The sequence below is a fragment of the Dietzia sp. MNB45 genome, assembly GCF_051994785.1.
In the GTDB taxonomy this organism is placed as follows: domain Bacteria; phylum Actinomycetota; class Actinomycetes; order Mycobacteriales; family Mycobacteriaceae; genus Dietzia; species Dietzia kunjamensis.
On sequence record NZ_CP163397.1, the window covers coordinates 1,719,657 to 1,777,327 of the forward strand.

A 57,671-nucleotide genomic window follows, 5' to 3' on the forward strand; every position below is an offset into this window, starting at 1 on the left:
CTTGAGGTGGACCCAGTCCACGGTGAAGTCGCGCTCGGCGTCCCGGGCGGCCGTGATGAACCTGCCACGAAGCGCGGCGCGGGTGGTCCCGGGGGCGACGGTGCGGGCCCGCTCCACCTCGGCGTCGTCCACGACGCGGGAGACGAGCCCGCGGCGTTCGAGGACCGAGTGGAGCCCGCGTCCGGGCCGCACGTCGTGGTAGGTCAGGTCGATCTGGGACAGCCTCGGGTGGTCGAGGTCGACGCCGGTCTTCGCCTGGACCTGTCGGATGAGCCGCAGTTTGGCGGCCCAGTCGATGTCGGCGGCGATCGACTCGTGGTCCCCGGACTCGACGGCGTCGAGCACCCGCTCCCACAGGGCCACGCACCGCTCGATGTCGGGGCGATCGTCGCGCTCCCAGCCGCCGCTGTCGAGGTAACGCTGGACCGCGGCGAGGAACTCCCGCTGGATCTCCAGCGCCGTCATGGTGGTGCCGTCGGTCATCGCGACGGGCCGCGTGCCGGTGAGGTCGCGGCTGATCTCCCGGATGGCCCGAACCGGGTGCGCCACCGCCATCGGGCGCAGCTCGACGCCCGCCTCGAGCATCTCCAGCACGAGCCGGGTGCTGGCGATCTTGAGCAGCGTGGTGGTCTCGATCATGTTGGAGTCGCCCACGATCACGTGCATGCGCCGGAACCGGGTCGAGTCGGCGTGCGGCTCGTCTCGGGTGTTGATGAGCGGTCGCGACCGGGTGGTGGCGGACGAGACGCCGTCCCACATGTGTTCGGCGCGCTGGGAGAAGCAGAACGTCGGCTCCTCCGTCTCGCCGAGTCCCACGCCCGCCGGGGTGCCGGGCAAAATCTTGCCGGCGCCGCAGAGGAGCTGCCGGCTCACGAGGAACGGCAACAGTGTGGTGGCGATGCTGCGGACCTGGGTGGCCCGGTCGAGCAGGTAGTTCTCGTGGCACCCGTAGGAGTTGCCCACCGAGTCGGTGTTGTTCTTGAACAGATAGACGTTGACGTCGATCCCCTCGGCGGCGAGTGCCTGCTCGGCCTGCAGGGCGAGGTCGTCGACGATCCGCTCCCCCGCCCTGTCGTGCGCGACGAGCTGGCGCAGGCCGTCGCATTCGGCGGTCGCGTACTCGGGGTGGGAGCCCACGTCGAGGTAGAGGCGGGAGCCGTTCTCCAGGAAGACGTTGGAGCTGCGCCACCGCTGCACGACGGGCCGGAAGAAGTAGCGGGCGATCTCGTCGGCGCCGAGGGACCGCGCGCCGTCACCGCCGACGCTGGTGATCCCGAACTCCGTCTCGATCCCGACGATGCGACGGATCATGGCGGTCTACTGCCCGCCCTTCTGGACGTAGGACTTCACGAACTCCTCGGCGTTGGTCTCGAGGATGTCGTCGATCTCGTCGAGCAGCGAGTCGGCGGAGGTGGTGTCGGCGGCCTTGGCGATCTGACCGGCCTCGTCGTCGCCCTCGCCGGGGCCGCCGGCGTTCTTCTGGATCCGGGACATGGACTGCTCCTTAACGGTGGGAGGTTCGGTGGTCGGAGGTGCGGGTCGGTGCGGTCACCACGGTGACGGTCCGTCGGTGGTGAGGAAGTCCGGGTGCGCCTCGCAGTACTCCCGGGTCCCGGTGTACGGGTCGGTGAGGTCGACGTGGCGCTGGTGGCCGCGTGAGTCGACGACGACGACGAGGTCCCATCCGGCGGAGTGGATGCTGTCGCCGAGTTCCGCGAGGAAGCGCCCCCTGGCCCAGGCCCGCGTCCGGGCGGGCGGGGTCGTGACGGCGGCCTCGACCTCGTCTGGGGTGGTCAGTCGGCGCATCGCGCCCTTCGCCACCAGACGGTTGTAGAGGCCGCGTTCCGGATCGATGTCGTGGTACTGGAAGTCGATGAGCGCGAGCCGTGCGTGGTCCCAGTCCAGTGCGTCGCGGGCGCGGAATCCCTCGAGCAGGCGCAGCTTGGCGGGCCAGTCCAGGCGGTCGGCACACGACATGGGATTCTGCTCGAGGGCGTCGAGGATCTCCCGCCATTCGGCGAGGACCTCGGTGGCCCAGTCCGGTCGGCCGGCGCCGTCGCCGACGAGGTCGGCGACCCGGTCCAGGATCTCGCGTTGGAGACCGATCCCGGTCAGTGCGCGGCCGTCGGGCAGCGGCACCGTGGCGGTCAGCGACGTGTCGTGACTGATGACGTGCACCGCCTCCACGGGGTCGACGGGCAGGAGGTCGGAGAAGTCCACGCCCTCCTCGATGGCGTCCAGGACCAGGCACGTGGTGCCGATCTTGAGGTACGTCGCCAGTTCGGACATGTTCGCGTCGCCGATGATCACGTGCAGTCGGCGCCACGTCTCGTCGGACGCGTGCGGCTCGTCGCGGGTGTTGATGATCCCGCGACGCAGGGTCGTCTCGAGCCCGGTGAGCACCTCGATGTAGTCGGCGCGCTGGGAGAGCTGGAAGCCGGCCGTCTCGCCGGACTGCCCGATCCCCACGCGTCCGGCGCCGCAGAACACCTGCCGTGACAGCAGGTGCGGTGCCAGGCTCAGGGTCAGGGCGTCGAAGTCGACGTCGCGGCGGACGAGGTAGTTCTCGTGCGCGCCGTACGAGGCGCCCTTGCCGTCGACGTTGTTCTTGTACAGCTTGAGTTCGGCGTTGCCCTCGGTCGCCGAGGACTCGACCCCGGCGCGGTGCATGACGAGCTCGCCGGCCTTGTCCCAGATCACCGCGTCGCGCGGGGAGTCGACCTCTGGCGCGGAGTACTCGGGGTGCGCGTGGTCGACGTAGAAGCGCGCGCCGTTGGTCAGCACCCGGTTGGTCACCCCGAACTCGCCGGGGTCGTAGGCGCGCACGGCTCCCAGGTCGAAACCGCGGGCGTCGCGCAGGGGCGATTCCGACTCGTAGTCCCAGCGGGTCTCGTCGGCGCCGCCGGCGGACTCCCCGGGGTCGGTGTAGGCCTTGATCACCTGGGTGGAGGTGACCACCGAGCTGAGCAGGGGCTGCCCGACCGCGACGATGCCGAACTCGATCTCGGTGCCGATGATCCGGCCTCGCCCGACCTCACCCGACGCGTTCCGAACGGGAGGGGTCACTGGTCCACACCCTTGTTGGGGATGGAGACGTCGACGACGCGCTCACCGCGGACACCGGTTAGCCGCGCCCATTCCTGCGGGTTGGAGGTGTTGGGCAGGTCCGCGCTCTCGGCGAACTCGGCGTCGACAGCGTCGAGGAAGTCGTCTGTGGTCAGGCCCTGCCCGGTGCCGTGGACGATGTCCTTGATCGCCAGCTTCTTGGCCCGGTCCACGATGTTGCGCAGCATCGCCCCGGAGGTGAGGTCGGCCAGGTATAGGGAGGATCGGCGGCCTGAGGCGTACACCAGGTGCACGTACGTGGTGGACGCGTCGCGCGTGTAGAGCCTGTCGACGATCCGGTCGATGAGGTCCGCCACGTGCGTCTGCTCGTCCGCGTCCCCGACCTCCTCCGGGTCGAAGCGCAGGTCGGGGGTGATGTATTTCGCCAGGATATCGGTCGCGGCGTCGCGGTCGGGCCGGTCGATGCGGATCTTCAGGTCGAGCCGGCCGGGGCGCAGGATGGCCGGGTCGATCATGTCCTCGCGGTTGGAGGCGCCGATCACGATGACGTTGCGCAGGTCCTCCACGCCGTCGATCTCCGCGAGCAGCTGGGGCACGATCGTGGTCTCCATGTCCGAGGAGACACCGGAACCGCGGGTGCGGAAGATCGAGTCCATCTCGTCGAAGAACACGATGACCGGGTTGCCCTCGGTCGCTTTCTCACGCGCCCGCTCGAAGATGGAGCGGATGTGCCGCTCGGTCTCGCCGACGTACTTGTTGAGCAGTTCCGGGCCCTTGATGGACAGGAAGTACGAGTTGGGATAGCGACCGTCGGAGACGTCGTCGCCCCGGGAGACCGCCGACGCGCGGGCCAATGAGTGCGCGACGGCCTTGGCGATGAGGGTCTTGCCGCAGCCGGGGGGCCCGTAGAGCAGGACGCCCTTGGGTGGGGCCAGGTGGAACTCGCGGTAGAGGTCGTGGTGGATGAAGGGCAGCTCGATGGCGTCGCGGATCTGCTCGATCTGCGGTCCGAGTCCACCGATGTCGGAGTACTCCACCATCGGGATCTCCTCGAGCAGGAGCTCGTCGACCTCGGCCTTGGGCACGACCTCGTACGCCACGCCCGCCTTGGGGTCGACCAGCACCGCGTCGCCCGGACGGACCGGGGCGGGGTGCTCGGCGGTCCGACCGCCCCGCAGGGCGGTGGCCAGCACGACGACGTGCTCCTCGTCGTTGCCCATCACGACGCGGGCGCGGACGCCGTCGGCGAGTACGTCGCGGAACACGGCGGTGACGCCCGTGACGGGCAGCTCCCCGGAGACCTCGAGCACGGTCATGGCCTCGTTGAGACGCACCGTCGTACCGGCGGTCAGCTCGGCGGCGTCCACCCCCGGGGCGATCGCGAGGCGCATCCGCCTACCCGCGGCCATGACCTCCACGGAGTCCGGGCCGGAGGGTCGGGCCAGTACGACGCCGTAGGTGCTGGGCGGGGTGCCGAGTCGTTCGACCTCACCCTTGAGCGCCTCGAGCTGGTCGCGCGAGTCCCTGAGCAGGTCCGCGAGCCGGACGTTGCGGGCGCCGAGGGCGTCGATCTTGATCGTCTTCTCGCGGTCCGAACGGGCCCCCTCGTCCACGGCCTTGCGCAGCCGTGCGAGCTCGGCCCGGTCGATGGCGACCCGGTCCTGCCCGTCGCCGGCCGGGGATCGTCCCTCGGTCACGCGATCACCTGCCCTCCTGGTCGTCGACGAGTCACCTCGTCGTCGTCCCCTCCACCCTATCGGCGGACGCGGGCGCAGGTCCCCGCGAGTCCGCCGGTCAGCCCTTTCCGCTGCGCCGCTTGGGCTTGAGGGTGGTCACGCCCTCGGCGAGCCGGCGGGCGGTCACGAGGAACGCCGTGTGGCCCTGCATGCGGTGCTCCGGACGCACGGCCAGGCCGACCACGTGCCAGCCGCGGTTGATCGACTCCCACGCCCGGGGCTCGGTCCAGCACTGCTGACGCCGCAGGGCCTCCACGACGTCCGACAGCTGGGTCGTGGTGGCCACGTAGGCGACCAGCACCCCGCCGGGCACCAACACGTCGCTCACCGTGGGCAGGCACTCCCAGGGCGCGAGCATGTCCAGCACCACGCGGTCGACCTGGCCCCCCAGCGCCTCCACGGAGGTCTCGGCCAGGTCCGCGACGCGCAGGTCCCAGTTCTCGGGGTGCTCGCCGTAGAACGTACGGACGTTGCGCTCGGCGTGCTCGGCGTGGTCCTCACGGATCTCGTAGGAGAACACCCGCCCCTCGGGGCCCACGGCCCGGAGCAGCGAGCAGGTCAGCGCGCCGGAACCGGCACCGGCCTCCAGGACGCGGGCGCCGGGGAACACGTCACCCTCGTGCACGATCTGCGCGGCGTCCTTGGGGTAGATCACCTGGGCGCCGCGCGGCATGGACAGCACGTAGTCGGTGAGGAGCGGCCGGAGCGCGAGGTAGTGGGAGTCCTTGGTCGAGGTGACGATCGACCCCTCCGGCGCACCGATCAGGTCGTCATGGCGGACGGCCCCGTGGTGGGTGAAGAACTCGGCGCCCTCGACGAGGACGACCGTGTACTTGCGCCCCTTGGTGTCGGTGAGTTGGACGCGGTCGCCCACGACGAACGGACCGGATCGCTGCACGGGACCTCCAGGGGGACATACGGGCCGGTTGTCCGACCGGTTGTCTACCCTGCCAGGTGTGACGGATCCCCTGGAAATCGGCGGCATCCCGGCAGCGGGCGACGTACCCCTGCCGGAACGCAAACCCCTCGCCCTGTCCGCCTCGCGCGCGGCGGACTTCCGGCAGTGCCCGCTGCTGTACCGCCTGCGCACCATCGACCGGATCCCGGAGCCCAAGACACGCGCCCAGGTGACGGGCACCGTCGTCCACTCGGTGCTCGAGGAGCTCTACGGCCTCGAGCAGTCCGATCGGGCGCCGCAGCGCGCCGCGGACCTCGTCCCCGCCGCCGTCGAGCACTTCTACGCGGCGGAGGACGGGGCCGACGTGGTACCTGTCGCCGAACGCCCCGGGTTCGAGGCCGAGGTCGCGGGCCTGGTCTCGGCCCTCTACGGCGTCGAGGACCCGCAGCGCTTCTCCCCCGCCTCGTGCGAGCAGTACCTGCTCACGGCCACTCAGTCGGGCACCCCGCTCCACGGCTACCTCGACCGGGTCGACGTGGCGCCGACCGGCGAGGTCAGGGTCGTCGACTACAAGACCGGCAAACCCCCGAACCCGCGGTACCAGCACCAGGCGATGTTCCAGATGCGCTTCTACGCCCTGATGTACCACCGCGTCCACGGGGTGCTCCCCGCGCAGCTCAAACTCATCTACCTCAAGAACGGCAGCTGGCTCACCCTCACCCCGGATCATGCATCCCTCGGCGAGACCGAGGCGTCCCTCGACTCGCTCTGGTCGGATATCGAGCGGGCCGGGGAGACGGGGGACTTCCGCCCCCGTACGTCCCGCCTGTGCGACTGGTGCAATCATCAGGCCCTGTGTCCGGCGTACGGCGGTACCCCGCCGGAGTACCCGGGGTGGCCCGGGACGCGGGTGGTACCAGCCGGGACGGACAGTCTGCTGTCAGGTCAGGGAGAACCGAGGAGAACATGATGACGGAGGCCTACTTCGAGCCGCTGGGTACCGACGACGGCTGGGAGGTCTTCCGAGCGACGCCGCACACCGTGAGCGCCTGGGGCCCCGACCTGCAACACGGGGCCCCGCCCTCTGCCCTCCTCACCCGGGCCATGGATCGGCTGGACCCGTCCGACGAGACGCGCATCGCGCGGGTGGCGGTCGACCTGCTGGGTCCGGTGCCCCTGGGCGAGTTGCGGACGCGGGCGCGCGTGACCCGACCGGGCCGGCGGATCCAGCTGGTCGAGTCCGAGCTCGAGGCGCGGGGACGGATCGTCGCCCGGGCGAGTGCGTGGCGGATGCTCGTCAGCGACACCGCGGAGGTCGAGCAGACGCTGGATCAGCCCCGCCGGCTGCCTGGGGCCGATCACAACAGTGAGTTCTTCAACCGCTGGACCAGCGGTTACATCGACTCTCTCGAGATCCGGGGTGCCGAGGACGGCACGGTGTGGGCGCGGCCCACCCTGCCGCTGGTGGCAGGTGAGGAGACGACCCCCGCCGAGCACGTGATGTGCGTGGCGGACATCGCCAACGGCGTCGGAGCGGTCCTCGAGCCCCACGAGTGGCGATTCCTCAATACCGACGTCATCACGCACCTGCACCGCCGGCCCGTCGGGCAGTGGATCGGGGTGACAGCGCGGGCCTCGATCGGTCCCGACGGGGTGGGCGCGACCACCGGAACGCTCTTCGACGAGGTCGGTGCGATCGGCCACACCCTGCAGGCACTGCTGATCGAGCGGGTCTGATCGGGCGCGGTCCCAGCCCGAGGATCCGCTACTCCGACTGCGGATCCGCTACCCCTGTGCGGGTAGCGGATTCGAAGGGAGGGTAGCGGATCTTCTGGTTGTCAGCCCATCCGGCAGGAGCGGATGTCGGTCGCGATGACCGACTTCGCACCGGACGCGGCGAGCTCGTCCATGATCGAGTTGACCCGCTTGCGCGGCACCATCGACCGGACGGCGATCCACGCCGGGTCCGCCATCGGCGAGACCGTGGGCGACTCGATGCCCGGCGTGATCGCCGAGACCTCGTCGAGCAGATCCTTGGGGCAGTTGTAGTCGAGCATCATGTACTGCTGGGCGAACACCACGCCCTGCAGGCGCGCCCTGAGCTGTGCCATCGCCCCGGACACCTCGGCGTCCGCCCGGGAGATCAGCACGCCCGAGGAGTCGCACAGGATGTCGCCGAACGCCTCCAGGCCGTGGACCTTGAGCGTCCGCCCGGACCCCACGACGTCGGCGATGCAGTCGGCCACCCCCAGCTGGATCGAGATCTCCACGGCGCCGTCGAGGCGGATGACCTCCGCCTCGACCCCCCGCTGCTGGAGGTCCCGACGCACGATATTGGGGTACGAGGTCGCGATCCGTGCGCCGGCGAGCCGGTCGGTGGACCATCCCGCCCCGGCGGGACCGGCGTAGCGGAAGGTGGAGTGGCCGAAGCCCAGATCGAGGAGCTCATCGACCTCGGCCATGGAATCCGCGGCCAGATCCCGGCCGGTGATGCCCATCTCGAGGCGGCCGGAGCCCACATAGACGGCGATGTCCTTGGGACGGAGGAAGAAGAACTCGACGTCGTTGTCCGGGTCGATCAGCGTGAGGTCTTTGCTCCCCTCGTGCCGACGGCGGTACCCCGCCTCGGCGAGCATCTCGGAGGCGGACTCGGACAGGGCGCCCTTGTTGGGCAGTGCGACGCGCAGCATGACGGGGGCTCCGGGATCTGTGAGCGTGAGGGTGGACGCGGGGCGGGGTCTAGAGATGTCGGTAGACGTCCTCGAGGCCGAGTCCGCGCCTGAGCATCATGACCTGGGTCCAGTACAGGAGCTGCGAGATCTCCTCCGCCAGTTCCTCGTCGGACTGGTACTCGGCGGCGATCCACACCTCTCCGGCTTCTTCGATGACCTTCTTGCCCAGATGATGCACACCCTTGTCGAACGCGGCGACGGTGCCGGACCCCTCGGGGCGCGCGGTGATGCGCTCGGACAGCTCGGTGAACAGCGAGTCGAAGGTCTTCACACGCTCGATTGTCCCATAGCCGCACCCACGGGTGTGCCGGAGGTGAGCCCGTGGAGCGCCGCGGTGTCGACGCCCTCCAGGGTGTCGTGGGTGTGGGCCCCGACGACGCCGGGCTGGCCGTCGGTCGACGGGATGTACAGCACCCGGCATCCGGCGGCGACCGCCGCGGTCGCGCCGGTGACGGAATCCTCCACCGCCACCGCCGAGCCGGGCTCCACCCCGAGCCGGGCACACGCGAGGAGATACGGGCCCGGGGCGGGCTTGGCCTCGGTGACCATGCACCCGGTGACCACCACGTCGAAGCGGGAGCGGTCGATGAACTCGAGGGGCACCACCGCGACATCGGCGGTGGTGTTGGTGACCAACGCGACCGGAGTCCCCGTCGACGCGATATCGGCGAGGAGATCCTCGGCGCCCGGCCGCCACCTCATATCAGTTCGCATCAACTCGGTGACCCGGGAGTTCAAGCGGTGGGCGAGGCGGTCGAACTCCTCGCCCACGATCCGGCGACCCGTGTACTCGCCGAGGATTTCGAAGAACCCGTGGAGGGAGTTGCCCAGCGTCCTCTCGCGCGTCGTCTCGTCGAGGGGGCGCCCCAGGTGCTCGGCGAGCTCGTACACGGCGATGTCCCACAGTCGCTCGGTGTCGACGAGGGTGCCGTCCATGTCGAGACAGACGGCGGCCGGAACACTGTCAGAGGAATTGCTGGTCACGGCCTACTGTCTACCCGAGTCAGGTGAACCGGGGGTGACCCGAGGCGCCGATTGCGACGGGATCGCATCGAAGTCACTGAGCTTCCGTGGCGCCATCACGACGCGCGCCGAGTTGAGGATCGCCAGCACATCGATGACCTCCTGCGCGATCGCCCCCGCGAGAGGGCTCAGCAACCCGAAGACGGCGAGGAGCATCCCGATCATGGAGGCGGCCATCCCGCCGACCGCTGACTGCAGGGCGATCCGACGCATACGCGCTCCGATATGGAGCAGGTCGTCGAGGCGCTCCAGTGAGGAATCCAGCACCACCGCGTCGGCGGCCTCGGACGTCACGTCGGAGGTGGCACCGAACGCGACTCCTGCGGTCGCGGCCGTCATCGCCGGGGCGTCGTTGATGCCGTCCCCGAGGAACAGCGTCGGCCCCGCGGCAGTGCGTTCGCGGACGATCGCGAGTTTGCCCTCGGGGCTGACCCCGCCGTACACCTCTCCGATCCCCACCCGGTCCGCCAGACGGCGGACCTCGGCCTCACGGTCACCCGAGATGATCATCATGTGCTTGACGCCGTGCGAGCGCGGCAGATGTGCGATGAAGTCGCCTGCGGTCGCCCGCGGTTCGTCCCGGAACCGGAGGGTGGCGGCGTACCGGTCGTCCAGGAGGACGATCGATTCCAGACCGGCCTCCGTCCCCGGGAGGAGGTCGACGGCGTCGGGGTCGACCGCGGCGAGTCCACGACGGTTGGTCAGGCGAAGGCTGTGGCCGCCCACCTCACCGACCAGTCCGGCGCCGGGTTTCTCGGCGACCGAGCTGAGTGGTGGTATGGCGAGACCTCGTTCGGTGGCGGCGTCGACGACAGCTCGGGCGAGAGGATGACGGGAGTAGACCTCGACCGCCGCTGCGGTCGCCAGCACGCCATCCGGATCGGTGCCCGGTCGAGGAATGATCTCGGTCAGGACGGGGCGACCGTAGGTCAGTGTGCCCGTCTTGTCGAACATCATCGTCTCGATCCGGCTGACGTTCTCGAGCATTGCCGGGTTCCGGATGATGATCCCACGCTTGGCGGACAGCGAGATGGCGCCGATGATGGCGACCGGTACGCCGATGAGCAGTGGACACGGGGTCGCGACGACCACTACGGCGAGGAAGCGGGTCGGGTCGCCCGAGATGGCCCAGCCGAGGACGCCGAGGGCAAGTGCGACCAGCGTGTACCAGGCGCCGAGACGGTCGGCCAGGCGACGCATCGGGGGCCGGTGTTCCTCCGCCTCCCGCAGGACGCCGACGATCTGCGCGTACCGGGAGTCTGCCGCCCGGCGTTCGGCCCGGACGGTCAACGCTACCTCGCCGTTGACGGCCCCGGAGAGCACCTGGGAGCCGGGTGACTTCGGCACGACGTACGGTTCGCCGGTCAGGAACGACTCGTCCATGGCGCCGTCGCCACCCACGACCTCGCCGTCGACGGGGCACAGTTCATGAGGCAGGACGAGGAGGAGGTCATCCACGCGGACCTCCTCGGCGCGGATGTCGTCCACGCCCGCGGCCGTGGAGTCCCCGCGGAGTCGATGCGCGATCGTGGGACTGCGCCGCGCGAGGGCGTCGAGGGTGGCCGATGCCCTCCGCGACGCGGCGGCCTCGAGCGCCTCGCCGCCGGACAGCATGAGGACGACGATCGCGGCGACCAGCCACTCGTCGAGAGCGACCGCCGTGATGATCGAGATGGCGGCGAGCATGTCCGCCCCACCCGCGCTCCTCACCGCCGAGCGCAGTACCTCGAGGATGAGTGGGACCCCGCCGACCACGACCACCGCGACCAGGGGCGCCCGGATCGACCACTCGACCGTCGTGGAGACGCCGGGACCGGTGACCGCGCGCGACACGAGGTGGATCGCGATGGCCAGGACGGTGGCCATCGCGAGTACCCCCTGGCGAGAGCCGACGAAGGTGCGGAGTGGCCCGTCCGCCCGGCCCCGCGTCGATGCCGACGCGGGGCTGGTGGATTCACCGCCAGATCGGTGCCCGATGGTGTGCATGACTTCATCATCCGCCGTCGGGTATGTCCTCTACCAGCAAGGACAGGCTGTCCTGCGTGCCCGCCTCAGACGTTGAAGTACTTGGCCTCCGGGTGGTACAGCACGAACGCGTCGGTCGACTGCTCGGGATGTAACTGCAGTTCCTCGGAGAGTTCGACGCCGATGCGCTCGGGCTCGAGCAGATCGACGACCACCTTGCGGGACTCCAGGTCGGGGCAGGCGCCGTAGCCGAAGCTGTACCGGGCACCCCGGTACTTGAGGTTGAAGTACTCCTCGATGCTGTCCGGGTCCTCGTCGGAGACCGTGCCCTCGGGCAGGCGGAGTTCGTCGCGGACCCGCCGGTGCCAGAACTCGGCGAGGGCCTCGGTGAGCTGCACGGACAGGCCGTGTACCTCGAGGTAGTCCCGGTAGTTGTCCGCGGCGAACAGCTCGTTGGCGAAGTCCGCGATGGGCGTGCCCATGGTGACCAGCTGGAACGGCAGCACGTCCACCACTCCCTCGGCCTCGCAGCGCTCCTTGGAGGCCAGGAAGTCGGGGATGGCCAGGAAGCGCGGTCGCTGCTGGCGCGGGAACGCGATCTTGTGGAGCACCTCGGCGTCGGGGCGCGGCTCGGCGAGCACCCAGATCTCCTCGCCCACCGAGTAGGCCGGGAAGTAGCCGTACACGACGGCCGAGTGGGACAGGATGTTCTCGGTGGTCAGCCGGTCGATCCACGAACGCAGGCGGGGCCTGCCCTCGGTGGCCACGAGCTCCTCGTAGTCCGGCCCGTCGCCGCTGCGGGTGCCCCGCAGGCCCCACTGGCCGAAGAACAGGGCACGCTCGTCCAGGTGACCGGCGTAGTCCGCCACCGGGATCCCCTTGGCGATCCGGGTCCCCCAGAACGGAGGGGTCGCGATCGGCTGGTCGGCCGCGACGTCCGACCGCTCGGGGACCACGACGGGCTCGGCCTCGGCGGCGCGCTTGGCGGCGATCCGCTCACTGCGAGCGCGGCGCTCGCGGCGTTCTTCGGCCTTGGCCGCGGACTCCGACGACTGCGACATCGGGACCCCGGTCCGTTTGGACGTCATCACCTCGTCCATGAGCCGCAGGCCCTCGAACGCGTCCCGCGCGTAGAACACCTCACCCTGGTACATCCCGGCGAGATCGACCTCGACGTAGGACCGGGTCAGCGCGGCACCGCCGAGTAGGACCGGGAACTCCCCGGCGATCCCCTCCGAGTTGAGCTCGGCGAGGTTGTCCTTCATCACGACGGTCGACTTCACGAGCAGGCCGGACATGCCGATCACGTCGGCCTTGTGCTCGCGGGCCGCGGAGATGATCTCCGAGATCGGCTGCTTGATGCCGATGTTGACCACGTCGTAGCCGTTGTTGGACAGGATGATGTCCACGAGGTTCTTGCCGATGTCGTGCACGTCGCCCTTGACCGTGGCGAGGACGATGCGGCCCTTGCCGTCCTCGTCGCTGGCCTCCATGTGGGGCTCCAGGTGGGCGACCGCGGCCTTCATGGTCTCCGCCGACTGCAGGACGAACGGCAGCTGCATCTGACCGGACCCGAAGAGCTCACCCACGGTCTTCATCCCACCGAGCAGGTGGGTGTTGATGATCTCCAGAGGGGGGATCTCCGCCATCGCGGCGTCGAGGTCCGCCTCGAGTCCCTTGCGCTCGCCGTCGACGATCCTGGCCGACAGCCGCTCCATGAGCGGCATCGCGGCGAGCTCGGCCGCGCGCGCGTCCTTGGCGCCGGCCGCGGACACGCCCTCGAACAGCTCCATGAACACCTGGAGGGGGTCATATCCCTCACCGCGACGGTCGTAGACCAGGTCGAGGGCGACTTCCCGCTGCCGCTCGTCGATCTTGCTCATGGGCAGGATCTTGGAACTGTGCGCGATCGCGGTGTCCAGGCCCGCCTGGATGCACTCGTGCAGGAACACCGAGTTGAGCACCTGGCGGGCGGCCGGGTTGAGGCCGAACGAGATGTTCGACAAGCCGAGCGTGGTGTGGATCTTCGGGTGTGACCCGGTGAGTCGGCGGATGGCCTCGATGGTCTCGATGCCGTCGCGGCGGACCTCCTCCTGGCCGGTCGAGATGGGGAAGGTCAGACAGTCGATGATGATGTCCTCCTCCGCCACCCCCCAGTTACCCGTGAGGTCGGCGATGAGCCGCTCGGCGATCTCGACCTTGCGATCCGCGGTCCGGGCCTGGCCCTCCTCGTCGATGGTCAGCCCGACCACAGCCGCGCCGTGGCGGGAGACCAGCTGCATGATCCGCTGGAAACGGGACTCCGGCCCGTCGCCGTCCTCGTAGTTGACCGAGTTGACCGCGCAGCGGCCACCCAGCTTCTCCAGACCGGCCTCGATGACACCGGGCTCGGTCGAGTCGAGCATGATCGGCAGCGTCGAGGAGGTCGCGAGCCGGCCGGCCAACTCCTTCATGTCGTCGGAGCCGTCCCGGCCGACGTAGTCCACGCAGAGGTCGACCATCTGCGCACCGTCGCGCATCTGCTCCTTGGCGATCTCCATGCAGGTGTCCCAGTCGCCGGCGAGCATGGCCTCGCGGAAACGCTTGGAACCGTTGGCGTTGGTGCGCTCGCCGATCATGAGGATGCCGGCGTCGGCGCGCAGGGGGGTCGAGCTGTACAGCGAGGCGACCGCGTTGACGGGCTCCACCCGACGCTCGGCCTTCTCGCGGCCCAGGACCTCGTCGCGCAGGCGGGTGATGTGCTCGGGGGTCGTTCCGCAGCACCCGCCCACCATCGACAGGCCGAACTCGGAGACGAAGTCGGCCACCTGCGGCGCGAACGCGTCGGCGCCCAGGGGGTAGACGGCGCCGTGCTCGCCGAGCTCCGGCAGTCCCGCGTTGGGCATGACCGACACGGGGATCCCGGCGTGCCGGGACAGGAACCGCAGGTGCTCGATCATCTCGGCCGGACCCGTGGCGCAGTTGAGGCCGATCATGTCGATGCCCAGCGGTTCCAACGCGGTGAGGGCCGCGCCGATGTCCGAGCCGAGCAGCATGGTGCCCGTGGTCTCGATGGTGACGTGGGAGATGATCGGCAGCCGCCGGCCGGCGGCGGCCATCCCGTCCTGGCACCCGAGCACCGCGGCCTTGACCTGGAGCAGGTCCTGGCTCGTCTCGATGAGGTAGGCGTCCGCGCCACCTCGTGCCAGCCCCTCGGCGGCCTGGGCGTACGCGTCCCGCATCTCCTCGAAGGTGGTCTGCCCCAGGGAGGGCAGCTTGGTGCCCGGCCCGAGGGAACCCAGCACCATCCGGGGGGTCCCGTCCTCGGACGGACCCATCTCGTCGGCGACCTTGCGGGCGATCGCCGCGCCCTTCTCCGCGAGCTCACCGATCCGGTCGACGATGTCGTAGTCGCCCAGGTTGGACAGGTTGCAGCCGAAGGTGTTGGTCTCCACCAGATCGGCGCCAGCGGTGAAGAACGCCCGGTGGATGTCCTCCACGACGTCCGGACGTGTGGCGTTGAGGATCTCGTTGCAGCCCTCCAGGCCCAGGAAGTCCGCGTCCACGTCGAGGTCGACGGCCTGCAACATCGTGCCCATCGCCCCGTCACCGATCAGTACTCGCCGACGGGCGGCATCCAATAAGGGCGAATCGAAATCGACAGACATGGCCCCAGTGTATGGGTGGGGAACAACCGGACGAACGTAGGCTGTACTAATGACTGTCCAATGGAGTCCCGACGGGCATCTCGATCTGGAGAGCCCGGTGATGATCGTGGCCTTCGAGGGCTGGAACGACGCCGCGGACGTGGCGACCGGCACCATCGAACACCTCGCCCTGAACTGGGAGGCCCGCCAGATCGCCGAGGTCGGCGGTGACGAGTTCTTCGACTACCTGGACCAGCGGCCCGTCGTCCGGATCTCGGGTGGGGTGTCCCGCTCGGTGGAGTGGCCCCGGGTGGTGGTGTCGGCGTGTCGACCGGACGGGTTCGCCGCGGACGTGTTGCTGGTGCGGGGGCCCGAGCCGGCCCTGAAGTGGCGCCGGTTCGCCTCGGAGTTCGTCGACCTGGTCGACACCCTCGGGGTGTCCCAGGTGATCCTGCTGGGGGCCTACCTCGCCGACGTGCCGCACACCCGTCCGGTCCCGCTCACCGGCGCGGCGTTCAGCCGCCAGCGGATGGCGTCGATGGGTGTCGAACCGTCGGACTACGAGGGGCCCACCGGGATGTCCGGGGTGCTCCAGCAACTGCTCACCGAGGCGGGGGTGCCCACGCTGAGTGTGTTCGCGGGGGTCCCCCACTACGTGGCCTCGCCGCCGAACCCCCGCGGTACCGAGGCGATGTTGTCCTGGATCGCGGAGAACCTGGGCATGGCGGTACCGATGGACGCGCTGCGCGTGCAGGCGCGGACGTGGGCCGACCGTGTCGACGCCGCTGCGGGCGAGGACGAGGACCTCCGCGATTACATCCAGTCCCTCGAGGACCGGATGGACGAGGACTCCGGGGTGACCCCGGGGGTCGACCCGGAGCCCGACCGCGGCCGCGCGTCGGGTGGGGAGGCGATGCCACTGGTCGACGGCGACGCGATCGCGGCCGAGTTCGAGCGCTTCCTGCGGGGCGAGCGGGACGAGCCCGACGCCGGGTGACCCGCGGCCGGCCGGGTCGCGGCACGCGCGTCCCGCAGGCAGGCGTGTGCCACCGGCCAGGCGGCCCCGCCGGTCAGCAGGTCAGCTGGCCCGGCCGGTCAGGCGGCGGTCGACGGGATGCCGAGAAGAGCGTCCAGGGCGGTCGCGACCGCGACACCGGCGGCCGGGTCCGCCTCGTCACCGCCCAGCGTCGCCTCCGCCCACGCGTCGATCACGGCCAACGCCCCGGGCGTGTCCAGGTCGTCCGCGAGGCGCTCGCGCAGAGCCGTGATCGCGGCCGCCGAGTCCGCACCGGCGCCGCGGGCGACGGCCCGGTTCCACGTGTCGTATCGGAGACGGGCGGCCTCGAGGAGTTCCCCGGACCAGGACCGGTCCACGCGGTAGTGCCCGGCGAACAGGCCGAGCCTGATGAGCGCCGGGTCGACGCCCTCCTCCCGCAGCGCCTGCACGCGCACCAGGTTGCCGAGCGACTTGCTCATCTTCACGCCGTCGAGCCCGATCATCGCGGCGTGGACGTAGAAACGGGCGAAGGGCGCCTCCCCCGTGGCCGCCTCGGCGTGGGCGGCGGAGAACTCGTGGTGGGGGAAGGCCAGGTCGCTGCCGCCACCCTGGATGTCGAACTCCATCCCCAGTCGGTTGCGGGCGATCGCCGAGCACTCGATGTGCCACCCGGGTCGGCCCGCCCCCCAGGGGGAGGGCCACGCCGGCTCGCCGGGACGATTGACACGCCACAGCAACGCATCCAGCGGGTGTTCCTTGCCGGTTCGGTCGGGGTCGCCACCGCGCTCGGCGAAGGCGGCGGCCATCTCGTCGTCGTCGTAGCCCGACTCGTACCCGAACTCCTCGGTCGCGCGGTGGCGGTAGTAGACGTCGGAGTAGCCGTCGACGGCGGGGTCGATGCAGTAGGCGTGACCACGCTCGAGGAGCTCGGCCACCATCTCCACGACCTCGTCGATGGTCTCGGTGGCCGCGACGTAGTCACGCGGCGGGAGGACCCGGAGCGCCTCCATGTCCTCGCGGAACCTGTCGGTCTCGCGGTCCCCCAGCTCCTGCCAGTCGACGCCGTCACGCTCGGCCCGCTCGAACAGCGGGTCGTCGACATCGGTGGTGTTCTGGACGTAGTGGACCTCGTGCCCGGCGTCGAGCAGCTGACGGTAGACGAGGTCGAACGTGAGATAGGTGGCCGCGTGACCGAGATGGGTGGTGTCGTACGGGGTGATCCCGCAGACGTACATGCGTGCGACGGGCCCCGGCGCCACCTCGCGGGCCTCCCCGCCGGCCGTGTCGAACAACCTCAGGGGGACGCCGTCGCCGGGGACCGAGGGGACGACAGGCGTGGACCACGAGTGCATGCGGCCGAGTCTAGAGAGCACGCGGTCAGAAGAGCGGCCAGGGTAAGGGGTAGCCGGGGCCGGGAACGGGGAACACCCGGGTCGCGAGGAGGGTGTCGACGCGCTCGGTGAGAGCCTCGACCTCGGCGGAGGAGAGCAGGTCGGACAGGGCCGCGCCGAGTGCGCCGCCCTCTGCCAGGTCGCGCCGGAGACGCTCCAACCCCGCCACCTCGTCGGCGGTGAGGGGTTGACCCGCCCACCCCCACAGGACGGTGCGCACCTTGGGCTCGGTGTGGAAGGACAGGCCGTGGTCGATCGCCCAGACGACCCCCGCGGCGTCGACGAGGACGTGTCCGCCCTTCCGGTCGGCGTTGTTGACCACGTGGTCGAACACCGCGATACGGCGCAGCCGGTCGTCGGTGCCGTGTGCCACCACCACGTCCTCGCCCCGCGCGCCCTCCCCCCGCAGCACGACCGCCCGGCCGCCCGGGACGGCGTCGGCGGGGTGGACGTCGATCGGGTCGTGCCCGGAGCGTTGCTCGCGATCGATCTCCTCGATCCAGCGCTGGGCCATCCCCGGCCCGCCCGGGCCGTGCGCGGCCACGGTCTGTGGCACGAGGTCCCAGCCCAACGCCTCGGAGACCGCGTGTGCGGCGATCTCCCGCGCGGCGAGGCTGCCGTCGGGGAAGTCCATCAGCGGCCGCTCCCCCGCCGACGGCTTGTAGACCCAGCTGTCCCCGTGGGCGTCCACACAGTGGTAGACCGCGTTGCTGCCGGACGGGATCCGGTACAGCACGGTGAGTTCGGGGCTGACCGGGCGGTCGGTCACGGGTCGATGAGGTCGGTGAGCGCCTCACCGGACCGCGGGAGGTAACCGTTGAGGCGGACGCACAGGTGGCCGGTGGTGTCGATCGGTTCGCCGCACAGCGGGCACGGGGCACGGCCGGCGGAGACGACCTTCTCGCTGCGGAGCACGAACTGCCGGGCCCGCTGGGGGGTGAGGAAGACGCGCAGCGCGTCCGGCGCGTCCTCGGCGTCCGACAGCACCACCGACTCGTCTGTGGCGGACGGGTCCACCGCCAACAACTCCACCACGATCTTGGAGTGCTCCCCGTCCCAGCCGAGCCCCATGGTACCCACCTGGAACTCGGCGTCGACCGGCATCTCGAGCGGGTCGAGATCATCCACGACGCCGCCGGCCGGCGGAATCGGGACGTCGGACTTGGCGGCGATCTCGTCGAGCAGGTCGCCCATCCTCTCGGACAGGATCTGGGCCTGCTGCTTCTCGCACCGCACCGAGATGGTCCGGCCCGACTCGGTGGCCTGGACGAAGAAGACGCGCTCGCCCGGCTGGCCGACCGTGCCCACCACGAACCGGGTCGGGTCGCGGAACTCGTGCACTGCCCTGCTCATGCGGGTGGTCTCCTCGTGGGGTGGATGGTGGTGCGGATCATCAGGCTACGTTCCCGCCGGGGACGGCGTCCGAGCTGGCGTGCCCCGCCGTGGCGTCGCCGACCCGGCCGGCCGGGTCCCCGCGGAGACCCGCCAGGTCGCCGCCGGTGTCGTTGACCCGGAGCACGAACGGGCGGTGTGGCGTGTACCGGACCACGGACACCGACGCGGGTTCCACCACGATCCGCTGGAACTGGTCCAAGTGCATCCCGTAGGCGTCCGCGATCACCGCCTTGATGACGTCGCCGTGGCTACACGCCACCCACAGCACGTCGCGATCCGCCTCCTCCGCCAGGCGCTGGTCGTGGCGACGGATGGCGGTCACCGCCCGACCGGCCATCCCGGCCAGGGACTCGCCGTCCGGGAAGACCGCCGACGAGGGGTGTTGCTGGACCACCGACCACAGGTGCTCGGAGGCGAGGTCCTTGAGTGGTCGGCCCGTCCAGGAGCCGTAGTCGACCTCGACCAGCTCCTCGTCGACCAGTGGCTCCACGCCCAGCGACCGCGCCAGGGGTTCGACCGTCTGACGGCACCGCATGAGGGGCGACCGGACGACCGCCTCGACGGGTAGTTCCCCGAGTCGACGGCCGAGTTCCGCGGCCTGGGCGTGACCGGTCTCGTCGAGGCCGACCCCCGGTGTACGGCCTGCCAACGTGAGGGCGGTGTTGGCGGTGGATCGGCCGTGCCGGAGCAGGATGACGGTCATACGGGAAGATTACCGACGGCCCGCCGGGTCGGTCACCGGCCGGGCGGCGGCCCCGGTCAGGTCGCGGGGATCGTGCCCGTGCCGAGCAGGATCATCACCAGGGCGCCGAGGAGGATGCGGTACCCGGCGAACCAGGCGAGCGAGTGGTTCTGCACGAACCTCAGAAGCCAGGCGATGGCCGCGTACCCGATGACGAACGCGATCGCCGACCCCACGAGGAGCTGGAATCCGCTCGCCGACTGCCCCACCGACGGTTCGAACGCGTCGGGGAGGCTGAACAGGCCCGAGGCGAGGACTGCGGGGATGGCCAGCAGGAACGAGAACCGCGCCGCGGCCTCGCGCGACATGTTGAGGAACAGGCCGGCGGAGATCGTGCCCCCGGAGCGGCTCACGCCCGGGATGAGCGCCAGACACTGGGCCAGCCCCATGACGATCGCGTCCTTCATCGTCAGACCCTCGAGCGATTTGGCGTCGACGGGGCGGTCCTGCCGGCCGAATCTCTCGGCGAGCAGGAACACGAAGGAGAAGACGATGAGCACGATGGCGGTGATCCAGAGGTTCCGCGCGGCGTCACGGATGAAGTCCTTGCCGACGAAACCGATGAGGGCGATCGGGACCGACCCGACGATGACGAACCACCCGAGGCGATAATCCGGGTCGGCGCGGTGCTCGGAGTTGAACACGCCTCGGAACCAGGCCACGAGGATGCGCACGATGTCCTTGAAGAAGAACACCAGCACCGCGGCCTCGGTGCCCAGCTGGACCACGGCGGTGAAGGACGCGCCCGCGTCCTCGCCGAAGAACCAGGTGGAGAAGATCCGTAGGTGGCCGGACGACGACACCGGCAGGAACTCGGTGAGGCCCTGGAGCACCGAGAGCACGACGACCTGGAGCCAGGACATCCCTTCCGCGGTGGGCGCGGCGAGGACCGATGTTTTCACGTGCGCTGTTTCCTCTCGGGTTCCGGCGGATCGGACGCGGATCGCGTCACCGCACGCAGCGAGAGTAGTCGCCCGGACCTGGACGGTGCCCGAGCACCCGCGTGGTGGACAATGGCGGGCAGTCGAAAGGAACACCGTGCACCGACGTGTCCTCCACCGTTCCGGCGTGCCCGCCGCCCTCCTCGCCCTGGGGGTCGCACTGACCGCCTGCTCCTCGCCCACCGCGGAGCTCGAGGAGCAGAACAGAATCGCCCAGGGCAACGCCTCCCCCGCGGAGTCACCGCAGGTCTCCGACCCCGCCGGGGGTGACGTGATCCCGGTTCCCGGCTCGGTCCGCTCCCTCGTCGCGGTGGGTGACCGGGTCGTCGCCCGGGTCGACGACCCGCCGTCGCTGGAGATCGGTCGAATCGACGGCACCCGCTGGGTGGAGGAGGACTCCGTGCCGCTGCCCCCGGGTGCCGGCGATGCCTCGGCCGCGGACGACGGCACGGTGGTCGTCCCCCACTCCGACGGCGTCGTCCTGGTGTCGGCCACCGGGCAGGTCCGTGAGATCACCGGGCTGGGCCCGGTCACCGCGGCCGCGCTGACCACGGACGGTCGACTACTGACCGGCACCCCGGAGGGCGAGATCGTCGTGCGCGACGCCGACGGTGCCGAGCAGCGTCGCATCGGCGGGCTGACCGCCGTGGACCGGATCAGCGTCGCCCGGGACGGCTCGGTGACGGCCCTGAGCCGCCCCGACACCGTCATCGCCAGCATCGACCTCGAATCGGACAACGCCGGGCCGCTCCTGCGTGCCGGCAAGGGGGCGGGTCAGCTCGACGAGTTCGGCGAGCGTTCCGTGGTGGCCAGCGACACGGTCGGCGGGACCCTGCTGGTGTACTCGACCTCGCCCGTCCGGCTGCATCAGCAGTTCCCCGTCGCCGCGGCCCCGTGGGCGGTCGCGGAGGACACGTCACGGGGACTCGTCTGGGTCACCTCCACGGGGACGAACACCGTCCAGGCGTACGATCTCGGCGACGGCGTCGGTATCCAGCACGCGGACATCCCGACGGTGCGCCAGCCCGACTCGCTGGCGGTCACCGACTCGGGGACGGTGGTGGTCGGTTCCGCGGACGGGGCGGGCCTGCACCTCATCCGACCGACCCTCACCGAGCCGGCGAGCTGATCGCCCAGAAGACCCACGTCCCGCCCGGGGACGTTCACCGAGGAGGACCGTGTACGCACTGCTCAAGAAGGTGCTGTTCCGCTTTCCCGCGGAGCGGATCCACCACCTGGTGTTCGGCCTGCTCAAGCTCCTGACCCTGGTGCCCCCGCTCGGTGCCGTGGCTCGCCGGATCCTGGGTGTGCGGGACCCCGTGCTCGCCCAGGAGGTGCTCGGTCGTACCTTCCCCGGCCCGCTCGGGTTGGCGGCCGGGTTCGACAAGAACGCCGCCGCCGTGGACTCGTGGGGCGCGATCGGCTTCGGGTTCAGCGAGGTGGGCACCGTGACCGCCTCTCCCCAACCGGGCAATCCCACCCCACGCCTGTTCCGGCTCGTCGAGGACCGGGCGATCCTCAACCGGATGGGGTTCAACAACCACGGGGCCGGTAACGCGGCCAACAACCTCCGTCGGCGCCGCAGCAGTGACCCGGTGGGGATCAACATCGGCAAGACCAAGGTGGTCCCCGCGGAGGACGCGGTCCGCGACTACGTGGCCTCGGCGACGATGCTCACGGGTCTCGCCGACTACCTCGTCGTCAACGTCAGCTCCCCCAACACTCCCGGTCTACGGGATCTGCAGGCCGTCGAATCGCTCCGGCCCATCCTCGCGGCGGTGCGGGACGTGGCCACGATCCCCGTCCTGGTGAAGATCGCGCCCGACCTGGACGACGCGGACATCGACGCGGTGACGGACCTCGTGCTGGAACTGGGGCTGGCGGGCATCGTCGCCACCAACACCACCATTTCGCGTGACGGACTGCGGACCCCCGCCGCGGCGGTCGAGGCACTGGGCGCCGGGGGCATCTCCGGCGCGCCGGTCGCCGCCCGGTCGCGCGAGGTCCTCTCGCGGATCCACGGACGCGCAGGCGGCCGCATCGTCATCATCTCCGTCGGTGGCATCGAGACGCCCGAGGACGTCTGGGACCGCATCACCCACGGCGCGAACCTCGTCCAGACCTACACCGGGTTCATCTTCACCGGACCCACGCTCCTGCGCGGCACCAACCGGTTGGTGGCCAAGCGCCTCCGCCAGGGCGGGTTCAGGTCCCTGGCGGAGGCCGTCGGCTCGGCGGTGCGCTGAGCGCTACTGAGCGCTACTGCTCGAAGATCCCCGTCACCGCGCCGCGGGCCAGGCCCTGGCCGAACAGGTTGAACCCGACGAACGCGCACGAGGCGTCGTCACCGAGCTCGATCTCGTCGCCCACCGCGTGGACGGCGAGGATGTAGCGGTGCGGCCCGTGGCCCGCCGGCGGGGCCGCGCCCACGAAGCCCTTGAAGCCGGCGTCGTTGCGGACCACGACCGCGCCCTCGGGGAGGCCCGAGGTGTCGTCGCCCGTGCACGCGCCCTCGGGCAGTGAGGTCACCTCTGCCGGGATGTTGGCCACCGACCAGTGCCAGAAGCCCGACGCGGTGGGGGCGTCCGGGTCGAAGACGGTGACCACGTAGGTCCTCGTACCCTCCGGACCCGCGCTCCAGCTCACCTGTGGCGACCTGTCCTCGCCGCCCTCGACACCCATCTTCCCGCCGAGCTGCGCGGCCGACAGGGTGGCACCCTCGGTGAACGACTCGCTCGTCACCTCGAGGGCCGGTAGATCCGGGAGTGCGGCGTAGGGGTCGGGCACACGGAAGTCGGTCATCGTCATCCTCCTGCGATCGTGGCGGTGTGGAGTGGTCCTCCATCCGGTCACGTCCCTGTCTACCAGCCCTGTCTACCAGCGATGACCCGGCGGTGGGAGCCGCGGCGGGACCCCGATTTGGTCCACGGTTCGGGCATCGGCTAATGTCATTCCTCGCACGACCAAGCCGGACACGAGCCGGTGGAGGTCACCAGTGTGCGAGCGCGAGTGGCGGAATGGCAGACGCGCTAGCTTGAGGTGCTAGTGTCCTATTAACGGACGTGGGGGTTCAAGTCCCCCCTCGCGCACACTGTGTCGAGACAGTAGAAGTGGCCCCGGATCCGTGAGGATCCGGGGCCCACTTGTTTCTGGGTGAGTTTTGCTGGGGAGGTCGCCCGATGGCCCGCACACCCCGCACACCGCCCCCCGCTCAGCAGCAGCTCATCGACCGCCTGCGCGAACTCCTCGTCGATGAGCCGGTGACCCGCGAGGTGTCGATGTTCGGCGGCCACTGCGTCATGGTGTCCGAGAGGATCGCGGTCAGCGCCGGACGGGACGGGTCACTGCTCGTGAGGGTCTCCCCCGACCGGCACGATGAGCTCATGGCCCTGCCCGGCGCGATCCGGGCCGAGATGGGCGCCGGGCGGGACATGGGGCCCGGGTGGATCACCGTGGAGCCGTCGTCGATCGCGACGGACGATCAGTTGGCCGGGTGGCTCGCGCCGGCCCTGGAGTACAACCGTTCGGTCACCGGCGGGACGCCGTGAGGGCGAGCGCCGGCCGACCGGGCGATGCGGCGGGACGGGCCCTGGCAGCTGCCGCCCGCGCCGCAGACCGGGGCCTGGACGCCCTGGGGCTGGCTCCGCCGCCCCTGGACCTGCCGTCGGAGGTCCGCGCCGATCTCGACGGGTTCTTCGCGGGCACGATCGACCCCACGCCGGTCGTGATCCGCCGCGGCCACGTTCCGGGAGTCCCACACCGGCGTGCGTTTGCGCTGCCGGGCCTGATCTATCTCGGCGCCGACCCCGGGATCGTGGTCATGACCGACCCCGGCCCCACGCGGCTACGGGCCACCCCGACCCTGGTGCACGAACTGACCCACATCTGGCAGGGCCGGTACCTCGGCCCGCGCTACGTGGTGCGGGCGTTGAGCGAGCAGATCCGCATGGGCCGGCGCGCCTACGACTGGCGGGCCCTGGCCCGCGGCGCCCACGACGCCCCCGCCGGCCAGGGCCCGGTCGTGCTGCCCGTGGAGGCCCACGCCCAGCTGGTGTCCGAGGCGTACGCCGCGGGCCACGGCTTCGCCCCCACCGCCGTCCTCTCCGGGCGGGACCATCACCTGCGGGCGGTGGAGCACGTGCTCACCGGGCTGCGTGCCGGCGACGTGTCCACCCTGCGGGGGCGGACGGTTTAGGGGCTGACCACCTCGTCGTCGTACCGTATCGGGGTGACCGGCATCGACCCAGACAGTTTCGATCCAGGCGGTATCGACCCGAGCGGTATCGACCCGGGCGACCTCGAGATCTGCCTGCGCGTCCTCGACCAGGCCGCCGCGCTCGGCGAGGACCACCCCGACTCCATCCGGGTGCAGCGGTCGGTCGGCCACATGTTCAAGCTCCTCAAGAAGACGCGCCGCGCCGAGGTGCGTCGCGCCCGCCAGGAGGCGGACAAGGCTGTCATCGAGGCCACCGCGACCGGCTCACCCACCCGGATCGACGACGAGACCGCCGGCATCCGCCTGGTCTCCACCACCCCGGGCGCCGTCGCCGGCCACCTCCAGCGCGCGATGGCGTGCTACGTCTGCAAGCAGCGCTTCACCCAGGTCGACGCCTTCTACCACCAGCTGTGCCCGAGGTGCGCCGCGCTCAACCGGGCCCGGCGGGATCCCGAGATGGACCTGACCGGCCGGCGGGCCCTGCTCACCGGCGGCCGCGCGAAGATCGGCATGTACATCGCCCTGATGCTGCTGCGCGCCGGCGCCGACGTCACCATCACCACCCGCTTCCCCCGCGACGCCGCCCGCCGGTTCGCCTCGATGGACGACCACCCCGAGTGGGCCGACCGCGTGCACGTGATCGGCGTGGACCTGCGCGACCCCGCCCAGGTCGTGGCGCTGGCCGACGAGGTCGCCGCCGGCGGCCCGCTGGACATCCTCATCAACAACGCCGCACAGACCGTGCGCCGCTCCCCCGGGTCGTACTCCGGGCTCGTCGAGGGTGAGTCGGCCGCCCTCACAGGCCGCGCCGCCGACATCCCCGTGGTCACCATGGGCCGCACCTCCGAGCTGCACCCGGCCGCGCTCATGGGCGGCGAGTCCGCGCTGATCGGGTCCGAGGAGGCCGAGCGCGAGGCCGACCACATCGCGACCCTGGCGCTGCAGGCCGGCTCGTCCTCGCTGGAGCGGATGGCCGCCGGGACCGCCATCGACGCCGGCGGGCTGCTGCCGGACGTGGTGGACCACAACAGCTGGGTGGCCACGGTCGAGCAGGTCGAGCCGATGGAGATGCTCGAGGTGCAGCTCGCCAACTCGGTCGCGCCGTTCATCCTCGTCTCCCGCCTGCGCCCCGCCATGGCGGCCTCCGAGGCGCGGCGCAAGTACGTCGTCAACGTCTCCGCCATGGAGGGACAGTTCTCGCGCCGCTACAAGGGCGCCGGCCACCCGCACACCAACATGGCCAAGGCGGGCCTCAACATGCTCACGCGCACCTCCGCCGAGGAGATGTTCACCGAACACGGCATCCTCATGACCGCCGTGGACACCGGCTGGATCACCGACGAGCGCCCGCACACCACCAAGGTCCGGCTGCACGAGGAGGGCTTCCACGCGCCCCTGGACCTCGTCGACGGCGCCGCCCGCGTGGTGGACCCGATCGTCCGCGGCGAGGCCGGCGAGGACCTCTACGGCTGCTTCCTCAAGGACTTCGAGCCCAGCCCGTGGTGAACGTCGACCCCGCCGTGAACGTCGACGCCGCCCGCCGGATCCTCGCCGACGAGCTGCTGCCCACGATCCGCGCCGCGGTGGCCGATCTCGGCGGCGACGGGCGCGGCACGCTGGTGCACTCGCGGCCCACCGACGAGGGTTCCGAGTGGCCCACCAACAGCGCCGCCGCGCTCGTTCACCACCTGTGCGGGGTGCTCGCCTCCTGGGGTGCGGCATGTCTCGGCGGTGAGGACATCGTCCGGGATCGTGACGCCGAGTTCGCCTTCACCGGACCGGTGGGGCCGGAGCTCGACCGGCTTGGCGCCCTGATCGACCGACTTCCCGGGTGGGTCACCGCGGCGGTCGGACGGGGCGATCTGGCCACTCCCGCCGGGACCACGGTCGACGTCGACGCCGCGCGCCGGGCGGGGACCTTCACCCCGGAGTGGGTTGCGGGCCACATCCTGCACGAGGTCGCCGCCCACACCGGCCAGCTGCAGGTGACCCGCGACGTCCTGCTGTCCCGGGGCCGCTCGCGGTGAGCCGCACCCCGGTGCTGCTCGATTGCGATCCGGGCATCGACGACGCCCTGGCGATCGCCTACCTGGTGGCCGAGCACCGCACCGGGCGGATCGACCTGACCGGCGTGGTGTGCACGGCCGGCAACGTCGGGTCGGAGGACACGGTTGCCAACGCGTGTGCGTGGCTCGACCTCGCGGGCGCGCCGGGGCTCCCGGTGGCCGCCGGGGCGCCCGGCCCGATCGTCGTGCCCCACGTGCTCACCCCCGAGACGCACGGCCCCCGCGGGGCCGGGTACGCCGAACTGACGACGACGAGGGCGACGACGACGAGGCCGGTCGATCCCCGCGACGGTGCGCGACTCTGGGTGGACGCGGCGCGCGCCCACCCCGGTGAGCTGGTGGGGATCGTGACCGGTCCCTCGTCCACGCTGGCCCATGCCCTGGCACTCGACCCCGCACTCCCCCGGTTGCTGGGCGGGCTGGTGGTGATGGGCGGGACGTTCCGTGGGCATCCGGGCAACACCACGCCGGTCAGCGAATGGAACGTCGACGTGGACCCCGAGGCCGCCGACCGCGTGTGCCGGGCGTGGGAGGACGCGCGCACCGCCGATCCCGCGGTGCCGACCCCGCTGTGGTGCGGGTTGAACCTCACCGAACGCGCGGTATGGACCCCAGAGCGGTCGGAGTGGCTGCTCGAGGCCACGGATTCCCCGCTGGCGCGGCGGCTGACCGAGGCCCTGCGGTTCTACTTCGAGTTCCACGACTCCGTCGGGGAGGGATACCTGGCGCAGGTCCACGACCCGTTCGTCGCGTGGATGGCCCTGCACCCGGAGGCGGTGGTGGCCGCGCCGGCGAACGTACGGGTCGAGTGCTCGGGCGAGCACACTCGCGGCATGACGGTGGCGGACGTCCGCGGGCACCGGCGCCGGGTGGACAACGCCCGCATCGCGACCGACGTGCTGGTGCCGGGTGGGCCGGACGCGGTCCTGGACGAGATCTGCGCGGCGATCGTCTCGCTGGCGGGCCTGCCCGACTAGTTGTCCGGCCGCGTGAAGTTCCGGGTCGGCGGTGCCGGGTCGGGAACGCACTCGGCGGTGGCGTGCCCGCGCAGCGAGGTCGCGCACGCCACGCCGGCCGCGGCGCCGGTGCCCACGGCGATCGGCACGAGCTGCAGGCCGGTCACGATGTCGCCGGCGGCGTACACCCCGTCGACGCTGGTCAGCTGCATCGCGTTGACGGTGAGACCGCCCTCGTCGTCCAGCTCGCAGCCCAGGGACGTCGCGAGCTCGTTTGTCGGGTGGTGCGCGTAGGAAAAGAAGACCTTCGATCCCGCGATCACCCTCCCGTCCGCGAGCCGCACCCCCTCCAGCTGACCGGGGTCGCCGACGAGTTCCCGGGCGACGCCGTCGATCACTTCGATGTCGTGCTCGGCGCAGGCGGTCCGCTGATCGTCGTCGAAGGCCGGGTCGGAGTCGCTCTCGGTGACGATGACCACCTCCGACGCCCAGTCCAGCAGTTCGGACGCGTAGGCGGGCACATGCGCGCCCACGCCGAGAACGATGATCCGCCGGCCGGCGGCGGTGAGGCCGTCGCAGGCGGGACAGTGGTGCACGTCGACCCCGTAGTGTGCGTCGATCCCCGCGAGGTCGGGTAGCCGGTCGCGCACACCGGTGGCGAGGATGATCCGCTTGGCGGTGACCGTGACGGGGTTCTCGTCATCACCATCCGTTGTGGCGCCGGGTGCGATTCGGGCGACGAACCGGTCGTCGGATTCCTTGACCAGGTCGGTGACGACTCCACCGAGTCGTCGGACGGTCGGGTACTCGCGAAGGCCCTCGTCGACGTCGGCGTAGAACTCGGCGGGTGTGGTGGGGCCGGTGCCGAGCATGCCGTGGATCCGCTTCGCCGCGAGATTGCGTTGGCACCCGGCGTCGACGAGCAGGGTGGAGCGCTGATACCGGCCGACCCAGGTGGCGGCCGACAGGCCCGCCGGGCCCCCGCCGATCACCAGGACATCCACGGCCTCCGGCGGGTGGTCGTCCACGGCGTCGGACCCGGGGTCGGTGGGGGCGTCGGTCATGGCTCTCCGATCGGGAAACGGGTGATGCCACCCTACGAAAACCGATGCCGACCGACCACCGGCCCGCCCCCGGAGTGATCGGACCCGGAGGCGCGGGCGGTCGATGGACGGAACTAGAACCGGTGTTAGGCTCCTCCGGATGTTCCGGGCGGCCTCTGGGCCCTCCCGGGCACCGCCGTCATCCCACCTCACCGCCCCGGGAGAGTCCATGAGGTCTGTCGCCACCGCCCTGATCGTCGTCGCGGGCGGGGCGGTCGTCGCCGGGGTCTCCGCACGTCGCGCAGCGGTGGCCTCCGGCGAGGCCGAGCCTGCGGTGGCCACCGTCCGGAACGCCGTGGCCACCGCGCGGGAGACCGTGCGTAGGCGGATCCGGCAACGCGCCGAGGTGACCGTACCGGCGGCAGGCCCCGGTGCGGCGTCCTTCGAGGGTGTGGGCCACGCGACGGCCACCCGTTCGGGATACCTGGCGGGCAGGGACACGACTTCGGCCGGCTCGGCGCCACGCCGACTCGCCGGGGCCCGGGGATTCGTCCCCGCCCTCGAGGGGATCCGTGGCCTCGCGGCCGTCGGGGTGCTGACCACCCACGTCGCCTTCGTCACCCGCGCGTCCACCGGGTCACCCGTCAAACGGCTGTTCGGGCGACTCGACCTGGCGGTCGCCGTCTTCTTCGCCAAATCCGGGTTCCTGCTGTGGCGAGCCCACGCCGCCCACGCGCGCAGGGACGAGCCGGGAACCGCCCGGCCGACCCGCGAGTACCTCCGCTCGCGTCTCGTGCGGATCCTGCCGTCGTACGCGGTGCTGGTCGCCGCCGCGATGCTGCTGCTCGAGCAGAACCACGTCAACGGCCCGGATTCCTGGATCGCCAACCTGACCCTCACGCAGATCTACACGTCGAACTTCCTCGTCGCCGGGCTGACGCACGCGTGGTCGCTGGCCGTGGAGATGGCGTACTACCTCGCCTTCCCGCTGCTGTGGACCGCGATGAAGGACCTGCGCGGCGACTCCGCCCGGTGGCGTATCCCGGCGATCGCCGCGTTCGGTGCCTCGGGTCTCGTGTTCCCGATGCTCCCGTGGCACGCCCTCGGCATCCTGCCGGCCGACGTCAACGTCCAGATCCTCCCGCCGTCGTTCGCCGCCTGGTTCGCCGCGGGGATGCTGCTGGCCGAGGTCGTCACCGCGCCCCCCGGCACGCTCGCCCGGATGTGTCGCGATCGACTCGCGAGGTGGGGGTGGTGGATCGCCGGCGGCGCTGCCCTGGTCGCCACCACCGTTCCCGGATGGTTCTCCGAGGGATTCGTCCACCCGGGCCCCGTCGAGTTCGCGGCCCGGACCGGTCTGGCGGGCACGATGGCGTTCCTCGTCCTGGCCCCGGTGGTCCTCGCCCCGGAGGGCACGCGGTTCCCGGTCCTGGAGTCCGCGCCGTTGCAGAAGGTCGGCACCTGGTCGTACGGAATCTTCCTGTGGCATCAGCTCGTCCTGCACGCCGCGTTCCCCCTCACCCGCACGCGGCTATGGGACCAGCGAATGGGGGTCATCTGGCCCGTCACCGTGGCCGGCTCGCTGGCCGCGGGCGCAGCGAGCCACCGGTTCATCGAGGAACCGGCACGAAAGCTGCTCTCCCCGCACGCCTGAATTCGGCGCCGTGTTCTCGTAGGGTGAGCGCACAAGCGCGGACACGCGCACGCTCACGACGAAGGAGAACAGCTATGGGTTACATCGGCGGCGGAGTGGTCCTCGTGGTGCTCGGCGCGATACTCATGTACGCGGTCGAGATCAGCATTCCGGGTATCGACTCGAACACCCTCGCGGTGATCCTGATGGTGGCCGGTGTGGTGCTCTTCGTGATCGGTCTGCTGTTCGCGATGCGCTCGCGGAGCCGTCGGGTGCCGGACGAACGGTACTGAAGCGGAGCGTCGGCGGGCTCGGAGTCGGCATCTGTCGTCTCCCCCGTCGTCTCCTGTCCGACTCCATTCGCGTCCGCGTCGTTCACAGACGAGCTGCCGCGTGTGGGTGAGCATGCCGGTGTGTGCATCCAACACTGAAGCCTGTGAGCCTCGTGTGCCCGCGAGAGTGTAGTCGCGCGGCCTCTGAGACAGCCGCGGGCGACATCTCCTGCGCGGATGCCCCGGGAGCGGAATCCGCGAGCGCGGAGATTCCTTCCGCGGACCTGTCGATCTTCGGGTGCCCGTTCGTCATGAAGGTGTCGGCGCACTTCACCGCGGCCGGCATCCACCAGTCACAGTCAGGAGATCGACATGAAGTACGTGCTTCTACTCTTCGGCAACATCGACGACGTCCGGTGCGGGGAGGCCGGGCCGGAGGGGGCCGTCGAGGGGCCCGGACCGGAGGCGTTCATGGCGTTCGATGCCGAACTCGAGGCTGCGGGGGTCCTCGCCGGCGGTTTTGCCCTGCACGACCCGGAGACCGCGGTCAGTCTCGCGGCCCCCGCCGGTGGCGGCGACCCCGTCATCACCTCGGGTCCGTTCGCGGAGAGCCGCGAGTTCGTCGGGGGCACAATCATCATCGACGTGCCCGACATCGACGCGGCGCTCGCGTGGGCGCGGCGATGCCCGGGAGTGCATGGTGGCCGGGTCGAGGTCCGGGCCATCGCAGAGTACTGACGGACGCCGGGCACCGGTGACCGAGGGACCAGGAGACGCCGTGGGCACCGAGCGCGGGGCGCCCGGTGACCGCCGACCCGGGGAGTGCGAGAGCGCGGCCCCGGGTCTGGCGGTTCGCGACGTGCTCGGCGCGCTGCGCCGGGAGGACCGCTCGCGACTGCTCGCGGCTCTCGTGGCGCGGTTCGGCGACCTCGACCTCGCGGAGGACGCGACGCAGGACGCCTTCGCGGCCGCGCTGGAGAAGTGGCCGGTCACCGGTGTGCCGGACAAGCCCCTGGCCTGGCTCATGACCACCGCGGCGCGGAAGGCGATCGACCGACTCCGGCGACAGCGGGCTCTGACGGAGCGGTTGGCCCGGCTGCACGTCGAGCAGGAACACCGGGCGGCCCGTGCGGTGGAGGTCTCGCCCGCGGACCCGGACGAGATTCCGGATGAGCGTCTCGAGCTGTTCTTCGCCTGCTGCCACCCCACCCTGAAGGTCGAGGAGCAGGTCGTGCTCACGCTCCGGTGCCTGGCGGGGCTGACCACCGCCGAGATCGCCCAGGCGTTCCTGGTGCCGGTGCCCACGATGCAGCAGCGGCTGGTCAGGGCGAAGAAGCGGATGCGGGTCACCCGGATCCCGGTGCGGGTACCCGGGAGCGCGGAGCTTCCCGACCGGCTCTCGGCCGTTCTCACCGTGATCTACCTCGTCTTCTCCGAGGGGTATGCCGCGACGGAGGGGGCGAGTCACCTGAGGACGGATCTGACGCAGGAGGCGATCCGGCTGGCCCGCATCGTCCACCGGTTGATGCCCACGCAGTCGGAGGTCACCGGGTTGCTGGCGTTGATGGTGCTGATCGAGGCACGGGCGTCCGCTCGGACCGGTCGCGACGGGATGCCCGTTCCCCTGCCGGACCAGGACCGCCGCACGTGGGACCGTCTTCTGCTCGAGGAAGGCCTGTCGCTCGCAGAGCAGGCTGCCGCGGGCGGCCCGGGCCCGTACTCCGTTCAGGCCGCCATCGCCGCCGTGCACGCCGAGGCCCCGGACTTCGCGTCGACGGACTGGCGGCAGATCGTGGCCCTCTACGATGTGCTCGTGATCCTCGCTCCCGGCCCGGTGGTCCGGATGGCGCGGGCGGTGGCCATCGGGCGACGAGACGGGCCGGAGGTGGGGATCGCCCACCTGGACGAGTTGTCCGCGGACCCGGCGCTCGCCGAGCACCACCCGTTCCACGAGGCTAGGGCGGTCACCCTGGAGTTGCTCGGGCGTCCGGAGGAGGCGCGCCGGGCGTGGGTCCGCGCCCATGCACTCGCCCGCAACGACGCCGAGCGTGACTACCTCCTGCAGCGCTGGTGGGACGCCTGAAGCTCGTGCGTCGCGTAGCTCGACTCGCCTTCCCTTCCCCCTCGACCCAAGGGAGGTTAGGCTAACCTCACGCCGCGACCTCCAGGTGTCGGCGCCGTATCCCCGAGGAGGATCCCACATGACCGCCAGTCCGCTCCCCCAGCACGACCGGGACCCCGAGTCCGTCGCCGGGCACTGGCTCCTGGCGCGTATGGGCAAGAAGGTCCTTCGTCCGGGCGGTAAGGAACTGTCCGGCTGGCTCGTCTCGGCCACCACCGTGACGGGCAAACGCGTAGTGGAGTTCGCTCCCGGACTGGGGTTGACAGCGACACTGCTGCTCGACGAGAGCCCGGCCTCGTATGTGGGCGTGGACTCGGATGCCGACGCCGTCGCCGTCGCGCGCCACGCAATCGGAGGCCGGGGTGAACTGGTGGTGGCGACTGCCCAGGAAACCGGTCTGGAGACCGCGTCCGCCGACATCGTCGTGGGCGAGGCCATGCTCACCATGCAGGGCGACTCGGCCAAGCGGCAGATCGTGGCCGAGGCCAGCCGGGTGCTCGGGACGGACGGGCGGTACCTGGTCCACGAACTGTGCCTGGTCCCCGATACCCTGGACGACGAGATCAAGACGGGTATCCGCAAGGACCTCGCCCGTTCGATCCGAGTGAACGCGCGGCCACTGACCGTAGCGGAGTGGACCCACCTGTTCGACGAGGCCGGCTTCGAGGTCGAGAGCACCGAACTCCGCCCGATGGCGTTGCTCCAGCCCCGCCGTGTCCTCGCCGACGAGGGCATCGTCGGCGTGGCCCGGATCGTCCGAAACCTCCTCCGCGACGCGGACGCCCGCCGACGAGTTCTCGCCATGCGCAGGACCTTCGTCGCGCACGACCAGCACATGAGCGCGGTCGGGTTCGTACTGCGCAAACGCTGACCACGCCCCGGCACACGAAATCCGGCTCTTATGACTCATGCGTGGGCCTTTTGGCGGCCGGGGAGGGTGGGACGGTGGCCGCCGAGGTTGAGCATGGCCAGGGCGATGAGGGCCTCTGGTGAACGGAAGCCGAAGGCCATTCGGGTGATGAGGCGGATCTTGGTGTTGACCGATTCGATGAGCCCGTTGGAGAGGCCGTGTTCGATCGAGGCAAGGATCTCGGTCTTGTAGGTGCAGATGGTGCGCTGCAAGTGGACGAACCGTTCGATGCGGCATCGTCTGGCCCAGCTGATCCACGCTTCCAGGGCGTCTCTGGCCTCGTCGATCGGGAGTTGGAAGATCAGACGCAGGCCTTCTTTGAGCAGGTAGGCGCGGTACAGGGTGGGTTCGGTCTTGGCGATCCACGCCAGCTTGGCACTCTGCCGGGTGGTGAGATTCTCGGGGTTCTTCCAGAGCGCATATCGGGCGTGCTTGATGTCCCGGGCGTAACCGCGGGCCCGGTTGACCTTGTTGGCCAGACGACGTTCACGCAGTTGCCGTTTGTCGCCGCGGGCCTCGTTCCACACCTGTCGACGCACTTCATCCAGGGCATCGGTGGCCCACTTGACCACGTGGAACGGATCGGTACAGCGCACCGCCTCGGGGCACGCTCGGGCTACGACGTCGCCGATCCACTTCGCCCCGTCAGCGGTGACATGGGTGATCTGCCCACACCGGTCGGCCCCGAGAGCGTCGAAAAACGCCTGCACGGTGGCTTTGTCCCGGCCAATGGCAACCCACACCAGGCGACCGGTGTCGTGATCGACCACGATGGTCAGATACTTGTAGTTGCGCTTGTAGGAGATCTCGTCGATTCCGATCCTCCGCAGACCGGCCAACGGATCGGTACCGGCGACGGTGTCGGCCCAGACGCGGGCGATGATCGACCCCACCGTGCGCCAGGCGATGCGCATCAGCTGGCACGTGGCGCTCTTGGAACACTGCGTGGCCAGCCACGCGACCTGCTGGTCAAAGGGTCTGGTGTGACCGGCGCCGTGGCGGGCCCAGGGCACCTGACGCACAGTGGGACCGTGCACGGGGCAGCTCACTCGCGGCGAATCGGCCTCGAGAAACACCATCGTTGAGCCCATATCCAGACTGCGCCAGCGGCGTCGGCCAGCGCCGTTGTCGTACCGGGCCGCCGGCGTCCCGCAGACGCCGCACCGGGCCCAGTACCCCCTTTGAGGGCGAACATGTGCGACCACGATCTGCTCGATGTGGTCGAACTCGACGTTCTCGATAACCGTTCTCTCGACGCCCAGCACCGCACGCCATAGGCTGACACCTCGCACGCCGTTCTCCGCTCTTCGGTTTGGACTTAGACACCCAAAACCTAAGCCGAGAACGGCGTGCTTCTACCCGAGATCCACCGAACGACCCATGGACAGGTCACAAGAGCCCGAAATCCGCTACTCTCCCCCCGGATCCGCTACCCGATTCCGAGTAGCAGATTGGCAGTGCGAGTAGCGGATTTGGTGTGGGCGGTCGGGGGCGGTGCGAAGCCTGCGCACTGCGCAAGACGGTGCCCGGCGGGGCTCAGGAGTCGAAGGCGTCGATGATGGCCTGCGCCGCGAGGGCCGCGGTGAGCGTGCCCTCGCGGACCTGTTGCTCCACCTCCGGGGCGATCCTGCGCACCTCCGGATCGGCGGCCAGCCGGGCCATCAGCGTGTCGTGGACCATGGACCACGTCCAGTCCACCTGCTGACGCGCCCTCCGCGCCTCCACCTCGCCGATCCCGTTCATCGTGTCCTGATGCGAGCGGACGGCGTCCCAGAAGCGGTCCAGTCCCTCGGCCTCCAGTCCCGACATGGTCAGGACGGGCACCTTCCACACCGCGTCGGCAGGACGCACCAACCGTAGGGCGGCCCCGAGTTCGCGGGCGGCCCGCGTGGCGTCCTTGACGTGCGGGCCGTCCGCTTTGTTCACCGCGACGATGTCCGCCAACTCGAGGACACCCTTCTTGATGCCCTGCAGTTGGTCGCCGGTGCGGGCGAGGGTGAGGAACGTGAAGCAGTCGACCATCCCGGCCACCGTCACCTCGGACTGGCCGACGCCGACGGTCTCCACGAGGATCACGTCGAACCCGGCGGCCTCGAGCAGGACCATCGTCTCCCGCGTGGCCTTGGCCACGCCCCCGAGCGTGCCGGACGTGGGCGAGGGCCGGATGTAGGCCCTCGGTTCCGTGGACAGGGTGGCCATGCGGGTCTTGTCGCCGAGGATCGAGCCGCCGGTGCGGGTGGACGACGGGTCGACGGCGAGGACCGCGACCTTGAGGCCCTGCTCCACCAGGTACAGGCCGAAGGACTCGATGAACGTCGACTTGCCGACCCCCGGCACCCCGGTGATGCCGATCCGCAGCGCCCCACCGGCGTGCGGCAGCGCGCCCAACAGGAGCTGTTGGGCCTTCTCCCGGTGCGACGGGTTCGTGGACTCCAGCAGTGTGATCGCGCGGGCAAGGACCGGGCGGTGGTCTTCGAGCACGCCGGCGAGCAGTGCGTCGACATCGATCTCGCGCCGCGGACGTGGCCCGGTGGCCGAGGGCACCGGGCCACGCACCGAGCCGGTGCCGGCCGTGGTAGACAGACTGCCCGACAGGTTGCCCGAACCGGCCGGGTCGGGTCCGGAGCCGAGGCGGGTCAGGACGTCACCTCCGAGCCGGCCCCCTCACCCGAGGCGGCCGACGAGAGGTCGTGGCCGAGCTCGCCGGCGAGCGCGTCGAGCAGCCCGATGGCGGCCTCGGCGATCACGGTGCCCGGCGGGTAGATCGCGGCGGCCCCGGCATCGTAGAGCTCCTGGAAGTCACCCGGCGGGATGACGCCACCGACCGTGACCATGATGTCCTCGCGCCCCACCCCGGCGAGCGCCGAACGCAGTGCGGGTACCAGGGTCAGGTGACCCGCGGCCAGGGAGGACACGCCCACGACGTGCACGTCGGCGTCGGCGGCCTGCTGGGCCACCTCCTCCGGCGTCTGGAACAACGGGCCCATGTCGACGTCGAACCCGAGGTCGGCGAACGCGGTGCCCACGACCTTCTGACCGCGGTCGTGGCCGTCCTGTCCCATCTTGGCCAGCAGGATGCGGGGACGGCGCCCCTCCTGCTCGGCGAACGCGTCGGCCATCCGCATGGCCCGGGTGACGTTGTCCACGGCGCCCTCCTTGGTGACCTCCTGCCGGTACACCCCGGACAGGGTCCTGATCTCGGCCTTGTGACGACCGTAGACCTTCTCCAGCGCGTCGGAGATCTCCCCGATGCTGGCGTACGCGCGGGCCGCGTCGATCGCGAGGGCGAGGAGGTTGTCGTCCATATCGCTGCTCGCCCCGCCGGAGGCGGCCTCGGTCAGGCGGGTGAGGGCTGCCTGGCAGGCGTCCTCGTCCCGTTCCGCCCGCAGCTTGTCCAGTTTCGCCAGCTGCTCGGTGCGGACCCGGGAGTTGTCGACCTTGAGGACGTCGATCTCCTGGTCCTCGGTCACAACGTACTTGTTCACGCCGATCACGGGCTGACGACCGGAGTCGATGCGCGCCTGGGTCCGGGCGGCGGCCTCCTCGATGCGGAGCTTGGGGATGCCCTCCCCGATCGCCTGGGCCATGCCGCCGGCCTCCTCGATCTCGAGGAGGTGCAGACGGGCCTTGTCGGCGAGCTGGGCGGTGAGCCACTCGATGTAGTACGAGCCGGCCCACGGGTCGATCGGCCGCGTGGTCCCGGACTCCTGCTGCAGAAGCAACTGCGTGTTGCGGGCGATCCGCGCGGAGAAATCGGTGGGCAGAGCCAGCGCCTCGTCGAGGGCGTTGGTGTGCAGCGACTGCGTGTGGCCCTGGGTGGACGCCATGGCCTCGATGCAGGTCCGCGCGACGTTGTTGAAGACGTCCTGCGCGGTCAGGGACCACCCCGACGTCTGCGAGTGGGTCCGCAGCGACTTGGACTTGGCGTTCTTCGGCCCGAACTTCTCGACCAGCTCGCTCCACAGCAGACGCCCCGCGCGCAGCTTGGCGATCTCCATGGAGAAGTTCATGCCGATGGCCCAGAAGAACGACAGGCGGGGCGCGAACTTGTCGATGTCCAACCCGGCGTCCAGACCGGCGCGGAGGTACTCCACGCCGTCGGCCAGCGTGTACGCCAGCTCGAGATCGGCCGTCGCACCGGCCTCCTGGATGTGGTAACCGGAGATGGAGATCGAGTTGAAGCGCGGCATCATCTTCGACGTGTAGGCGAAGATGTCCGAGATGATCCGCATGGAGGGCTTGGGCGGATAGATGTAGGTGTTGCGGACCATGAACTCCTTGAGGATGTCGTTCTGGATGGTCCCCGCGAGCTGGTCCGGCGTCACCCCCTGCTCCTCGGCCGCCACCACGTAGAACGCGAGGATCGGCAGGACGGCGCCGTTCATCGTCATCGACACCGACACCGACGACAGGTCGATGCCGTCGAACAACTCGCGCATGTCCAGGATGGAGTCGATCGCCACCCCGGCCATGCCGACGTCGCCGGCGACCCGCGGGTGATCGGAGTCGTACCCACGGTGCGTGGCCAGGTCGAACGCCACCGACAGGCCCTTCTGGCCGGCTGCGAGGTTGCGCCGGTAGAAGGCGTTGGACTCAGCGGCCGTGGAGAACCCCGCGTACTGGCGGATGGTCCACGGCTGGTTGACGTACATCGACGGGTAGGGCCCGCGGAGGAAGGGTGCCGCACCCGGCACCGTGTCCAACGGGAAGGGGGTGACCTCCTCGCCGTCGTCGGTCGGGGCGGTGCCCGCCTCCACGGCGTCACGGTCGGCCTTGGTGTAGACGCGCTTGACGTCGATACCCTCCGGGGTCTCCCACGTCGGGTCGACGTCGACGCCCGTGCCGACCCCGTGGTCGACCGTGGTCTCGACGCCGTCCGGCAGGGGCGCCCCCTCGGAGGTCTCCCGCAACGGGGTCGTGCTGAAATCGGGGAAGGTCGTCATGTCACTGCACTCCCAGCTGGTCGAGGAGGGTGGTCAGGGCGGCGACGGCGTCGATGCCGAGGGCCAGGTACCCGTCCGGGCGGTCGGTGGCGTCGGCGGGGAAGCCCTTCTCGGCGCCGGCGAGGTACACCGTCGACACCCCGGCGTCCCGGAGGGCGCGGACGGCGTCGGAGCCCTCGGTCGCGTAGCGCTTGTCCGCGCCGCAGAGCACGGCGATCCGCTCGCCCTCGTGCGCCCCGGCGTACTGCCCGGCCTCGGTGACGACCGGATTGCGTGCCTCGATGCCGCCGGCGGCGAGCAGGTTGGCCACGAACGTCACGCGGGGAGTCGTCTCGGCCTGGGGGCCGAGGCCCGCGATCAGGACGGTCGGGCGGGAGCCGGTGGCCTCCAGGTGCGCGTCGGACCGGTCCCGCAGGTCCTCGAACGCGCGGCCGTAGCGGTAGCCGTCGCCGCCACGGCGGGAGGCGTCGAGGGGCTGCTCGTCGAGATTGGGGAATTCGGACACACCGGTGATCGGGGCCGTGCGGTGGGCGATGTCGGCGTCGCGTGCCTCGCGTACGCGGGCGATGGCGTCGGCGACGGTCCCCGAGGAGATCGCGGCGGTCAGGCCGCCCTCCGCCTCGATCGTCTGCAACGCCGACCACGCGGCGTCGGCGAGCGCGTCGGTGAGCGACTCGACGTACCAGGAGCCACCGGCCGGGTCCACGACGTGGCCGAGGTGCGACTCCTCGAGCAGCAGGAGCTGGGTGTTGCGGGCGATACGCGCGGCGAAGGCGCGGGAGGTGCTCTCGAGGCCCCCCGGCACCGAGGCATCGAACGGGAGGACCGTCACCGAGGTGGCGCCGCCGACCCCGGCGCCGAACGCGGCGAGGGTGGTCCGGAGCATGTTCACCCACGGGTCCCGGCGCGACATCATCGCCATGGAGGTCACCGCGTGCTGCGGAGCGCCACCGGCCTCGGGAGCGCCGAGGAGTTCGGCGACGCGGGCCCACATGAGCCGTCCCGCGCGGAACTTGGCGATCGACGCGAACTGGTCATCGGTGGCGGCGAGCCGGAACGAGATCTGGCGCAGCGCGGCGGCGGCGGACAGTCCCGCCGACATCAGCGCCCGCACGTACTCCAGTCCGGCGGCCACGGCGTAGGCCAACTCCTGGGCGTCGCCGGCGCCGTCGGCGTGGAAGACCGTGCCGTCGGCGACGAAGGTCCGGATGGTCTCCTCGCGCTCGGCGACCCGTGTGGCCAGCTGTACCGCGGCGTCGAGCTCGATCGAATCGGTCCCCGCGTAGGCGGCGGTCACGGGCGCGGCGCCCAGGTCGGCGATGACGGCGGCGCGGTCGACGACCCCGTCACCCGCCTCGCGGCGCTCGTCGAGCAGGGCGAGGAACGACTCGGTGACCTCGGCCAGGCCGGCACCGGAATCGAAGGTGACCGGGGCCAGATCCAGGTAGACGTCCTTGAGGACCGCTGCCAGCTCGGCGGGCTCGGCGGTCAGCCACAGTGCAGAGACACCCTGGTTCAACAGGTCCAGGATCTCGGTGTTGACCTCCGAGGCCTCCCCCGTGACCTCGATGCGCGAGCTGACGTGCCAGCCGCTCTCGGGCAGCCCCGACCGGTCCCCGCCGCGGACGTACGGGAACTTCCCGGGAGCGGGGCGCTCGGCGATCTCGTCCTCCCGCGTGTACAGCGGGTTGACCTCGATGCCGTCGCGTGTGGTGGCGACCAGTGCGCGCCAGGCGTCCTCGGGCATGTCGGCGGGATCCTTGCGGGCGGCCTTCGCGAGGACGGCTCCCACGGAGGCGTACCAGGAGTGAAGGTCTGGACCTGTGGTCGAACTGGTCACCGGTACCTCGTTCTCGTGTGGAGTGAAGGGGGTCACCCCCGGACTCTAGTCCAGCCCCACCGGAGCCGGAACACGCCCTCGCGGCGAGGGGGACCTGCGGGGGAAGACGCCCGGACCACGGCGACTACAGTCGTCCCGGTGCGGAACCGGGTGTTGGCGTGGGTGGCGGCCGTCGCGCTGGTGGTCCTGGTCGCGACCCTCGTGCCGACCCCGGGGTTGGAGCAGTTCCGTGAATGGGCCACGCGACTGGGTCCGTGGTTCCCCGTGGCCTTCTTCGCCGCCTACGCGCTCGTCACGGTCTCGCCCATCCCCCGGTCGACCTTCACCTACACCGCCGCGGTCCTGTTCACCCCGGCCGTGGCCATCCCGTGGTCTCTCGTGGCCACGGGCATCGCGGCGACACTGGCGTTCGCCGGAGTGCGTCGCCTCGGTCACGACCGGACAGCCGCACTGCGTGCGGATCCGCGGGTGGCTTCGATCGACGCACGACTGCGTCGGCGCGGGTGGCTCTCGGTGGGCAGTCTGCGGCTGGTACCCGCGGTGCCGTTCTCGGTGGTCAACTACGCCGCCGCGCTGACCTCGATCTCCTACCCGCAGTTCCTGCTGGCCACCCTCATCGGCAGTGCGCCCGGGACCGTTGCCGCGGTCCTCCTGGGGCATTCACTGACCGAGGGTGACGGCACGGCCGCCTTGTGGGCCACCGCTGGGTTTGCCCTGGTCGGACTGGTGGGAATGGTCCTCGACGCCAAGCTGCCGGTCAGGCCGGTTCGGTGACGAAGTCGACCAACCTCTCCACCGCTCCGAGCAACGCGGGTTCGATGTCCCGGTAGGTGCTCACGGAGGCGAGCACGTGGCGGAACCCGTCCGCGGGTTCGCCCCAGCCCAGCCGCCGGCAGATCCCCGCCTTCCAGTCCTCGCTGCGGGGGACCACCGGCCATTCGCGGATCCCCACGGCGGAGGGTTTGACCGCCTGCCAGATGTCCACGTACGGGTGGCCGGTCACGAGGACGTCCTGCCCCAGTCCGGCGACGATCCGCGATTCCTTGCTGCCCTCGACGAGGTGGTCCACCAACACGCCGAGTCTCGCCTGACGGGTGGGGCCGAACTCGGTGACCAGCGCGTGCAGATCGTCGATCCCGTGCAGAGGTTCGACCACCACGCCCTCGACCCGCAGATCGTGGCCCCAGATCTTCTCCACGAGCGCGGCGTCGTGGATGCCCTCGACCCAGATTCGCCCCGCGCGGGCCGAGCGGGCCCGCAGTCCCTCGACCTTCCGCGACCCCGACGCGGTGACCGCGGGCCCCCGCCGCGTTGCCGGGGCCGGCTTCCGCAGGGTGACCGGGGAGCCGTCGATGAGGAACGCCGAGGGGGTCATCGCGAAGAGGCGCACCCGACCGCGCCGATCCTCCAGTTTGACGAACTCGCCGTCGTAGGACCGGTCGAAACCCACCACGGCGCCGCAGAACCCGGATTCGGCGTCCTCCACCACCAGGTCCCGTTCGGCGTCGACGACGGGGACCTCCGGGCGGCGGCGTCGCGCCGTGCCGGACAGGATGTCGGAGCCGTACATGTCTGCCATGGCCAGACACGGTAGCCGTCGCCGCGCCGGGGGTGCCGGCGGCACACCGCCGGTAGGATTGATCGTCATGTCCCGACCCCTCACCCGCAGTACCGCGCTGTCCCCGGCGTGGCCGCTGCCGCTGTACCTCCTGCGCACCGCGTGGGCGGATCAACCGTTCGACGAGTTGACCTCGTACGTCTCCGGCCTGGCGGAGTCGCACCTGCTGGAGATCGTCGGAGCGCCTGTCCCGATGCTCGCCGAGGTCTCCCCCGCCGCCGGCCCGGCAGGACTCCTGCCCGGGCTCGTCACGACGCTGCGGCGCGCCGGGCGTTCGTACCCGGCGCCGGAGGCGCTGTCCCTGCTCACGACGGCGCCAGGGGACTCCTCGAGCCTGCCGCCGGTCCCGTCGGTTCGCGCGGACGTGGCCGACGCCGGGTGGGGGATCCTCGTCCGCGACCCCGGCTCACGGGACGCCGTGTGCCTGACCTGCGTCCAACCGCATCCCGAGGTGCTGCGGTGGCGGGCGCGCGGGGTCCATGACTGCCCCGTCGCGCCCCAACCGGCCGGCCCCTCGGAGGCGCTCGCCGACCTGGGTGGAGCCGTCGTGGAGGCCGCCGACCTCATCGAACGCACCGCCGTACGCACCAACGACGTGGCCCGGATCGACATCCGTTCCCACGTCACCCGCCTGCCGGCCGGGCTCCCGTCCCGCGTCCTCGAGCTGGTGGACAGGATCGACCGGGTGGAGGCGATCACCTCCGTCGCGCTGGCACAGCCGGAGGCCGGGGTGGATCCCGCCGCGCGCGAGCCGGTTCTCCGGCGACTCGTCGCGGTGAAGGACGCCGCACGCCGGTCCGCGGTGGCCGCGGCCGGCGAGGCGGCGCTGAGAACCTTCTGACGACGCCCGGGGACCGGGACCGTCGGAGCGTCAGGTCACGCTCTCCGCGAGGGTGCCGGGCAACAGTCGACCGCGCACCGGGCGCCGTTCCGGGTACAGCCCAGGGACGGCACGTCACCGAGCCGCTCGATCCGCTCCCCCGTCTCGACCTCGTCGAGCATCTGCAAGATCATCTCGGTGAACTCGTGAGACGGGCCCGGGGTCGCGCACCGGGTGATGCGCACCCCGAGGTCGTCGGTGTCCTCGACGAGTTCGGTGTCGAGGTCCCAGATCACCTCGACGTGGTCGGAGATGAAGCCGACCGGGCACACCACGACGTCACGTATCCCCTGATGCGTCGCGAGGTCTCGGACGTGGTCCACGACGTCCGGTTCGAGCCACGGCACGCTCGGTGGCCCCGACCGGGACTGCCACACGACGTCGTACTCGTCCACCCCGGCCGCCGCGGCGACGAGACGCGCGGCATCGTTGACCTGACGGCTGTAGAGGTGACCGCCGAGTCTCTTGGGGCCGGCCGCGGCGTCGGCAGTGGTCGGGACGGAGTGTGCGGTGAACACCAGCCGGGGTTCTCCCCCCGTTCCGACCCCGGCACCGTCGGAGTCGGCGTCGCGGGCCAGTTGCCGGGCGTCCTCGAGGGCACGTGACAGGTCGGCGGCGAAGCGATCGACGAACTTCGGGTGGTCGTGGAACTGTCCCAGGCGCACGAGCGTGGGAGCGTTCTCGACCGCGCCCCGTGCCCGCTCGATGTCCTCGTGGTACTGCCCGCACCCGGAGTATCCACCCCATGCCGAGGTGACGAACACCGCCGCGGTGCGGACGCCATCGTCTCTCATCCGCATGAGGGTGTCCTCGAGGTACGGGGTCCAGTTGCGGTTGCCGAAATAGACGGGCAGGTCGCGGCCGCGGCGGGCCAGTTCGGCCTCGACATTCGCGATGATCTCGCGGTTGAGGTCGTTGATCGGGCTGCGGCCGCCCAGGTGGCGGTAGTGGGTGGCCACCTCCTCGAGGCGCTCCTGCGGGATCCCCCGGCCCCGGGTGACGTTCTCCAGGAACGGGATCACGTCCTCCTGCCCCTCCGGCCCGCCGAATGAGAGCACGAGCAGGGCGTCGACCTGCCCCACGGTGTCGACCTGCCCCGCGGTGTCGTCCGTCGATCCTGTCATGTCACTTCTCCTGTCCGCTGAACGAGACCGTCCCCGCGCCGCCGTCCGCGTAGATCACCGTGCCGGTCGTGGCGGTCATGAGGTCCGAGAGCAGGGCGACGGCCGTCGTGGCCACCGCGGTGGGGTCGTCGACGTCCCATCCCAACGGGGCCCGCCGGTCCCACTCGTCCTGCATCTGGTCCAGCTCGCCACCGGGTCCGAGTGCCTCCCCCGCGATCGCCTTCGCCGCGAGCGTCTTGACGGGCCCGGCGGCGATGAGGTTCGAGCGGATCCCCTCTGGACCCAGGTCGCGGGCGACATAGCGGTTGACCGCCTCGAGGGCGTTCTTGGCGACCGACATCCAGTTGTAGAACGGCATGGAGAACCGGGGGTCGAAGTCCAGGCCGATGATCGACGCACCGCGGTTCAGCAGGGGATGCACGGCCTTCGCCAGCGACGCGTACGAGTAGGCGGAGACCTCGAGTGCCACGGCCACGTCCTTCCAGGGCGCGTCGAGGAAGGGATCCCCGAGACAGCTGGGCGGCGCGAACCCGATCGAGTGCACGACGCCGTCCAGCGAGTCGGCGTGCTCCCGCACCCGGTCGGCCAGCGCGGCCAGATCGTCCTCACTCTGGACGTCCAACTCGATCACAGGCGGACGCTCGGGCAGGCGTTTGGCGATGGCTTTGACCAACGACGGGCGGCCGAAGGCGGTGAGGATGACCTGCGCACCGTGCAGTTGGCAGTGCTTGGCGATGTGGAACGCGATGGAGGCATCGGTGATGACGCCCGTGACGAGGATCGTCTTACCGGAGAGCAGCCCGGAGCCGGACTCCACCTTCTCGCCAGTGTCGGTCTGGCTCATGTCAGTGCCCCATTCCCATTCCGCCGTCGACCGGGATCACGGCCCCGGAGATGTAGCCGGCGTCGTCACCGGCGAGAAAACTCACGATCCCGGCCACGTCTCCGGCCGACCCCTTGCGTCCGAGCGGGATCGCCGCGATCGCCTGCTCCTGCGTCTTGTCATCGAGACCGGCGGTCATGTCGGTGTCGATGAAACCCGGCGCCACGACGTTCGCGGTGATGCTGCGGGACCCGAGTTCGCGGGTGAGCGAGCGTGCCATGCCGACCAGCCCGGCCTTCGACGAGGCGTAGTTCACCTGCCCCGCGGTGCCCGACTGCCCGACCACCGAACCGATGAAGATCAGGCGACCGAACCGGGCCCGCAGCATCCCTCGGGAGGCACGCTTGGCCACCCGGAACGCGCCCGAGAGGTTGGCGTCCACCACGCTGGTGAACTGCTCGTCCTTCATCCGCATGAGCAGGGTGTCCTCGGTGGTCCCCGCGTTGGAGACCACCACTTCCACGGGGCCGTACTCGGCCTCGACGGCGGTGAAGGCGGCGTCGACCGAGTCGGGGTCGGTCACATCGCACTGCACTCCGAAAAGCCCTTCGGGGGCCCCGGACCCGCGGTGGGTGACGGCGACGCGGTGGCCGTCGGCATGGAGCCGCTCGGCCACCGCCCGCCCGATCCCGCGGTTACCTCCGGTCACGAGGACCGTTCGGGGGGTGGTGCCGGGCGTGCTCTCGGAAACCATGTCCCCCACCCTAGCGAGCCGGGGCGGGCGGTCCGGCGCTGGTCCGCACTCGTGTCCCGGTCGGTGTCACGGGATCCGCCGGTGCGCGGTCAGTGACCCGGCCGCCGCGAGCATGGCCAGCAGGGTGCCGATGACGAGCCAGGGGCGGGAGGCGTCGGCCTTCTTCCACTCGTAGCCGATCTGTTCCTCGAGGGTGCGGTAAACGGAGTCGAGCTCCTCCAGACTGGAGGCGGTGAAGAAGTCGCCCCCCGAGATGTCGGCGATCTGTCGCAGCGACGCGTCGTCGACGGGCACGGGCTGGGGCCTGCCCTGGATGTCGACGGTGCCGTACAGGGTGCCGAACGAGATGGTGGAGACGGGTATGCCGGCTTCCGAGGCCCGTTCGGCGGCGGTGAACGCGCCCCGCTCCTCGGTGGGGTCGGCGGGGACGGTCTCCTTGCCGTCGGAGAGCAGGACGATCCTCGCCGGGGGTGCCTGGTCGGGTCCGCCCAGGCTTTCGGTGAACGTGGTGATCGCCTGGGTGGCGGTGTAGATGGCCTCCCCGGTGGCGGTGCGCTCGTCGAGCCTGAGTCGCTCGACCGCGCGGACCACCGGTCCCCGGTCCGTGGTGGGGGCGACGAGCATCGAGGCGGTGCCCGCGTAGGAGACCAGGCCCAGGTTGACGCCCTGGGTGAGGTTGTTCGCGAAGGTCGTGGCGGCCTGCTGTGCGGCCTCGAGTCGCGACGGGGAGACGTCGGTGGCCTCCATGGACAGGGACACGTCGACGACGAGCATGACGGTCGCCCGGTTCCGTGGAACCTTCTGTTCGCGCTGTGGGCCGGCGAGGGCCACCACAAGGGTGAGCAGTGACAGCACCAGGAGCACGGCCGGGACGTGCGTGAACCAGCGGCGTCCTCGGCGATCGACGGTCCGGAGGACCCCGAAGTTGCCGAACCGCACGGTCCGGCGCTTCTTGGACCGCAGCGCGATGACGTATCCCACGGCGAGCGCCAGTGGAACGACCAGCAGGATCAGCCAGAGCGGATGCTGGAACTCGGACAGGCTCATCGCGTCGCCACCTCCTGCGTCCCGGGCCGGTCGTCGGGGAGGTCGCGGACGAGATTGTCGCCGGTCGGCAGGCCGCCCTGGCGGCGCACACCGACGAAGTCGATGACGTCGCGGATCCAGTCACGGTCGGTCCGCAGGGCGAGGACGGGTGCGCCGCACCGCCGGAGCGCGGAGTGGACTCGGTCGCGGTGCTCACCGGCGGTTCGGCGGTAGTCGGCGGCGAGCGCGTCGTCGACGTCGAGTTCGAGGACCTCCCCGGTGGCGGGATCCTGCAGCAGGGCGGCGCCCACGGCCGGGAGTGCGATGTCGAGTGGGTCCGCCACGTGGACGGCGAGGAACTCGTGGCGGGTGCCCAGGACGCGCAGCGACCGTTCCCAGTCCACCTCGGACAGGAAGTCGGAGATCACCACCACCAGGCCGTGCCGGCGAGCGGCGTTCCGGACGGCGTGGAGGCAGTCGTCGAGCGAGCCCCCCGGCGTGACGCGTGGTGCCGACCGCGCCACCTCCTCCAGTAGGCGTCGGACGTGGTCCCGTCCGCCGGTCGCCCGCAGGACGCGTGGGCGTCCGTCCCCGGTGAGGACCATGCCGACCCGGCTACCACCGCCCGCCGAGAGGAAGCCGACGGTGGCGACGGCGGCCTCGACCAGTCGCCGCTTGGCTCCGTGCCGGCCCTCCACGTCGAGACTCGGCGAGAGGTCGACGACCAGCCACGTCTCGAGCTCGCGGTCGGCGATGGTCTGACGGATGTGCGGGACGGTGGTCCTGGCGGTGACGGACCAGTCCATCGTTCGGACGTCGTCCCCGGGTTCGTAGGCCCGCGCCTCCCCGGGCTCGGTGCCCGGCCCGGGCAGCAGTCCGCGGTGGTCGCCGTTGAGTACCCCGTCGAGACGGCGCGTGACGAGCAGTTCCAGCTGGGCCAGGGCCGCACGGGACGACGCGTCGACGGGGTCGTCGCGTCTGCCCTCGTCCGCGGCGGTCACCGTGACGGCGGCGGGCCGGCCTGGGCGGGAACCGCGCTGATCTGTGGGAGCGGTACGGCTTCGAGCACGCGTCGCACCACGGTGTCGGCGGTGACCTCGTCGGCCAGCGCGTCATAGGTCAGCACGAGACGGTGCCGGAGGACGGCCGGCAGGACGTCGATCACGTCCTGCGGCACCACGTAGTCGCGTCCCCGCACCAGGGCGAGCGCACGGGCTGCGGTGACGGCCCCGAGCGTCGCACGGGGAGAGGCGCCGTAGGAGAGCCACCGCGCCACGTCCTCCAGCCCGTGCCGTGCGGGTTCGCGGGTGGCCACCGTGACGCGGACGACGTAGTCGACCAACGCGTGATGGACGAACACCTCGCGGACGGCCTTCTGCAACCGGATGAGGGCGTCGACGCCGAGGACCCGCGTGGGTTCCGGCGGGGTCGAGCCCATCCGGTAGACGATCTCGCGTTCTTCCTCCGGGGTGGGGTAGTCCATGACGAGCTTGAACAGGAAGCGGTCCCGTTGTGCCTCCGGCAGCTGGTAGACACCCTCGCTCTCGATGGGGTTCTGCGTGGCCATGACGAGGAATGGGCTGGGCATGGGGAAGGTCTGCCCGCCGATCGAGACGTGCCCCTCGGCCATGACCTCGAGCAGCGCGGACTGGACCTTGGCGGGTGCACGGTTGATCTCGTCCGCGAGCACGAAGTTCGCCAGGATGGGGCCGAGCTCGACATCGAACTCCTCGCGGCCCTGCCGGTAGATGCGGGTGCCGACGATGTCTGCGGGGACGAGGTCCGGGGTGAACTGGAGCCGCCGGAAACTCCCTCCCACCACGGTGGCGAAGGTCTCCACGGTGAGGGTCTTGGCCACGCCCGGGACGCCCTCGAGCAGGATGTGACCCCGCGAGAGGAGGCCGACGAGGATCATCTCGATCAGTCGGTCCTGGCCCACCACGACCTTCTTGACCTCGTAGACCGCTCGCTCCAGGAGACGTGCGTCCTCCGCGGCCGTCGACGCACTCACGGGGGGCTCGCCGGGACGGCTCGACTGTTCGGGATGGGGATCGCTCACCGCGGAGGGCTCCTTCGCGTGGTCGGGTGTTCCGGGCGCCCTGCCGGGGCCGTCCGAACGGGTTGGGGACGACAGTACCGGTGCCGCGGTCAGACCAACCGGACCACCATCGGCGAGATCCCGGCCATCCGCACCGGCGAGATCTTCACGACGTCACCGGACTGGGGTGCCTCGACCATGCGGCCGTCGCCGAGGTACAGGGCCACGTGGCCGGGCCAGAACAGCATGTCGCCCCGCTGTCGCGTGGCCACCGGGAACTGCGGCCCGGCGGTGTACTGGTAGCCGGTGTAGTGCGGGAGCGCCTTGCCGATCCCGGCGAACGCGTAGATCATCAACCCCGAACAGTCGAAGCCGATCTTGTTGTAGTCACCGTGCCAGTCGGCGACCCCGCCGTCGCGGATGCCACGGGTGGGCCCGTTGGCATCGCCGCCTCCCCACGCGTACGGCATCCCGAGCTGGGAGAGGGCGCGGTTGACGACGGTCTCCACGCGAGCACTGTTCGAGGGGGTCCCGGCATTCCCGCCCTGGCCGGCGCCCGGCCCGGGCGCCGCCGGCCCCTGGGCGATCGAGCCGAAGTCGGCCCGACTGATCGCGTCGGCGACCTGCTGCACGATCGCCTCGGTGTCACCGTTGATGCCGGCGTCGCCGGCCGCGCCCACGCTGCCGGCGTCGATGGTCCCCCCGATGGCTCGGGTCGCCTCGTCCGAGGAGCCCCCGGCGAACTGCCGGACCGCGCCCAGGTCGAGATGCGACGGGAGCGCGGAGGCGATGTCGGCCGCCTGCTCCCCGGCCTCCGGCTGGCCCGCGAGGACACTGAGGGCCTCCGCGCGCATCGCCTCTGCGTCGACCGCGTCCGCGGCGTCGACCCGTGGCCCCGCCGGGGTGGCACCCGACTCCGCGAGGGCGGCGCGGTGCTCGTCCAGTTCACGGGTCAGCGCGACGACCCGGTCCTCCAGAGCGGTGACGTCGCCCGCGACCCTGGAGACCTCCGCCTCGGCGGAGGCCCGACGCTCGGCGGCGTCCGAGTAACGCCGCTCGGCGGAGTCGCGGGCGGCCACTGCCTCGGACTCGCGCCGGGCGGCCTCATCGGCGGCCGCCACCATCTCCCCCACCACGGTGCGCTGGTCGGCCGCGGCTCGCTGGAGATACTCCTGGCGCAGCCCGGCATCCGCCGGCCCGCCGGGATCGAGGATCGCCGACGCCGCGCCCGGTGCGGTTCCCTGCCGGTGCAACAGCCGTGAATAGTCGTCGAGGGTGCCGCGCGCGGACTCGACGCCGGACTCCGCCTGCTCGCGTTCGGCGGAGGTACGGTCTGCCTCGGCGATGGCCCGGTCGAGTTCGATCCGGGCCATCTGGAGGTCGACCAGGCTCTTGTTGACGCCCTCCCGGCTGACCGCGATCTCCTCGCGGGTCTGGTCCAGTCGGGCGCTGGCATCGGCGACGGCACGGATAAGGCCGGAGATGTCGCCGGGCGCGACCGCGGTGACCTGCTGGGCTCCGGCCACCGGCGCCTGCACCGCACCGGCGGCTGTTCCCAGGACCAGCACCGCGGCCAGTGCCGCCCGCCCGGGTGCCCTTCCGGGATACCTGCGTGTGCGCGCCCCTCGGGCACGGTTCGACGAATGGTCAGGCTCCACGTTTCACCTTCCGCTGACCGCACCGGGGTGCGGCTGACCGCGCGACCCGCACGGCGGGACGCGAGACCGAGGCGGTGTCGGCGGCCGGTGATGCCTTCCCCTGCGCCACTGGAGCCTCAACACGACTCGGTAGAACCTAGTGTTCCTTTAGCACCGTAGGTCACAGGGAACACATGTGAAACATCGGTCGGCAAAATACACTGCTGTAACTTGCATAACAGCAGGACGGGCGGCGTGTCGCGAATTGGACACCGCTGTCGGAAAAGCGACGTTTCGGCGTCTTCTCAGCGTGAGCGACGTCGCAGGACGATCGCGAAGGCGACGAGCGCGAGCACGGTGACCACGATCGCGGCCGCGGTCAGGGCGCCCCATGGCGGAGCGGGGGCGGTGACCTTGTGAGCGAAGACCGCGGCGGAGGCCACCGGGTCGAACTCCTCCCAGGCGTCGTCCTGTCCGGCCTCGAGTTGGTGGCGCGGGATCGAGTCGCTGGAGCTCCCGATGAACACCGGGGTGCGCACGAGGATCGTGCCGTCGTACTCCTCGCCCAGGAACGCCGCGAGGTCACGTGCGTCCGTGTAGACGGTCGCCGGCGCCTCGGTGTAGACCACTTTCAGGTCCAGACCTCGATCACCGGCCTCGTCCACCACGGTCCGGAGGCCCTCGACGAACGGTGCAGGTGCGGAGACCCCGTCGTCGGCGAGGTCGGCGACCACGGCCTGGTAGTCCAGCCAGGGCGGGACCTCGTCCTCCCGTAACGACATGATCGGCTCGGCCGCATACGCGAGCACCGTCACGGGATCGGAGGGAGTGTCCACGTGCGACATGGTGCCATCTCTCCGTCGTCGCCCACGAACCCACGCGCCGCTCGTCGGCGATAACCGCAGTCGCGTGCCCACGTTCGGGCGTGCCGGGGGCTATACAGGACGGGCGTACTGGTAAATTGGCGGCCGAAGACGGATCACAGGGTCCACAATGGATGCTGTGTCCGCCCCGGCGCCGCCGCCCGAGACAGACGCGGTGACACCGGGAGGGATGACGAACCGACATTCGCACCACGAGTGGAGCTGACGTGACAGCAAGCATTGATAGTTTCGGCGCCAAGGGGACCCTTGAGGTCGGCGACGAGACCTACGACATCTACCGCCTGTCGGCGGTTCCGGGGGCCGAGAAGCTCCCTTACTCGCTCAAGGTCCTCACCGAGAACCTCCTGCGCACCGAGGACGGCAAGAACGTCACCAAGGCGCACATCGACGCCCTGGCGAACTGGGATCCCAACGCCGACCCGGACACCGAGATCCAGTTCACGCCCGCCCGCGTGATCATGCAGGACTTCACCGGCGTGCCCTGCATCGTCGACCTCGCCACGATGCGCGAGGCCGTCGAGAAGCTCGGCGGCGACCCGGACAAGGTCAACCCCCTCGCCCCCGCCGAGATGGTCATCGACCACTCCGTCATCATCGAGTCGTTCGGTGACCACAGCTCGTTCGACAAGAACGTCGAGATCGAGTACCAGCGCAACGAGGAGCGCTACCAGTTCCTCCGCTGGGGCCAGGGCGCGTTCGACGACTTCAAGGTCGTCCCCCCGGGCACCGGCATCGTCCACCAGGTCAACATCGAGTACCTGGCCCGCACGGTGATGGTCCGCGACGGCGTCGCCTACCCCGACACCTGCGTGGGCACCGACTCCCACACCACCATGGAGAACGGCCTCGGCGTCCTCGGCTGGGGTGTCGGCGGCATCGAGGCCGAGGCCGCCATGCTCGGCCAGCCGATCTCCATGCTCATCCCCCGCGTCGTGGGCTTCAAGCTCACCGGGTCGATCAAGCCGGGCGTGACCGCCACCGACGTGGTCCTCACGATCACCGAGATGCTGCGCAAGCACGGCGTCGTCGGCAAGTTCGTCGAGTTCTACGGCGCCGGTGTCGCGGCCGTGCCGCTGGCCAACCGCGCCACTATCGGCAACATGAGCCCGGAGTTCGGCTCCACCTGCGCCATGTTCCCGATCGACGGCGAGACCATCGATTACCTGCGCCTGACCGGCCGCGACGAGGAGCAGCTCGCCCTCGTCGAGGCCTACGCCAAGGAGCAGGGCATGTGGCTCCACCCGGACTCCGAGGAGCCCGTCTTCTCCGAGTACCTGGAGCTGGACCTCGGGGACGTCGTCCCGTCGATCGCCGGCCCGAAGCGTCCCCAGGACCGCATCGAGCTCTCCGATTCCAAGAGCGCGTTCCGCAAGGACATCCACAACTACGTGGACGGCGAGGCCAAGCCGCTCGGTGACACCGAGAAGGGCCGGATGCAGTCCGAGGGCGGTGCCCCGTCGGACAACGCCGGCAAGGTGACCCTCGCCCATGCCGAGGAAGGCGCGGTCCGCGCCGACGCGTCCACGCGTTCCGAGGGCCGCCCGTCGAAGCCGGTCGAGGTCAAGGTCGGCGACACGGAGATGGTGCTGGACCACGGCATCGTGTCCATCGCGTCGATCACCTCGTGCACCAACACCTCCAACCCGTCGGTGATGATCGGCGCCGGGCTCGTCGCCCGCAAGGCGCACGAGAAGGGCCTCACGGCCAAGCCGTGGGTCAAGACCTCCATGGCCCCGGGCTCGCAGGTCGTCACCGAGTACTACGAGCGTGCCGGTCTCTGGCCCGACCTGGAGGCCCTCGGCTTCCACCTCGTCGGCTACGGCTGCACCACCTGCATCGGCAACTCCGGTCCGCTGCCGGAGGAGATCTCCGCCGCGATCCAGGAGAACGACCTCACCGCGACCGCCGTCCTGTCCGGCAACCGGAACTTCGAGGGTCGGATCAACCAGGACGTCAAGATGAACTACCTGGCGTCCCCGCCGCTGGTCATCGCCTACGCGATCGCAGGCTCGATGGACTTCGACTTCGAGAACGACTCGCTGGGCAAGGACAAGGAGGGCAACGACGTCTTCCTCAAGGACATCTGGCCCACCTCCGAGGAGATCGAGGAGACCATCAAGGCCTCCATCTCGTCCAACGAGTACAAGTCCAAGTACGCCGACGTGTTCGCCGGTGACGAGCGCTGGCGCGGACTCAGCACCCCGGACGGCAAGACCTTCGAGTGGGACCAGAAGTCGACCTACGTCCGCAAGGCCCCGTACTTCGAGGGCATGGAGATGGAGCCGGAGCCCGTCACCGACATCAAGGGCGCCCGCGTCCTGGCCAAGCTCGGCGACTCGGTCACCACCGACCACATCTCGCCGGCGTCGACCATCAAGCCCGGTACCCCGGCGGCGCAGTACCTCGACGCCAACGGTGTGGAGCGCAAGGACTACAACTCCTTCGGCTCCCGCCGCGGCAACCACGAGGTCATGATCCGTGGCACGTTCGCCAACATCCGGCTGCAGAACCAGCTGCTGGACGGCGTGACGGGCGGTTACACCCGTGACTTCACCCAGGAGGGTGCGCCGCAGGCGTTCATCTACGACGCCGCGCAGAACTACGCCGAGCAGAACACCCCGCTCGTCGTGCTCGGCGGCAAGGAGTACGGGACCGGCTCCTCGCGTGACTGGGCCGCCAAGGGCACGCGCCTGCTCGGCGTCCGCGCCGTGATCACCGAGTCGTTCGAGCGCATCCACCGCTCCAACCTCATCGGCATGGGCGTCATCCCGCTGCAGTTCCCCGAGGGCGAGTCCCACGAGACGCTCGGGCTCGACGGCACGGAGACCTTCGACATCTCCGGCATCGAGGAGCTGAACAACGGCACCACGCCCAAGACGGTCAAGGTCACCGCCACCAAGGAGGACGGCCAGGTCGTCGAGTTCGACGCCAAGGTGCGCATCGACACCCCCGGTGAGGCGGACTACTACCGCAACGGCGGCATCCTGCAGTACGTCCTGCGGAACATGATCAAGGGCTGATCGGCCTCCCACATCAACGGCGGTGCGCGGTTTCCCCTGCTCAGGCAAGGTGGCTGCGCACCGCCGCGGTGTTTCCGAAGGAAGGTTGCGAGATGCCCAGGGTCAGTCAGGACCACATGGACGCCCGGCGACACCAGATCCTGTCAGGCGCACGTGAGTGCTTCGCCGAGTACGGGTTCGAGGGCGCCACGGTGCGTCGTCTGGAAGAGGCCACCGGACTGAGCCGGGGTGCCATCTTCCACCACTTCGACGACAAGGACGCGCTCTTCCTCGCACTCGCGCACGACGACGCGGCGGCGATGGCCGCCACCGTGGCCGCGCAGGGTCTGGTCCAGGTGATGCGGGAGATCCTCGCCGACCCCCAGGAGTTCTCCTGGCTCGGGACGCGTCTGGAGATCGCCCGGCGGATCCGCACCGACCCGGACTTCCGGGAACGGTGGACGGACCGACAGGCGGAGGTCGACGCGGCGGTCGTGGCCCGCCTCCGCGAACAGAAGGCGTCCGGAAGGATGCGCACCGACATCCCCGCGGACGTGCTGCGTGTGTACCTCGACATCGTGCTCGATGGCCTCATCACTCACCTGGCGACGGGTCGCGGCACCGAGCACGTCAGCGAGATGCTCGACCTCGTCGAGGCGTCCCTGCGGACCGGGCAGGGGTGACCCGGAGCCGGTCTCCCGCCGGGCCTGCCGCCTCCGCCGCCTCCGCAGGTTCCCGCCGAGAAGAGGAAAACGCGCGTATCGGTCGAGTGAGCGTGCACGAGATCCTCTTCTCGGCGGGGCCACGGGAACGGCGCGTACGTTGGTCGCATGTCCACACCTGACACGCAGATCCCCCAGCTCACCCTGAACGACGGCCGCTCGATCCCCCAGGTCGGATTCGGCACCTTCCAGGTCCCGCCCGCCGACACCGAGAAGGTCGTCACCGACGCGATCGAGGCCGGTTACCGCCACCTCGACACCGCTCAGATGTACGGCAACGAGGAGGGCGTGGGCCGGGCCGTCGCGGCGTCCGGCATCCCGCGCGACGAGTTCTGGATCACCACCAAACTCAACAACACCTTCCACGAGCGCACCGCCGCCCGTGAGGCCACCGAGCGCTCGCTCGAGGCCCTGGGCGGGCGCATCGACCTCTACCTCGTGCACTGGCCACTGGCGATGCACAACGACGTCGCCACCGTGTGGGAGACGATGGAGGAGATCCGCTCCGACCTGGCCGTCGACTCGATCGGCGTCTCCAACTTCACCGCGGCGAACCTCGCGCGACTGGCGGAGGCCGGCCTGAGCACCCCGACGGTCGACCAGATCGAGTCCAACCCGTACTTCGTCAACGACGACCTGCGCGCGGCGTGCGTCGAACGGGGCATCGCTGTGGAGGCATGGAGCCCGCTGGCCCAGGGCGCGGTCTTCGGTGACCCCCAGTTGCAGGCGCTCGCCGAGCAGGTCGGGCGCACGGTGTCCCAGGTCGTGCTCCGGTGGGTGCTGCAGCGGGGCGACATCGTCTTCCCCAAGTCCTCGAGCCCGGCCCGCATGCGCGAGAACCTCGAGGTGTTCGACTTCGAGCTGTCGGACGAGCAGATGGCTTCCATCACCGCGCTGCACAGCGGCACCCGTTCGGGCCCGGACCCGGACACCTTCGACTGGCGCGGCTGACCCCACCGCCAGACCCCACCGCCAGACCCCGGCTCCCGACCCCACCGCCATACCCCGTCGACAAGACAGTTCCGCACACGTTTGCCGAGAGGCAGGTGTGCGGAACGCTCTTTTCGACGGCGCGACGGGCCGCAAGCGCCCTAGAGTCGGTCCATGACCACCACCGCGGCCACGGGCGGGGAGCCCGCCACGGGCCGGACAGCGACCGACCGGTCCACCACGGCCCCGGTCCTCGCCTCGTACGCGGCGGGCAGCCTCGGCACGGGTGCGTTCGGCACCCTGCCCGGGTTGGTGCTGGCGTACTACCTCACCGACTCGATCGGGGTGGCGGCCGCCGTCGCGACGGTGCTCGTGCTGGTGCCCAAGGTCATCGACGTCTTGGCCTACCCGCTCATCGGCGCGATCTCGGACAGGGCGTCCCACCGCAGCGGCTATCGCACGGGCCTGATGCTGTTCGGGGCGCTGGCCCTGCCGCTGCTGTTCGTGGCGACCTTCTCGGCACCGACCGGCTGGAGCACTGGCGCGGCCGGGGTGTGGGTGATGGGCTTCTTCCTCCTGGCGTCCATCGCGTACTCGTGCTTCCAGGTGCCGTATCTGGCACTGCCGGCCGAACTCACCGATGGCGCCGCCGCCCGCGTGACGCTGCTGGCGTGGCGGGTGGCCGTTCTCGCCGCGGCGATCCTGCTCACCGGGGGCGGGGGCCCGGCGCTGCGCGATGCCGCCGGAGGCGGGCCCACCGGATACGTGGTGATGGCCGTCGGGGTCGCCGCGCTGATGCTCATGGGCATGCTGTGGTCGACGTTCGTGGCGGGCCGCAGCACGATCATGCGGGCCGACGCGCCGGCCGGTGGGCTCGCGCACGAGTATCGCGACGGACTCGACGCGCTGCGGGTCACGCGGCCGTTCCGGCTGCTCGTCGCGGTGTTCTGTCTGCAGGCTGTCGCGACGGCCGTGATGCTCGCGGGCGGCCAGTACGTGGCGACCTACGTGCTGGGTGACGAGACCGCTCTGACCGGGCTCTTCCTCGCACTGGTGGGCCCTGCGCTACTCGTGATGCCGCTGTGGACCCGTCTCGCGCACGCCCGCGGGAAGGTGCCGGCGCTGGCCGCGGCCACGGCGCTGTTCACGGTGGCGACCCTGCTGCTCATCCCGGCCGGCTTCTCCCCCGGCGCGTGGGTGCACCTCCCGGTGGCGATGGCGGGTGTCGCGTACGCGGGCATGCAGGCTCTACCGATGTCGATGCTGCCCGACTGCACCGACCTGGATCGCTCGTTGGGGGGACGACGACGAAGTGGCGCGATGAGCGGCCTGTGGACCGCCTCGGAGACCGGCGCGATGGCCCTGGGCCCGGTCGTCGTGCTCGCCCTGTTGGCATTCGGTGGTTTCCGCTCCGGCGGGGTGTCCGATCAGCCCGGGACGGCGCAGTGGGCCATCGTCCTCGCGTTCTCCCTGGTTCCCGCGCTCCTCGCCGGCGCGAGCCTGCTGCTGATCCGGACTCTCGGCCGGTCCTATCCCCGATGGACGGAGCGAACATGACCCCCGATCCCCTCGCCCTGGAGATCACCGATCGCGGGGAACACGCGCTGGCCCGCCTCGCCGCGATGCGGGCGCAGGACCCGCCGACCACCGGGGGCCGGGTCCTGTCGTACGTCTACGATTCCGGGCTCGCCGAACTCGACGAACTGGCGACCCGTGCGGCTCG

The 57,671-nt window shown here is 70.6% G+C and carries 52 protein-coding genes and 1 tRNA gene (2 of these 53 cut by a window edge); 23 read left to right on the top strand and 30 right to left on the bottom strand.

Features of this window, described 5'->3' with window-relative positions; all coding sequences use genetic code 11:
* The 5 genes from pafA to AB5G72_RS08320 form a co-directional block, all read right to left on the bottom strand.
* Positions 1-1,311, bottom strand: partial view of a Pup--protein ligase gene (gene pafA / locus AB5G72_RS08300; protein ID WP_185950536.1) — the 5' portion only. The gene continues 96 nt to the left of window position 1, outside the view; the window shows 1,311 of its 1,407 coding nt (coding positions 1-1,311); the start codon lies at positions 1,309-1,311; its stop codon lies off the left edge, out of view.
* Positions 1,312-1,317: 6 nt separating this feature from the next.
* Positions 1,318-1,494: a ubiquitin-like protein Pup gene (locus AB5G72_RS08305; protein ID WP_154830710.1), complete on the bottom strand. Its 177-nt coding sequence runs from the start codon at positions 1,492-1,494 to the stop codon at positions 1,318-1,320.
* Positions 1,495-1,548: 54 nt separating this feature from the next.
* Complete coding sequence (gene dop, locus AB5G72_RS08310; RefSeq protein ID WP_407335987.1) at positions 1,549-3,066, bottom strand: depupylase/deamidase Dop; 1,518 nt, start codon at positions 3,064-3,066, stop codon at positions 1,549-1,551.
* On the bottom strand, positions 3,063-4,763 hold the full coding sequence (arc, locus tag AB5G72_RS08315; RefSeq protein ID WP_440221397.1) for a proteasome ATPase: 1,701 nt from the start codon (positions 4,761-4,763) through the stop codon (positions 3,063-3,065). The genes dop and arc overlap by 4 nt, the downstream gene beginning before the upstream one ends.
* 97 nt (positions 4,764-4,860) lie before the next feature.
* Positions 4,861-5,700 carry a tRNA (adenine-N1)-methyltransferase gene (locus tag AB5G72_RS08320; protein WP_069390069.1) on the bottom strand — a complete coding sequence of 280 codons (840 nt, stop codon included), beginning with the start codon at positions 5,698-5,700 and terminating at the stop codon, positions 4,861-4,863.
* A 58-nt stretch (positions 5,701-5,758) separates the two neighbouring features.
* On the opposite strand from AB5G72_RS08320, the gene AB5G72_RS08325 reads away from it, so the two are divergent.
* Complete coding sequence (locus AB5G72_RS08325; protein WP_440221398.1) at positions 5,759-6,670, top strand: RecB family exonuclease; 912 nt, start codon at positions 5,759-5,761, stop codon at positions 6,668-6,670.
* The gene (locus AB5G72_RS08330) at positions 6,667-7,437 is read left to right on the top strand and encodes a thioesterase family protein (RefSeq protein WP_069390067.1); all 771 of its coding nucleotides are present in this window, start codon (positions 6,667-6,669) and stop codon (positions 7,435-7,437) included. The genes AB5G72_RS08325 and AB5G72_RS08330 overlap by 4 nt, the downstream gene beginning before the upstream one ends.
* A gap of 101 nt (positions 7,438-7,538) precedes the next feature.
* Here the strand turns inward: AB5G72_RS08330 and hisG are convergent, their stop codons facing one another.
* The 5 genes from hisG to metH form a co-directional block, all read right to left on the bottom strand.
* Complete coding sequence (gene hisG, locus AB5G72_RS08335; protein WP_120283213.1) at positions 7,539-8,390, bottom strand: ATP phosphoribosyltransferase; 852 nt, start codon at positions 8,388-8,390, stop codon at positions 7,539-7,541.
* 49 nt (positions 8,391-8,439) lie between these two features.
* Positions 8,440-8,703 (bottom strand): phosphoribosyl-ATP diphosphatase, encoded by a 264-nt coding sequence (locus AB5G72_RS08340; RefSeq protein ID WP_120283215.1) that lies wholly within the window; start codon positions 8,701-8,703, stop codon positions 8,440-8,442.
* Positions 8,700-9,416 (bottom strand): HAD family hydrolase, encoded by a 717-nt coding sequence (locus AB5G72_RS08345; protein WP_440221399.1) that lies wholly within the window; start codon positions 9,414-9,416, stop codon positions 8,700-8,702. Before AB5G72_RS08345 ends, AB5G72_RS08340 begins: the two co-directional genes overlap by 4 nt.
* Positions 9,417-9,419: 3 nt before the next feature.
* Positions 9,420-11,321 carry a heavy metal translocating P-type ATPase gene (locus AB5G72_RS08350; protein WP_440221400.1) on the bottom strand — a complete coding sequence of 634 codons (1,902 nt, stop codon included), beginning with the start codon at positions 11,319-11,321 and terminating at the stop codon, positions 9,420-9,422.
* A gap of 185 nt (positions 11,322-11,506) precedes the next feature.
* The gene (gene metH, locus AB5G72_RS08355; protein ID WP_259823050.1) at positions 11,507-15,067 is read right to left on the bottom strand and encodes a methionine synthase; all 3,561 of its coding nucleotides are present in this window, start codon (positions 15,065-15,067) and stop codon (positions 11,507-11,509) included.
* Positions 15,068-15,116: 49 nt separating this feature from the next.
* Here metH and AB5G72_RS08360 point away from each other — a divergent pair, with 49 nt between their 5' ends.
* Entirely contained in the window at positions 15,117-16,043 is a 927-nt protein-coding gene (locus tag AB5G72_RS08360; RefSeq protein WP_440221401.1) for a PAC2 family protein, read from the top strand.
* A gap of 98 nt (positions 16,044-16,141) precedes the next feature.
* On the opposite strand, the gene mshC is transcribed toward AB5G72_RS08360, so the two are convergent.
* From mshC to AB5G72_RS08385, 5 genes are read right to left on the bottom strand one after another with little or no spacing between them, the layout of a single operon-like run.
* Positions 16,142-17,395 carry a cysteine--1-D-myo-inosityl 2-amino-2-deoxy-alpha-D-glucopyranoside ligase gene (mshC, locus tag AB5G72_RS08365; RefSeq protein WP_154830721.1) on the bottom strand — a complete coding sequence of 418 codons (1,254 nt, stop codon included), beginning with the start codon at positions 17,393-17,395 and terminating at the stop codon, positions 16,142-16,144.
* 25 nt (positions 17,396-17,420) lie between these two features.
* The gene (locus tag AB5G72_RS08370; protein ID WP_253003590.1) at positions 17,421-18,203 is read right to left on the bottom strand and encodes an SCO1664 family protein; all 783 of its coding nucleotides are present in this window, start codon (positions 18,201-18,203) and stop codon (positions 17,421-17,423) included.
* A complete protein-coding gene (locus AB5G72_RS08375) occupies positions 18,200-18,787 on the bottom strand; it encodes a DUF3090 domain-containing protein (protein WP_440221402.1) in 588 nt (195 codons plus the stop codon). The genes AB5G72_RS08370 and AB5G72_RS08375 overlap by 4 nt, the downstream gene beginning before the upstream one ends.
* Positions 18,788-18,827: 40 nt before the next feature.
* Positions 18,828-19,532: a histidine phosphatase family protein gene (locus AB5G72_RS08380; RefSeq protein ID WP_120283227.1), complete on the bottom strand. Its 705-nt coding sequence runs from the start codon at positions 19,530-19,532 to the stop codon at positions 18,828-18,830.
* Between the two features lie 56 nt (positions 19,533-19,588).
* The gene (locus AB5G72_RS08385) at positions 19,589-20,434 is read right to left on the bottom strand and encodes an undecaprenyl-diphosphate phosphatase (RefSeq protein ID WP_187352239.1); all 846 of its coding nucleotides are present in this window, start codon (positions 20,432-20,434) and stop codon (positions 19,589-19,591) included.
* Positions 20,435-20,639: 205 nt separating this feature from the next.
* On the opposite strand from AB5G72_RS08385, the gene AB5G72_RS08390 reads away from it, so the two are divergent.
* Positions 20,640-21,641: a hypothetical protein gene (locus tag AB5G72_RS08390; RefSeq protein WP_440221403.1), complete on the top strand. Its 1,002-nt coding sequence runs from the start codon at positions 20,640-20,642 to the stop codon at positions 21,639-21,641.
* A 49-nt stretch (positions 21,642-21,690) separates the two neighbouring features.
* Entirely contained in the window at positions 21,691-22,758 is a 1,068-nt protein-coding gene (locus tag AB5G72_RS08395) for a quinone-dependent dihydroorotate dehydrogenase (RefSeq protein ID WP_440221404.1), read from the top strand.
* 13 nt (positions 22,759-22,771) lie between these two features.
* Here AB5G72_RS08395 and AB5G72_RS08400 read toward each other — a convergent pair whose 3' ends face one another.
* Positions 22,772-23,314 (bottom strand): YbhB/YbcL family Raf kinase inhibitor-like protein, encoded by a 543-nt coding sequence (locus AB5G72_RS08400; RefSeq protein WP_440221405.1) that lies wholly within the window; start codon positions 23,312-23,314, stop codon positions 22,772-22,774.
* 201 nt (positions 23,315-23,515) lie between these two features.
* Between AB5G72_RS08400 and AB5G72_RS08405 the strand changes: the two genes are divergently transcribed.
* The 6 genes from AB5G72_RS08405 to AB5G72_RS08430 all read left to right on the top strand — a co-directional run bounded on the left by AB5G72_RS08405 (position 23,516) and on the right by AB5G72_RS08430 (position 27,771).
* Positions 23,516-23,601 (top strand) — tRNA-Leu (locus tag AB5G72_RS08405).
* A 90-nt stretch (positions 23,602-23,691) separates the two neighbouring features.
* On the top strand, positions 23,692-24,060 hold the full coding sequence (locus tag AB5G72_RS08410; RefSeq protein ID WP_163375769.1) for a TfoX/Sxy family protein: 369 nt from the start codon (positions 23,692-23,694) through the stop codon (positions 24,058-24,060).
* Positions 24,057-24,707 carry a hypothetical protein gene (locus AB5G72_RS08415; RefSeq protein ID WP_440221406.1) on the top strand — a complete coding sequence of 217 codons (651 nt, stop codon included), beginning with the start codon at positions 24,057-24,059 and terminating at the stop codon, positions 24,705-24,707. The genes AB5G72_RS08410 and AB5G72_RS08415 overlap by 4 nt, the downstream gene beginning before the upstream one ends.
* Positions 24,708-24,740: 33 nt before the next feature.
* A complete protein-coding gene (locus tag AB5G72_RS08420) occupies positions 24,741-26,234 on the top strand; it encodes an SDR family NAD(P)-dependent oxidoreductase (protein WP_440221407.1) in 1,494 nt (497 codons plus the stop codon).
* Positions 26,228-26,755 (top strand): mycothiol transferase, encoded by a 528-nt coding sequence (locus tag AB5G72_RS08425; protein ID WP_440221408.1) that lies wholly within the window; start codon positions 26,228-26,230, stop codon positions 26,753-26,755. The genes AB5G72_RS08420 and AB5G72_RS08425 overlap by 7 nt, the downstream gene beginning before the upstream one ends.
* Positions 26,752-27,771 (top strand): nucleoside hydrolase, encoded by a 1,020-nt coding sequence (locus AB5G72_RS08430; protein WP_440221409.1) that lies wholly within the window; start codon positions 26,752-26,754, stop codon positions 27,769-27,771. The genes AB5G72_RS08425 and AB5G72_RS08430 overlap by 4 nt, the downstream gene beginning before the upstream one ends.
* Here AB5G72_RS08430 and AB5G72_RS08435 read toward each other — a convergent pair.
* Positions 27,768-28,814, bottom strand: a complete 1,047-nt coding sequence (locus AB5G72_RS08435) for an NAD(P)/FAD-dependent oxidoreductase (protein ID WP_440221410.1) — start codon at positions 28,812-28,814, stop codon at positions 27,768-27,770. The two genes, AB5G72_RS08430 and AB5G72_RS08435, sit on opposite strands and share 4 nt — an antisense overlap.
* Positions 28,815-29,022: 208 nt before the next feature.
* On the opposite strand from AB5G72_RS08435, the gene AB5G72_RS08440 reads away from it, so the two are divergent.
* From AB5G72_RS08440 to AB5G72_RS08460, 5 genes are all read left to right on the top strand, one after another.
* Positions 29,023-30,447 (top strand): acyltransferase family protein, encoded by a 1,425-nt coding sequence (locus AB5G72_RS08440; RefSeq protein WP_440221411.1) that lies wholly within the window; start codon positions 29,023-29,025, stop codon positions 30,445-30,447.
* Between the two features lie 74 nt (positions 30,448-30,521).
* Positions 30,522-30,719 carry a hypothetical protein gene (locus tag AB5G72_RS08445; protein ID WP_067714393.1) on the top strand — a complete coding sequence of 66 codons (198 nt, stop codon included), beginning with the start codon at positions 30,522-30,524 and terminating at the stop codon, positions 30,717-30,719.
* Between the two features lie 351 nt (positions 30,720-31,070).
* Positions 31,071-31,436, top strand: a complete 366-nt coding sequence (locus tag AB5G72_RS08450; protein ID WP_069390476.1) for a YciI family protein — start codon at positions 31,071-31,073, stop codon at positions 31,434-31,436.
* A 106-nt stretch (positions 31,437-31,542) separates the two neighbouring features.
* Positions 31,543-32,781, top strand: coding sequence for an RNA polymerase sigma factor (locus AB5G72_RS08455; RefSeq protein ID WP_067714546.1), 1,239 nt, complete (start codon positions 31,543-31,545; stop codon positions 32,779-32,781).
* 118 nt (positions 32,782-32,899) lie between these two features.
* Positions 32,900-33,691: a class I SAM-dependent methyltransferase gene (locus AB5G72_RS08460; protein ID WP_069390477.1), complete on the top strand. Its 792-nt coding sequence runs from the start codon at positions 32,900-32,902 to the stop codon at positions 33,689-33,691.
* A gap of 35 nt (positions 33,692-33,726) precedes the next feature.
* On the opposite strand, the gene AB5G72_RS08465 is transcribed toward AB5G72_RS08460, so the two are convergent.
* The 4 genes from AB5G72_RS08465 to AB5G72_RS08480 form a co-directional block, all read right to left on the bottom strand.
* On the bottom strand, positions 33,727-35,022 hold the full coding sequence (locus AB5G72_RS08465; RefSeq protein WP_440220432.1) for an ISL3 family transposase: 1,296 nt from the start codon (positions 35,020-35,022) through the stop codon (positions 33,727-33,729).
* Positions 35,023-35,266: 244 nt separating this feature from the next.
* Entirely contained in the window at positions 35,267-36,274 is a 1,008-nt protein-coding gene (gene meaB / locus AB5G72_RS08470) for a methylmalonyl Co-A mutase-associated GTPase MeaB (RefSeq protein WP_440221412.1), read from the bottom strand.
* 92 nt (positions 36,275-36,366) lie between these two features.
* Positions 36,367-38,673 carry a methylmalonyl-CoA mutase gene (scpA, locus tag AB5G72_RS08475; protein WP_440221413.1) on the bottom strand — a complete coding sequence of 769 codons (2,307 nt, stop codon included), beginning with the start codon at positions 38,671-38,673 and terminating at the stop codon, positions 36,367-36,369.
* A 1-nt stretch (position 38,674) separates the two neighbouring features.
* Complete coding sequence (locus AB5G72_RS08480; protein WP_440221480.1) at positions 38,675-40,513, bottom strand: methylmalonyl-CoA mutase family protein; 1,839 nt, start codon at positions 40,511-40,513, stop codon at positions 38,675-38,677.
* Positions 40,514-40,651: 138 nt separating this feature from the next.
* Between AB5G72_RS08480 and AB5G72_RS08485 the strand changes: the two genes are divergently transcribed.
* Positions 40,652-41,287 (top strand): TVP38/TMEM64 family protein, encoded by a 636-nt coding sequence (locus tag AB5G72_RS08485; protein ID WP_440221414.1) that lies wholly within the window; start codon positions 40,652-40,654, stop codon positions 41,285-41,287.
* On the opposite strand, the gene AB5G72_RS08490 is transcribed toward AB5G72_RS08485, so the two are convergent.
* Complete coding sequence (locus tag AB5G72_RS08490; protein WP_440221415.1) at positions 41,271-42,092, bottom strand: DUF3097 domain-containing protein; 822 nt, start codon at positions 42,090-42,092, stop codon at positions 41,271-41,273. The genes AB5G72_RS08485 and AB5G72_RS08490 overlap by 17 nt on opposite strands.
* A 67-nt stretch (positions 42,093-42,159) precedes the next feature.
* Between AB5G72_RS08490 and AB5G72_RS08495 the strand changes: the two genes are divergently transcribed.
* Positions 42,160-42,972 (top strand): hypothetical protein, encoded by an 813-nt coding sequence (locus tag AB5G72_RS08495; protein ID WP_268092084.1) that lies wholly within the window; start codon positions 42,160-42,162, stop codon positions 42,970-42,972.
* Between the two features lie 35 nt (positions 42,973-43,007).
* On the opposite strand, the gene AB5G72_RS08500 is transcribed toward AB5G72_RS08495, so the two are convergent.
* From AB5G72_RS08500 to AB5G72_RS08535, 8 genes are all read right to left on the bottom strand, one after another.
* On the bottom strand, positions 43,008-44,135 hold the full coding sequence (locus AB5G72_RS08500) for a ferrochelatase (RefSeq protein ID WP_440221416.1): 1,128 nt from the start codon (positions 44,133-44,135) through the stop codon (positions 43,008-43,010).
* A 1-nt stretch (position 44,136) separates the two neighbouring features.
* Positions 44,137-44,979 carry an NADH-dependent enoyl-ACP reductase InhA gene (gene inhA / locus AB5G72_RS08505; RefSeq protein ID WP_253003603.1) on the bottom strand — a complete coding sequence of 281 codons (843 nt, stop codon included), beginning with the start codon at positions 44,977-44,979 and terminating at the stop codon, positions 44,137-44,139.
* Position 44,980: 1 nt separating this feature from the next.
* The gene (gene fabG1 / locus AB5G72_RS08510; RefSeq protein WP_154827434.1) at positions 44,981-45,712 is read right to left on the bottom strand and encodes a 3-oxoacyl-ACP reductase FabG1; all 732 of its coding nucleotides are present in this window, start codon (positions 45,710-45,712) and stop codon (positions 44,981-44,983) included.
* Positions 45,713-45,778: 66 nt separating this feature from the next.
* Positions 45,779-46,759, bottom strand: coding sequence for a VWA domain-containing protein (locus AB5G72_RS08515; protein WP_067714366.1), 981 nt, complete (start codon positions 46,757-46,759; stop codon positions 45,779-45,781).
* Positions 46,756-47,739, bottom strand: a complete 984-nt coding sequence (locus AB5G72_RS08520; RefSeq protein ID WP_253003604.1) for a DUF58 domain-containing protein — start codon at positions 47,737-47,739, stop codon at positions 46,756-46,758. The genes AB5G72_RS08515 and AB5G72_RS08520 overlap by 4 nt, the downstream gene beginning before the upstream one ends.
* Entirely contained in the window at positions 47,736-48,749 is a 1,014-nt protein-coding gene (locus AB5G72_RS08525) for an AAA family ATPase (protein WP_067714538.1), read from the bottom strand. The genes AB5G72_RS08520 and AB5G72_RS08525 overlap by 4 nt, the downstream gene beginning before the upstream one ends.
* A 137-nt stretch (positions 48,750-48,886) precedes the next feature.
* Complete coding sequence (locus AB5G72_RS08530) at positions 48,887-50,344, bottom strand: NlpC/P60 family protein (protein ID WP_440221417.1); 1,458 nt, start codon at positions 50,342-50,344, stop codon at positions 48,887-48,889.
* A gap of 374 nt (positions 50,345-50,718) precedes the next feature.
* Complete coding sequence (locus AB5G72_RS08535; protein WP_082923806.1) at positions 50,719-51,249, bottom strand: Rv1476 family membrane protein; 531 nt, start codon at positions 51,247-51,249, stop codon at positions 50,719-50,721.
* A 254-nt stretch (positions 51,250-51,503) separates the two neighbouring features.
* On the opposite strand from AB5G72_RS08535, the gene AB5G72_RS08540 reads away from it, so the two are divergent.
* The 5 genes from AB5G72_RS08540 to AB5G72_RS08560 form a co-directional block, all read left to right on the top strand.
* Positions 51,504-54,317 carry an aconitate hydratase gene (locus AB5G72_RS08540; protein ID WP_440221418.1) on the top strand — a complete coding sequence of 938 codons (2,814 nt, stop codon included), beginning with the start codon at positions 51,504-51,506 and terminating at the stop codon, positions 54,315-54,317.
* 92 nt (positions 54,318-54,409) lie between these two features.
* Positions 54,410-54,979 (top strand): TetR/AcrR family transcriptional regulator, encoded by a 570-nt coding sequence (locus AB5G72_RS08545; RefSeq protein ID WP_069390485.1) that lies wholly within the window; start codon positions 54,410-54,412, stop codon positions 54,977-54,979.
* Positions 54,980-55,126: 147 nt separating this feature from the next.
* The gene (locus tag AB5G72_RS08550) at positions 55,127-55,969 is read left to right on the top strand and encodes an aldo/keto reductase (protein ID WP_440221419.1); all 843 of its coding nucleotides are present in this window, start codon (positions 55,127-55,129) and stop codon (positions 55,967-55,969) included.
* Positions 55,970-56,122: 153 nt separating this feature from the next.
* Entirely contained in the window at positions 56,123-57,505 is a 1,383-nt protein-coding gene (locus AB5G72_RS08555) for an MFS transporter (RefSeq protein ID WP_440221420.1), read from the top strand.
* A protein-coding gene (locus AB5G72_RS08560; protein WP_440221421.1) for a pyridoxal phosphate-dependent decarboxylase family protein crosses the window boundary here: on the top strand, positions 57,502-57,671 show its start. The gene runs 1,417 nt beyond the window's last position; only the first 170 of its 1,587 coding nucleotides appear in the window; it begins with the start codon at positions 57,502-57,504; its stop codon lies beyond the right edge, outside the window. Before AB5G72_RS08555 ends, AB5G72_RS08560 begins: the two co-directional genes overlap by 4 nt.

What these genes read in the sequence shown, in the direction of transcription:
- AB5G72_RS08380 (WP_120283227.1), bottom strand. Translation starts at nt 19,532, where the DNA reads ATGACCGTCATCCTGCTCCGGCACGGCCGATCCACCGCCAACACCGCC.
- AB5G72_RS08360 (WP_440221401.1), top strand. Translation starts at nt 15,117, where the DNA reads ATGACTGTCCAATGGAGTCCCGACGGGCATCTCGATCTGGAGAGCCCG.
- AB5G72_RS08445 (WP_067714393.1), top strand. Translation starts at nt 30,522, where the DNA reads ATGGGTTACATCGGCGGCGGAGTGGTCCTCGTGGTGCTCGGCGCGATA.
- AB5G72_RS08350 (WP_440221400.1), bottom strand. Translation starts at nt 11,321, where the DNA reads ATGGCCACCGTCCTGGCCATCGCGATCCACCTCGTGTCGCGCGCGGTC.
- AB5G72_RS08435 (WP_440221410.1), bottom strand. Translation starts at nt 28,814, where the DNA reads ATGACCGACGCCCCCACCGACCCCGGGTCCGACGCCGTGGACGACCAC.
- AB5G72_RS08495 (WP_268092084.1), top strand. Translation starts at nt 42,160, where the DNA reads ATGTCCCGACCCCTCACCCGCAGTACCGCGCTGTCCCCGGCGTGGCCG.
- scpA (WP_440221413.1), bottom strand. Translation starts at nt 38,673, where the DNA reads ATGACGACCTTCCCCGATTTCAGCACGACCCCGTTGCGGGAGACCTCC.
- AB5G72_RS08515 (WP_067714366.1), bottom strand. Translation starts at nt 46,759, where the DNA reads ATGAGCCTGTCCGAGTTCCAGCATCCGCTCTGGCTGATCCTGCTGGTC.
- hisG (WP_120283213.1), bottom strand. Translation starts at nt 8,390, where the DNA reads ATGCTGCGCGTCGCACTGCCCAACAAGGGCGCCCTGTCCGAGTCCGCC.
- fabG1 (WP_154827434.1), bottom strand. Translation starts at nt 45,712, where the DNA reads ATGGTTTCCGAGAGCACGCCCGGCACCACCCCCCGAACGGTCCTCGTG.
- AB5G72_RS08410 (WP_163375769.1), top strand. Translation starts at nt 23,692, where the DNA reads ATGGCCCGCACACCCCGCACACCGCCCCCCGCTCAGCAGCAGCTCATC.
- AB5G72_RS08440 (WP_440221411.1), top strand. Translation starts at nt 29,023, where the DNA reads ATGAGGTCTGTCGCCACCGCCCTGATCGTCGTCGCGGGCGGGGCGGTC.
- mshC (WP_154830721.1), bottom strand. Translation starts at nt 17,395, where the DNA reads ATGCACTCGTGGTCCACGCCTGTCGTCCCCTCGGTCCCCGGCGACGGC.
- AB5G72_RS08305 (WP_154830710.1), bottom strand. Translation starts at nt 1,494, where the DNA reads ATGTCCCGGATCCAGAAGAACGCCGGCGGCCCCGGCGAGGGCGACGAC.
- AB5G72_RS08550 (WP_440221419.1), top strand. Translation starts at nt 55,127, where the DNA reads ATGTCCACACCTGACACGCAGATCCCCCAGCTCACCCTGAACGACGGC.
- AB5G72_RS08555 (WP_440221420.1), top strand. Translation starts at nt 56,123, where the DNA reads ATGACCACCACCGCGGCCACGGGCGGGGAGCCCGCCACGGGCCGGACA.
- AB5G72_RS08385 (WP_187352239.1), bottom strand. Translation starts at nt 20,434, where the DNA reads ATGTCCTGGCTCCAGGTCGTCGTGCTCTCGGTGCTCCAGGGCCTCACC.
- AB5G72_RS08545 (WP_069390485.1), top strand. Translation starts at nt 54,410, where the DNA reads ATGCCCAGGGTCAGTCAGGACCACATGGACGCCCGGCGACACCAGATC.
- metH (WP_259823050.1), bottom strand. Translation starts at nt 15,067, where the DNA reads ATGTCTGTCGATTTCGATTCGCCCTTATTGGATGCCGCCCGTCGGCGA.
- inhA (WP_253003603.1), bottom strand. Translation starts at nt 44,979, where the DNA reads ATGAGCCAGACCGACACTGGCGAGAAGGTGGAGTCCGGCTCCGGGCTG.
- AB5G72_RS08450 (WP_069390476.1), top strand. Translation starts at nt 31,071, where the DNA reads ATGAAGTACGTGCTTCTACTCTTCGGCAACATCGACGACGTCCGGTGC.
- AB5G72_RS08460 (WP_069390477.1), top strand. Translation starts at nt 32,900, where the DNA reads ATGACCGCCAGTCCGCTCCCCCAGCACGACCGGGACCCCGAGTCCGTC.
- AB5G72_RS08330 (WP_069390067.1), top strand. Translation starts at nt 6,667, where the DNA reads ATGATGACGGAGGCCTACTTCGAGCCGCTGGGTACCGACGACGGCTGG.
- AB5G72_RS08400 (WP_440221405.1), bottom strand. Translation starts at nt 23,314, where the DNA reads ATGACCGACTTCCGTGTGCCCGACCCCTACGCCGCACTCCCGGATCTA.
- AB5G72_RS08375 (WP_440221402.1), bottom strand. Translation starts at nt 18,787, where the DNA reads ATGAGCAGGGCAGTGCACGAGTTCCGCGACCCGACCCGGTTCGTGGTG.
- AB5G72_RS08500 (WP_440221416.1), bottom strand. Translation starts at nt 44,135, where the DNA reads ATGACAGGATCGACGGACGACACCGCGGGGCAGGTCGACACCGTGGGG.
- AB5G72_RS08490 (WP_440221415.1), bottom strand. Translation starts at nt 42,092, where the DNA reads ATGGCAGACATGTACGGCTCCGACATCCTGTCCGGCACGGCGCGACGC.